This window comes from Paenibacillus sp. FSL H8-0332 (assembly GCF_037963835.1).
GTDB classification, from domain to species: Bacteria; Bacillota; Bacilli; order Paenibacillales; family Paenibacillaceae; genus Paenibacillus_AQ; species Paenibacillus_AQ rhizoplanae.
In genome coordinates, this window is sequence record NZ_CP150145.1 from 6395816 (window position 1) to 6453486 (window position 57671).

Consider the following 57671-nt stretch of genomic DNA (forward strand, 5'->3'; position numbering starts at 1 on the left):
ATCTTGCAGCAGACAAACAATAGATTGGGCGGCAATTCCTTCTCCGCGCCCTGCGAAGCCAAGCTGCTCAGTCGTTGTTGCTTTTACATTCACCTTCGATACGTCAGCGTTCAGCGTACGGGCAATAATCTCCGTCATCTGCGGAATATAAGGTGCCATCTTCGGTTTTTGCGCAATGATGGTTGAATCGATATTCCCCAGCCGGTATCCGCGCTCACGCGCAAGTGCCCATACCTGCTCCAGCAGCTTCAAGCTGTCTGCATCCTTGAAGGCCGGATCGGTATCGGGAAAATGTCTGCCGATATCCCCAAGGCCCAGTGCTCCCAGTATAGCGTCGGTTACAGCATGCAGCAGCACATCCGCATCGGAATGCCCCAGCAGCCCCTTCTCATAAGGAATCGTCACTCCGCCGATAATACACGGCCTTCCCTCGACCAGCTGGTGTACGTCAAATCCTTGTCCTACAGCAATCATCTGTGTTCCTCTCCCCTGCTTCTTACTGTGAATTCAGCGAAATCCAGGTCCTCCGGCGTCGTGATCTTAATATTCTTGTAGCTGCCTTCTACAACTGACACGGTAATGCCGCTGCGTTCCGCCAGACTGGAATCATCTGTACCAAGAAAACCGTCCCGCTCTGCCTCCTCATAGGCGGACAGCAGATCGGACAAACGAAAAGTCTGCGGGGTCTGAATCGCCCACAGACTTCGCCGATCCGGCGTAGACAGCACTTTGCCTTCACTGTCGACCTGCTTGATCGTATCCTTAACCGGTACTGCCAGCACCGACGCTCCGGCTGACTGCGCACGCTCGTAACAAGCCTCTATCTCGCTGTCCTGCACGAACGGCCTTACCCCGTCATGAACCATGACCCAATGGGTGTTAAGTTCATCCAGTCCGCGGCGTACCGAATGCTGGCGCTGCGCTCCCCCGGTGATGACAGCAGCCACTTTATCCAGCTTGTAGGCTTGTACCCATTGCTTACAGCGATGCACATCCTCTTCCCCGGTGACAAGCACAATCTCGGAGATCCGCTCATGCCGCTGGAATACCTCCAGAGTATGCACGATAATCGGCTTGCCCTGCAGCAGCAAATATTGCTTGCTCTCTGCCGTTCCCATCCGGGTTCCTCTGCCTGCCGCTACGATAACGACGCCAACACTGTTTGACATGCTTTCGGCTCCTGTCTTTCTTTCACGTATACTCCCATCATAACGTGTTTGGCTGGCATTTCCAAGCCCGAAAGGGCGTTACCGGAGGCCTGGGCTGAACTTATTGTGCTTTTTCCAGCAGCTTCGGTTTGGCAAAAATCATCCGTCCTGCCGATGTCTGCAGTACGCTCGTCACCAGAACTTCCATCGTAGTGCCGATATAATCCCGGCCGCCCTCCACCACAATCATCGTGCCATCGTCCAGATAGGCTACGCCTTGTCCATGTTCTTTGCCGTCCTTTATCACCTGTACAATGATCTCTTCGCCCGGCAGAACCACCGGCTTCACTGCATTCGCCAAGTCATTAATATTCAGTACTGACACTCCCTGCAGCTCACACACCTTGTTAAGGTTGAAGTCGTTGGTGACGACCTTGCCGTGCAGCACTTTCGCCAGCTTAACCAGCTTGCTGTCCACCTCCGAGATTTCCTCGAAATCCCCTTCATAGATCAGCACCTTAACGTCCAGCTCTTTCTGAATCTTATTCAGGATATCGAGCCCCCGGCGTCCGCGGTTACGCTTCAGCAAATCGGATGAATCCGCAATATGCTGCAGCTCCTCCAGTACGAATTCAGGAATAACAATGGTGCCTTCGATGAAGCCCGTTTTGCAGATGTCAGCAATCCGTCCGTCAATAATCACGCTGGTATCGAGGATCTTATGCTCCTGATTTCCGCGTTCCTCCGGTTCCGCAGAACGCGCCCAGCGTCCGGTATTCCAGAGCGAAGCGAGCTCCTCCTTCTTCTCCAGTCCGATCCTCAGACCCATATAACCCAGGGCAAGCGTAGCTGCTACCTGCAGCAGCTCCCCTGCTTTGCCCAGCCAGGCCATAACGGGATACAGCAGCAGAGACAGCAGCAGACCTCCCGTAAGCCCCGCTGCGCTTGCAGCAAGCTCATTCATCGGGATACGCGAGCAATACGCAACCGCCTCCCGCAGTTTTGAACTTGCCCATTCCGCGCATAAAGTCCCCGCAATCAGAAAAATAATGGCACCCAGCACCGCACACAAAACGCTTCCTTCCATAGGCAAGCTATCCTCTAGTTTCCCAATCCCAACCGGGAAGCCTCTTTCTGCCGCGTGATATAGCGAATAACCGGACCAGGCTCCACATAACCCGGCAAGCATCAAAATCATCTTTTTCCACATAACCTCGCACCTCCTTTTATTCATCCACCAATCCTCTATACCTCACCAGTATGTTCCAATTTTTAGGACGATAATCCAGAGGGCCGTTATTTTTTCTGTAAGCCCGAAATTCCCGGTCAGCTCTCTTGCCGTAAACCTCTATTTCTGGTTGAAAATAAGGGAGGCCCTGACATATAATGAACTCAATTACGAACCCAGGGGTGAATGGAAAATGAGCGCACCAAGTTTACAGGCCTTCCAGGATCAAGTCTCCGAACTGCTGCTCCGTCACCGTAGTCTTCTGGATGTAATGTCCAAGAACGGACAGAGCAGTGCTTCCGTCAATCGAGCCGTCGTCAAAGCCATTACCGAATGCGGCTGCATTCAGCTGCATGCCACCAAGCAGGTCTTCGAACCCACGTTGGGGCTAGAGCAAGCCAAGGAGCTTGCCGGAACCCACCTGGCAGGGGAGCTGTGCGAGAACTGCCGCGAGGTCATTGGCTCCGAGCTGGGGCGCGAGCTGTTCTACATGTCTGCGCTCTGCAATTTGCTTGCAATCAATATGGACGAGGTTGTGGCCAAGGAATCGCAGAAATGCGCAACTCTCGGATTGTTCAACTTGTCCTGAGCAGACCGTCTGCGCTCTCCTTCATCCATTCCGCCAGTGTGGGGGGAACCATATACGTATACTTCCCTTCCCGCAGACAGCAAAAAGGCATTGCACTCTCCTGATATTCAGGAAAGGCAATGCCTTTTTACTTACGGTCTATGAATGAGATAAGTTCTAAAGAAGGGCTAGCCGTTCTTGGAATGATATACCTTATCCTCCGTGCGTCTTCTGCGGCGGCGTTGCCGGCGGACCTTAAACAGTCCCAGGCTCTGCCTGAAGCCATACAAAGCGTACAGCGCAAGCAGTCCAAAGATCAGCTTGGCAATCTGCTCGGGGAAGACAACAGCAACGGCTACAGCAAGCACTATGACAAGAGGTGCGCCTACAACCGCTTTTTTGGGAAAACCAATCTTCTTGAAGTTAGGATACTTCACAGTGCTGACCATCAGATAAGAGAGCAGCAATGTAGCCACAATCATGAATGGTGCAGATACATCCTTATGGAAAAGTGCAAGCGTGGCGAGAACCCCACCCGCAGCAGGAATCGGCAATCCTACGAAATATCCGGGAATCCCCGGGCGGACATTGAACCGGGCCAGACGCAAGGCTCCGAATACTGGGAAGATCGCTGTGATCGTCCACCCCAGTGCAGGGTTCAACTCCTGCAGACTTGTCAAATACATAATCAGTGCCGGCGCTACTCCGAAAGAAACTACATCGGATAATGAATCCAGCTCCTTGCCGAATTCACTCTCACATTTCAGCGCACGGGCCACACGGCCATCCAGCCCATCGAGCAGCATCGCGATAATCACCATGATAGCGGCCATGCTCAGCTTACCGTCAAACGCCATCATGATACCAAACATTCCAAGCATCAGATTACCAATCGTAAAAAGACTTGGAATTGATTTTTGTATCATTTCTTCACCTCAGTTTTCCTACTTGTACTGCATGGGACTGCGACATTACGTGATTGTATGGTATTTACATTTGTCTGTCAATAAGAACTTGTTTCTGGAGCCGCTTCAGCCCATCCTGAATATTGCGTGCGCGGATCTCACCGATGCCGTCTACTTCATCAAGTTCAGCAATGCTTGCCTTCATCAGGTTAGGCAGCATTTCGAAGCGTTCTACCAAATTGTGAATGATTACATTCGGCAGCCTTGGAATCTTGTTCAGCAGGCGGTAACCGCGCGGAGTCACAGCTTCTTCGGAGGAAATGGCTGTCGAGGAATAGCCCAGCAAGCGGGCAATATGGTTGTCATCCATCAGTTCATCATCACTGCTGCGCTTCAGCCCGGCAATGATCTCACGGATCTTGTCCTCCTGCTCCACTCTTGCATAGTCTCTGTACAGAAGCCATGCGTCTTCCTCAGTATTTCCAACCAATTCTTCCATCTGCATGCTGATCAGCCGGCCTTCATTGCCAAGCTCGTTGATGTAACGTTTAATTTCCATTTTGATTCTCAGAACCATCTCCACCCGCTGAATCACACCGACGACCTCCGCCACCGTTACAATCCCCTCGTATTCGGAAGCAGACAGGTTGGTCAGCCCTTGTGTCAGAACGGCTTTGTACTTCTCCAGGGTCTGAATCGCCTGGTTGGCTTTGGCCAGAATCGCACCGATTTCCTTGAGCGCGTAACGGATGGAGCCCTGATACAGCGTAATAATATTACGGCGCTGGGAAATGGAAACAACCAGCTTGCCGGTCTGCTTCGCTACACGTTCAGCCGTCCGGTGACGGATTCCTGTCTCGATCGAAGAGATGGAAGAATCGGGGATAAGCTGTGTGTTGGCGTACAGAATCCGCTTCAGATCCTCGCTCAGAATAATCGCTCCGTCCATTTTGGCCAGCTCGTATAAATAATTGGGCGAAAAATCGCAGTTAATGGAGAAGCCGCCATCGACAACCTCCATGACTTCCGGACTATATCCGACAACAATCAGTGCCCCGGTCTTCGCGCGAAGCACGTTCTCCAGCCCCTCCCGGAAGGGTGTTCCGGGTGCGGCCATTCTAAGCAGATCATTCATATTATCTAATGGATTATATTCTTTCATGTCTGTGCCCCCTAATCTAACGCGACCGCTAGTGCCTGTGCTACTGTGCTGACGCCTATAATCTGGATATCCTGCGGATGCTTCCAGCCCTTCAGACTCTTCTCGGGCATAATCACCCGCCGGAAGCCAAGCTTGGCCGCCTCCTTCACCCGCATCTCAGCGCGTGATACCCCTCTCACCTCACCGGTAAGCCCTACCTCCCCGAAAAACACATCATAAGGCTTAGTCGGAAAATCACGGAAGCTGGAGGCGATGCTGACGGCAACAGCCAAATCCACCGCCGGCTCATCCAGCTTCACCCCTCCCGCGACATTGAGGTAAGCGTCCTGATTCTGCAGGAACATGCCCATCCGCTTCTCCAGTACAGCAATGATCAGCGCCATTCTCTGATGATCCATACCTGTGCACATTCTGCGGGGCGAAGGGAAATGTGTCGAAGCAACCAGCGCCTGCAATTCAACAAGAACGGGTCTTGTGCCCTCCATGCTGGCTACCACAGCTGAACCGGCCACGCCGAGCGGGCGCTCGGACAAGAACAGCTCTGACGGGTTCTCCACCTCGGTCAGCCCGATTTCCCCCATTTCAAAAATGCCGATCTCATTGGTGGAGCCGAAGCGGTTCTTCACCGCACGCAGCAGACGGTACGTATGATGGCGTTCTCCTTCAAAGTAAAGGACACAATCCACCATGTGCTCCAGCATACGCGGGCCGGCAATAGCGCCTTCCTTCGTTACATGCCCTACAAGCACTGTGGCAATTCCCCGGATCTTGGCGATTCGCATGAATCTTGTCGTACATTCCCGCACCTGTGCCACACTGCCCGGCGCACTGGTTACCTCCGGCATAAATACAGTCTGGATCGAGTCAATAACCAGAAATTGAGGCTGAATCTGCTCAATCGCTTCCTCGATACTCTCCATGTTCGTCTCACATAGAACGTACAATTCCGCAGACAGTGCTCCGAGGCGGTCGGCCCGCAGCTTAGTCTGCCGCACGGATTCTTCCCCCGAAATGTACAGAACGCGCAGTCCCTGAGTGGTAAGGGCATGCGAAGTCTGAAGCAGCAGTGTGGATTTCCCGATTCCGGGGTCGCCTCCAACCAGCACCAGCGAGCCGGGTACGATCCCTCCGCCTAGCACGCGGTTAAGCTCACCGATGCCCGTCAGAATACGCGGCTCCTTGTCACTTTCTATATTTATGATCGATTGCGCCTTTTCTTTACTCTGAAAAATAGGTGCATTCATGCCTTGTGTTTTGACGACGCTTTCCGTTTCTTCTACCATCGAGTTCCATTCCTGGCAGCCCGGGCACTTACCGAACCATTTCGGTGATTCGTAGCCGCATTCGGTACAGAAAAATTTTGTTTTAGGTTTAGCCATGTGCACTCCTTACCGTCCGAACTTGCTAAAATTGCGGATATTTTTCTCTTATTCAAAGTTTACCATTTCTGCACACTTAACGGAAGGACACTTAAGATCTACTTTTCATTTGCGTCTTCATTTAGGCATGTCTAGGTCATGCCTGATGGGCTGGTTACAAACAAAGCTCCCGCCCCTCTATACGGAGGAGCGGGAGCTTTGTTTCATTTTCCGGAACAATTATTCAGTTTCGACTGTTTTTTCCAGGGAGACCTCTGCCGGTGCTTCAACGGTGGTAACAACCAGTTCGCCGTTAACCTCATCAATGTTAAGGGAATCCCCCTTCTTGATGTTTCCTTTGAGCAGCTCTTCGGAGAGGCGGTCTTCGATATGCTTCTGAATCGCCCGGCGGAGCGGACGGGCACCGAAGGCCGGGTCGTAGCCCTCTTTAGCCAGGAATGCTTTGGCAGCATCCGTCAGCAGGAAATCTACATCGTGCTCTCGCAGACGCTTGCGCAGCTCCTCGGACATCAGGGTAACGATCTCGGCGATATGCTTCTCATCCAGGGAGTGGAAGACAATGATCTCGTCGATCCGGTTCAGGAACTCAGGGCGGAAGCTCTTCTTCAGCTCTTCCATTACCTTACCCTTCATATTGCCGTAATCGGCACCGGCATCCTGTACCGCGGTGAAGCCTAGAGTCGAATTCTTACGGATCGCTTGTGCGCCTACGTTAGAGGTCAGGATAATCAGTGTATTACGGAAATCGACCACGCGGCCTTTGGAATCGGTCAGACGGCCGTCTTCCAGCACCTGCAGCAGAATGTTGAACACTTCAGGGTGAGCCTTCTCAATCTCATCCAGCAGGACCACGGAATATGGCTTGCGGCGTACCTTCTCCGTAAGCTGTCCGCCTTCTTCATATCCTACATATCCTGGAGGAGCCCCAACCAGACGCGAGGTGGAGTGCTTCTCCATGTATTCCGACATGTCGATGCGGATTACCGCATTCTCGTCACCGAACATCGCTTCGGCAAGTGCCCGTGCCAGCTCGGTTTTACCAACCCCTGTGGGTCCGAGGAAGATGAAGGAGCCCATCGGACGTTTCGGGTCCTTCAGACCCGCACGTGCCCGGCGGAGTGCCCGGCTGACAGCCTTAACGGCTTCATCCTGTCCAATTACCCGTTCATGAAGCAAAGACTCCATGTTCAGCAGACGGTCCGTCTCTTCTTCCTTCAGCTTGCTGACCGGAATGCCGGTCCAGCTGGCAACCACCTGTGCGATATCCTCAGGCGTAACCTGAGAATCGGTGCGGCCCTGCTTTTCTTTCCACTGGTTCTTCGTAGTATCCAGCTCTTCCCGAATTTTCTGCTCGGTATCGCGCAGTGCAGCAGCCTTCTCGAATTCCTGGCTTTGTACTGCGGAATCCTTCTCCTTGCGGATATCATCCAGACGCATTTCGAGTTCCTTCAGATTCGGCGGAATGGTGTAAGAATTCAGTCTTACCTTGGAGCCCGCTTCATCAATCAGGTCAATCGCCTTGTCCGGCAGGAACCGGTCCGGAATATAGCGGTCCGACAGCTTGACGGCTTCCACAATGGCTTCATCCGTAATCTTCACCCGGTGATGAGCTTCATAGCGGTCGCGGAGACCGAACAGGATCTGAACGGCTTCTTCCGGCGAAGGCTGATCCACGGTGATCGGCTGGAAGCGGCGCTCCAGGGCAGCGTCCTTCTCAATATATTTGCGGTATTCATCAAGCGTAGTGGCACCGATGCATTGCAGCTCACCACGGGCTAGAGCAGGCTTCAGGATGTTGGAGGCATCAATCGCACCTTCCGCACCACCCGCACCGATCAACGTATGAAGCTCATCAATGAACAGTACGATGTTGCCCGCTTGGCGAATCTCATCCATGATTTTTTTGAGGCGGTCCTCGAACTCACCGCGGTATTTCGTACCGGCTACGACAGAACCCATATCAAGGGTCATTACGCGTTTGTCGCGCAGAGTCTCCGGAATTTCATTGTTGATGATCTTTTGGGCCAGACCTTCGGCAATCGCTGTTTTACCAACCCCCGGTTCACCAATCAGTACCGGATTATTCTTGGTCCGGCGGCTCAGCACCTGAATGACACGCTCAATTTCCTTGCTGCGGCCGATCACAGGGTCAAGGTTACCATCCTTGGCATAGGCCGTCAGATCGCGCGCCAGGCCGTCCAGCGTTGGTGTGCTAACGTTCGCCGGAGCTCCGCTGTGGCTGGAGGTGGCTTCACTGCTGCCCAGAAGCTGCAGTACCTGCTGGCGTGCCTTGTTCAGGCTAATGCCGAGATTGTTCAGCACACGAGCTGCTACACCCTCTCCTTCACGGATCAGACCGAGCAGGATATGCTCTGTTCCCACGTACGTATGACCCAGCTTGCGGGCTTCGTCCATGGACAGCTCAATCACCTTCTTGGCACGAGGAGTATAAGCGATGTTGGTCGGTTGCTCCTGACCTCTGCCAATCAGCGTTTCCACTTCATCCTGTATCTTCTCCAGACCTAGACCCAGTCCGATCAGTGCCTTAGCGGCAATGCCGTCTCCTTCACGAATCAGTCCGAGCAAAATATGTTCTGTCCCAATGTTGTTGTGTCCCAAACGTACGGCTTCTTCTTGCGCCAGCGCCAGCACCTTTTGTGCGCGTTCCGTAAATCTTCCAAACATCATATCTCCTGCACCTCCACGGATAATATATATCTATAATTAATGTTGTGATCCCAATGTCTCCCGGAGCAGCTTCGCCCGGTACATATCGCGTTCGGTGGAAGTCAGCTCGTCACCGAACAGCTTTTGCAGAAAACCAGTCTGGGTCTTGACATTCAACTCATTGAGCACTGAAATCGACGGCCCTTCCAGAATTCCAAGGTCCACACCAAGCCGCAGATCGGAGAGCCGCTGTGCGGACTCCTTAAGCTCCATCACTGCCGCATAGGACAGAATTCCGTAGGAACGTTTGATGCGGTCCGTAATCCGGAGAGCAGAGTCGACCAGCAGGCGTTCACGTGCATTCCGTTCATGCTCTATAATCTGGGTGACTACGCTGTGAAGATTCTCGATGATCTCATTCTCGGTCTGTCCCAGCGTAATCTGGTTCGAGATCTGAAAGATATTCCCTACTGCTTCGCTGCCTTCACCATAAATTCCTCTAACGGTAAGCCCCACCTGATTGACTGCGGACAAAATGCGGTTAATCTGATGAGTCATCACCAAGGCCGGCAGATGGACCATAACCGAAGCTCTCAGCCCTGTTCCCACATTGGTGGGACAACTGGTCAGGTAACCTCTGCGGTCATCAAAGGCATAATTCACAGCAGCCTCAAAAATATCGTCGATGGCAGTTGCCCTTACCCAGGCTTCTCTGACCTGCAATCCGGGGAACAGACACTGAATGCGGAGATGATCCTCCTCATTGATCATAATGCTGACCGACTCGTCCTCATTAAGAATGACTGCTCCGCCTTTGGAATCATCCGCCAGATTAGGACTGATGAGATGCTTCTCGACCAGTACCTTTTTATCCAGCTCATCCAGCTCATCCAGTCTCAGCAGCTCAAAGTTGCCGAAATCTGCAGAGGCTTCACCCTGAAAAACGGGGGCAAGCAGGTCCAGCACCTCTTCGGACTGCTCTCTTGAGGCAAGCAGCGGGAAGGGCAGATGCTCCAGATTACGTGCGATTCGCATACGGCTGCTGATTACAATCTCAGAATGACTGCCACCGCAGCGCATCCAGTCACTAAGTGCTTGTTCGGTAAACCGGAGACTTGACATGTCCAATCCCCCCTATATATCAAAGACTTTACTCTTGTGGCATTTCTTTTTCAAGCTTGCGGATTCTGTCCCTCAGCTCAGCTGCGGTCTCGAACTCCTCCTGCACAATACTCTGCTGCAATTCCTGCTTCAGCTCATCAATCTGGCGTTTGCACATGATCTGTGCACCTGCACGCTTGGGAAGCTTGCCGACATGTGCCGTACTGCCATGCACCCGTCTGAAAAGCGGGTCGAGCGTACTATCGAAATACTTATAGCAAGAGCTGCAGCCAAACCGTCCAAGCTTGCTGAACTGTGAATAGGTCATGCCGCAGTTTTCACACTGCAGACCCTGCACATTTTGCGCTGCTGTTTTGCCCTTGCCCGAGCCTTCCAGATCAAGGAGACCGGAAAGCAAGCTGTGGATAGAGAAGCCTCCCGCAGTCCCGGGAATCAGTTCACCCTTCTCCCGCGCACAGCTTTCGCAGATATGAAACTCCGTCTTCTCTCCGTTCACAATCTTCGTGAAGTGGAGTGTAGCCGGTTTGACGCCGCATTCCTGGCATAGCATGAGCGGTGTCCCTCCTACCATTTGACAAATTATTTGCCTAATAAAGAGATTAACATAGCCTTCATAAGCTTGGCACGAATCTCATCCCGGTACGGCAGATTAACCGTCAGGCATTCCCGGGAAACCGCGGACCGCATCAGACACGCTTCACGTTTGGAGAGGAAACGGGCCTCCTCCAGCTGATAAATCAGCCCTTCGGCACAATTCTGATCAATATCATTCCCTATTGTGGAGTTCAGATGTGCATACAAGGCCACATTCTGAGGCAGCTCATAGCGCTGAATCCGGATATATCCGCCACCGCCGCGTTTGCTCTCCACGACATAACCCTTTTCCAATGTGAACCGTGTACTAATGACGTAATTGATCTGAGACGGGACACAGGAGAACTGGTCCGCCAGATCATTGCGCTGAATTTCCACCGTACCTTCGGGACTTTCATGCAAAATACCTTTCAGATATTGTTCAATAATATCGGAGATATTACGCATCACTCATCCTCCAGTGTGTAAGCATTGGGTAAATCTGTACTGCGCCAACGCCTGCCGTCCAGACATGCTCTTAAGAATTTAACCCGGGCAATGCATTAAGAATCGGCTGTGATCGCCTATGCACTGCGCTTTTCTCTAAATGTTACATTCCTGAGAACGATGAGCTCGGGGCCGCGTTGACTTTGACTTTCTTTGACTTTTTCATATTATAACATATTCTCACTGAATTCCAAGGGGTTACTCTTATTTTTTACTTATTGGCTGCATTGTATTCCAGTTCCCTTTACAGATCACTGAATTGAGACGTTATGTATAGGAAAGCTCCTCCGCTTCCAAGGGAAGGGGAAGAGCCGTTCTCTGTCAGAAAAAATCGAATAATGCCGTCTCGGCCTGCGGAATCAGCGCTTCAAGCCAAGCTGTCGCCTCAGCAGTCCCCGATAATTGTCCGTACCTGGCTGCCTGATGCGGACGTTTATATCCCATCAGCAGCACAGTAAGCGTACCGATACTGCATTCAAGGTCAGCCTCTGACCGCTCGCCCTGAATCTGGGTAAACGTTGCTTCCCCCTGCTCCGACACATTCCACCGCCACAACCCGTTGTTCCAGGAAGCATGCTTATCTTCAATATAAAGCAGCCGTTCACGGTCACCCTTCGGCACATTGAAGGTCATATTCTCCACAAAAGCCTTAGCATTGACAATACGTGCCATGAAGTATGGATAATTCTCCTGCGCAATCCGCGGATCGGGGAGAAGGAAGGGAAGTATGTCATCAGCAGGCACCAGCTTCAGCTGTGCGGCTGTAATCATGGAGTCATGGTTGGCAAGAAAGGTCCACAAGCCCTGGCGGGCCAGCTCATTCACATAGATAAATTCATCAATGATCAGCTCTTGGTTCACTATTTTATACAGCACATATCCTTCCGGTTCACCCTGCTCCGAATAAAACACACCTCTGTGCGTATCCTCATCGAGCACTCTTTCTTTCCACCATTGCTCAGTGCGCAGGAGCGTGCCGTTATACCGCATGGCAAATGTATTGTACAACTGCTGAAATACTGCAATATCAGGTGTCCCGCGCTTCACAGTCCCTTGGATCTCCGTCTTATTCGGGAACTTCCCTACAGGAATGGTGTACTTCTTATATTCACAGTAGATCTCCCAGCCAAATTTACGGTAAAAAGGAATCAGGAACGGATGCAAAAAGGACAACGTTTGACCGTTCTCATTCATTGTCTTCAGCGCATGGGTCAGCAGATGGGCTACATACCCCTGCCGGCGGTTCTCCGGCCAAGTCGCGACACCGGCAATTCCCCCCATGGAAACGGGTCTGCCCTGGATACATGCCTGTAGCGGAAGAAGCGTCAGTTGTGCGCCTATTCCATCTCCTTCAAAAAGCCCCCATATCTGGTCCGGCTTAAATTTCTCCCTGGCGCGTACCCGGTCTTCCCCGGACACCTTGTACTGAAAAGCATATTCGGACAAGCTCAAGCTGTCCTCAAATTCTTCGTTCCGTAATTTCCTAATTTCCATTCTGCTCACCCCGTTAATATTTCATAGAAATCGCGACAATTATTGCTTATTAGAGAGTATAACAAGCAAATCGTCCGGATGCTAACGAGGCGCCCCGAATCGGCTTTAATACACAAGTTATCCACAGCCTTTGTACTAAAAAATAAAAAACCGGAAAGAGTTTCTTCCGGCAAAAACGAGTTATCCACGAATAGCAATTATCTATCCACATTATTCACTTTTTATCCACAAAATCGGTGTATTACTTATGTTTTTTCTTGACTCATCCCTTGAATTATGCGTTATACCCCCATCCTCCGGGGATAGATTCGTTCCTGAAATTGTATCCACATGTGTGCAACTTTTCTGTACTTACCGAAATCTATCCACAGCTTTTCCACAGCCCCGTCTGCACGCAAAAAAACCACTGTCGATTGCTCGACAATGGCTCATGTGCTTGGCAACGTCCTACTCTCCCAGGACCCTTCGGTCCAAGTACCATCGGCGCTGGAGGGCTTAACGGTCGTGTTCGGGATGGGTACGTGTGGAACCCCTCCGCTATCGCCACCAAACGGGCATTTACAGCGTAAATGCTTCAGGAAATTGATTCCTGAAAACTGAATCCGAAATGAATCTGCGTGTTAGAAATTTGGATAAGCCCTCGACCGATTAGTATTGGTCAGCTCCATGCATTGCTGCACTTCCACCTCCAACCTATCTACCTCGTCGTCTTCAAGGGGTCTTACATACTGGGAAATCTCATCTTGAGGGGGGCTTCACGCTTAGATGCTTTCAGCGCTTATCCCGTCCGTACGTAGCTACTCAGCCATGCTCCTGGCGGAACAACTGATGCACCAGCGGTACGTCCATCCCGGTCCTCTCGTACTAAGGACAGCTCCTCTCAAATTTCCTGCGCCCACGACAGATAGGGACCGAACTGTCTCACGACGTTCTGAACCCAGCTCGCGTACCGCTTTAATGGGCGAACAGCCCAACCCTTGGGACCTACTTCAGCCCCAGGATGCGATGAGCCGACATCGAGGTGCCAAACCTCCCCGTCGATGTGGACTCTTGGGGGAGATAAGCCTGTTATCCCCAGGGTAGCTTTTATCCGTTGAGCGATGGCCCTTCCATGCGGTACCACCGGATCACTAAGTCCGACTTTCGTCCCTGCTCGACTTGTAGGTCTCGCAGTCAAGCTCCCTTATGCCTTTGCACTCTGCGAATGATTTCCAACCATTCTGAGGGAACCTTTGAACGCCTCCGTTACTCTTTAGGAGGCGACCGCCCCAGTCAAACTGCCCGCCTGACACGGTCCCCGTACCCGGTAAGGGCACTAGGTTAGAACCTAGATACGATCAGGGTGGTATCCCAACGGCGCCTCCGCAGAAGCTTGCGCTCCTGCCTCACCGGCTCCCACCTATCCTGTACAGATCGTACCCAAATTCAATATCAAGCTGCAGTAAAGCTCCATGGGGTCTTTCCGTCTTGTCGCGGGTAACCTGCATCTTCACAGGTATTAAAATTTCACCGGATCTCTCGTTGAGACAGCGCCCAAGTCGTTACGCCATTCGTGCGGGTCAGAATTTACCTGACAAGGAATTTCGCTACCTTAGGACCGTTATAGTTACGGCCGCCGTTTACTGGGGCTTCGGTTCACAGCTTCGGGTTTAACCCCTAACCACTCCCCTTAACCTTCCAGCACCGGGCAGGCGTCAGCCCGTATACTTCGCCTTACGGCTTCGCACAGACCTGTGTTTTTGCTAAACAGTCGCTTGGGCCTTTTCACTGCGGCCCCCTCGGGCTATTCACCCTACCGAGGCACCTCTTCTCCCGAAGTTACGAGGTCATTTTGCCGAGTTCCTTAACGAGAGTTCTTCCGCGCGCCTTAGAATTCTCTTCTCGCCTACCTGTGTCGGTTTGCGGTACGGGCACCTTCTCCTGGCTAGAGGCTTTTCTTGGCAGTGTGAGATCATGACCTTCGCTACTGTAATTTTCGCTCCCCATCACAGCCTGGCCTTAGTAGTGTGCGGATTTGCCTACACACCAGCCTCACTGCTTAGACGGACATATCCATCAGTCCGCGTCACTACCCTCCTGCGTCACCCCATCGCTCATAGCGGATTACGGTGGTACAGTAATTTCAAACTGTTGTCCTTCGACTACGCCTTTCGGCCTCGCCTTAGGTCCCGACTTACCCTGAGCGGACGAGCCTTCCTCAGGAAACCTTGGGCTTTCGGCGGATCAGATTCTCACTGATCTTTTCGTTACTCATACCGGCATTCTCACTTGTATGCTGTCCAGCGCTCCTTACGGTACACCTTCAACCTACATACAACGCTCCCCTACCCCAGATGCAAAGCATCTAGCCATAGCTTCGGTGGTGTGTTTAGCCCCGTTACATTTTCGGCGCAGAGTCACTCGACCAGTGAGCTATTACGCACTCTTTCAATGGTGGCTGCTTCTAAGCCAACATCCTGGTTGTCTGTGCAACTCCACATCCTTTCCCACTTAACACACACTTGGGGACCTTAGCTGATGGTCTGGGCTGTTTCCCTTTTGACAATGGATCTTAGCACTCACTGTCTGACTCCCGGCAAGAAGTACATGGCATTCGGAGTTTGACTGAGCTTGGTAACCCTTGCGGGCCCCGCACCCAATCAGTGCTCTACCTCCACGACTCCATTCACCGAGGCTAGCCCTAAAGCTATTTCGGGGAGAACCAGCTATCTCCGAGTTCGATTGGAATTTCTCCGCTACCCCCACCTCATCCCCGCATTTTTCAACATGCGTGGGTTCGGGCCTCCAGTGCGTGTTACCGCACCTTCACCCTGGACAGGGGTAGATCACACGGTTTCGGGTCTACGTCCACATACTCATTCGCCCTATTCAGACTCGCTTTCGCTGCGGCTCCGGCTTCTCACCTTAACCTTGCATGTTAAACGTAACTCGCCGGTTCATTCTACAAAAGGCACGCCATCACCCAGTTATAGGGCTCTGACTTTTTGTAAGCACACGGTTTCAGGTTCTATTTCACTCCCCTTCCGGGGTGCTTTTCACCTTTCCCTCACGGTACTGTTTCACTATCGGTCGCCAGGTAGTATTTAGCCTTAGCAGATGGTCCTGCTGGATTCATACGGGGTTTCACGTGCCCCGCACTACTCGGGATCCGTCTCGGAGAGAACACAGTTTAGGCTACAGGGCTTTTACCTCTATCGCGGGCCTTTCCAGACCTCTTCGCCTACCATATTCCTTTGTAACTCCATGTGAGACGTCCCACAACCCCAAGAGGCAAGCCCCTTGGTTTAGGCTGTTCCGCGTTCGCTCGCCGCTACTGACGGAATCACTATTGTTTTCTCTTCCTCAGGGTACTTAGATGTTTCAGTTCCCCTGGTCTGCCTCTGCGTATCCTATGTATTCAGATACGAGTAACTGCGAATTACCACAGCTGGGTTTCCCCATTCGGACACCCCCGGATCAAAGCTTGCTTACAGCTCCCCGAGGCAGTTTCGTTGTTCGCCACGTCCTTCGTCGGCTCCTGGCGCCTAGGCATCCTCCGTGTGCTCTTAGTAGCTTAACCAAATCGCTCCGGTATTGGCTCATTCGCTCATCTTGTTTTGAATAGCGCATCCGGATTACTCCGCCTGCTGGAATATTCAAAGCCAAAAGTCCCTCATAATCCAAAACCATCGCTCAGTATCGCTAAAAACTTCAAAACTTGTTTACACAAGTTCAGCTTAAAGGAATGTTCTAAAACGCAAATTCATTTCGGTATCCAGTTTTCAAGGATCAAGTTGTATCCAGTATTTCAGACATGACAAATAGATGAAGTTTGTTGGTGGAGCCAAGCGGGATCGAACCGCTGACCTCCTGCTTGCAAGGCAGGCGCTCTCCCAGCTGAGCTATGGCCCCGCAAATTCCATCAAAACCGAACAAATGGAAACGCTCAAGGCTTTACAAAGTAAAGCCTGCTTCAGGAAGTAAGCTTCCTGAAGACTTTTATTTGAATGTTTCCGTTGCAGGAAACGATTCTCCATAGAAAGGAGGTGATCCAGCCGCACCTTCCGATACGGCTACCTTGTTACGACTTCACCCCAATCATCTACCCCACCTTCGGCGGCTGGCTCCCTTGCGGGTTACCCCACCGACTTCGGGTGTTGTAAACTCTCGTGGTGTGACGGGCGGTGTGTACAAGACCCGGGAACGTATTCACCGCGGCATGCTGATCCGCGATTACTAGCAATTCCGACTTCATGCAGGCGAGTTGCAGCCTGCAATCCGAACTGAGACCGGCTTTGCTGGGATTGGCTCCACCTCGCGGCTTCGCTTCCCGTTGTACCGGCCATTGTAGTACGTGTGTAGCCCAGGTCATAAGGGGCATGATGATTTGACGTCATCCCCACCTTCCTCCGGTTTGTCACCGGCAGTCACTCTAGAGTGCCCAGCTCAACCTGCTGGCAACTAAAGTCAAGGGTTGCGCTCGTTGCGGGACTTAACCCAACATCTCACGACACGAGCTGACGACAACCATGCACCACCTGTCTCAACTTTCCCCGAAGGGCACCTGATGCATCTCTGCTTCGTTAGTTGGATGTCAAGACCTGGTAAGGTTCTTCGCGTTGCTTCGAATTAAACCACATACTCCACTGCTTGTGCGGGTCCCCGTCAATTCCTTTGAGTTTCAGTCTTGCGACCGTACTCCCCAGGCGGAGTGCTTACTGTGTTAACTTCGGCACCAAGGGTATCGAAACCCCTAACACCTAGCACTCATCGTTTACGGCGTGGACTACCAGGGTATCTAATCCTGTTTGCTCCCCACGCTTTCGCGCCTCAGCGTCAGTTACAGCCCAGAAAGTCGCCTTCGCCACTGGTGTTCCTCCACATATCTACGCATTTCACCGCTACACGTGGAATTCCACTTTCCTCTTCTGTACTCAAGTCACCCAGTTTCCAGTGCGACCTCAGGTTGAGCCCAAGGTTTAAACACCAGACTTAAATGACCGCCTGCGCGCGCTTTACGCCCAATAATTCCGGACAACGCTTGCCCCCTACGTATTACCGCGGCTGCTGGCACGTAGTTAGCCGGGGCTTTCTTCTCAGGTACCGTCACTCCGGCAGCAGTTACTCTACCGGACGTTCTTCCCTGGCAACAGAGCTTTACGATCCGAAAACCTTCATCACTCACGCGGCATTGCTCCGTCAGGCTTGCGCCCATTGCGGAAGATTCCCTACTGCTGCCTCCCGTAGGAGTCTGGGCCGTGTCTCAGTCCCAGTGTGGCCGTTCACCCTCTCAGGTCGGCTACGCATCGTCGCCTTGGTGAGCCGTTACCCCACCAACTAGCTAATGCGCCGCAGGCCCATCCCCAAGCAGCAGATTGCTCCGCCTTTCATTCTCTCTTCAGGAGAGGAAAGAAATTATCCGGTATTAGCTACCGTTTCCGGTAGTTATCCCAGTCTTGAGGGCAGGTTGCCTACGTGTTACTCACCCGTCCGCCGCTAAGTTAATCAGGAGCAAGCTCCATCATAACTCCGCTCGACTTGCATGTATTAGGCATGCCGCCAGCGTTCGTCCTGAGCCAGGATCAAACTCTCCAAATTGGTATTTAGAAAGAGCGATTGCTCATTTTGAAACTGACGATTCATTAAATGAATCTTGTAAAAATCAAAGCGTTCCATTTGTTCAGTTTTCAAAGAACTTGCTCCCGGCATTTCAACGTTATGTATCTTGCACAGGAATTAGATCATATCATTTTATTACGTTTGTTGTCAACTTATTTTTCTTCCGCCGCTCAATTCAGCGTCGATGTCTCATAAGCACAAGAGATAATATATCATGCGCTCCAAACGTTTGCAAGTCTTTTTTTGAAAGAAGATTAGACGCCACTTTTTTTGAGGTAATAATGAATAGTTGACCGCTGCCCTGCACAAATTGATTCCCATAATGCTTCATTTGTCGCTACAATAGAATTTATCTGAATATCCATAAGCACCTTACTTATTAGCTGTTCCTGAAAGGAGTTCCAATGTCCAATAAGACTCTGCCTCAAGCTCCCTCCAGCCCCCTGGAGGAATCACGCAATCTGCAGCAGGCTACCATCTACCGCATTTTGCTCGCCGTCAGCTTTGTTCATTTATTCAACGATTCCATTCAGGCACTGATTCCGGCGATGTTCCCTGTACTGAAAGATAACCTGGTGCTCTCCTACGCCCAGATCGGCTGGATTGCGTTCGCACTGAACCTCACCTCCTCGGTGATACAGCCTATTATCGGCTTCGCCGCTGACCGGAAGCCGCGTCCGATCCTGCTGCCGCTGGGGATGTGCTGCACCTTTGCCGGGGTCTTTCTGCTTGCTTTTGCCGGTAATTATGTATTAGTGATTGTGTCCGTAATGCTTGTGGGCTTCGGATCAGCTGCGTTCCATCCGGAAGGGATGCGCGTGGCTCATATGGCTGCCGGTCAGCGGAAGGGGCTGTCGCAATCCATATTTCAGGTGGGCGGCAACGCCGGTCAAGCCTTGGGTCCTCTATTAATGAAGTGGGTATTCATTCCCTTCGGGCAGATAGGCGCTCTCGGCTTCACTGTTATCGCCGCTGCCGGAGTGGCCATTCAGGCCTATGTGGCCCGCTGGTACCGTGAGATGCTGGATGCCGGATATACCTTCCGCAAAAAGTCAGCAACACGCTCCATCGACCCTGCCCGCAGCAAACGTATCCTCATTACAACAGTTATTCTGGTCTTCATCGTATTCGTGCGATCCTGGTACGGCGCCTCCATCGGCGGGTACTATGCCTTCTACTTAATGGACAAATACGGGATGACGCTGGATAAGGCGCAGATCTATATCTTCATCTATCTCGCTGCCGGCGCTGTCGGTACCTTCTTCGGGGGCCCGCTTGCAGACCGTTTCGGCCGCCGCAATCTCATCCTGGTGTCGATGATCGGGACGGTGCCGTTTGCGCTGGCCCTGCCTTTTGTGAACCAGTTCTGGGCGGCCGTGCTGCTGATTATCTCCGGGTTCATTCTACTATCCAGCTTCTCCGTCACTGTGATCTACGCGCAGATGCTGTATCCGGGCAATATCGGGACGGTCTCGGGTCTGATTACCGGCCTTGCCTTCGGGCTTGGCGGAATTGGCTCTGTCGTAATTGGGCATCTGATCGACACGATCGGAATCGCCACGGTGTTCGTAGCCTGCGGCTTCCTGCCGCTGCTCGGCCTGCTGGCTCTGCTGCTGCCCGGTGATAAGAAGCTGGAGGAATGGGCAGCCGAATAAGCAAATCTATTCATAGCATGGAGAGAACCTTGGAGAACATAGCAGCCGCAAACCCGCTGCCGGCAGTCATGTAGTTGTCCGGATCAGAGTGGTCGAAGCCCATCCATACCGCTGCGGTCCATCTAGGGGTATAGCCTACAAACCATAAATCCCGGTTTGCCTTGCCGGGGACTCCTGGCAGATCCAACTGCGTGGTTCCTGTCTTACCAGCGACCGTAACATCCATTCGCGCCCGTCTGCCCGTCCCTTCACTCACTGCCTGACGGAGCATGGCGGTCATATCCGCTGCGGTACGTACCGAGATGGCCTGCTGCGGCGCAGCGACATGTGAATACACCACCTGGTTCTGCGAATTCCTGATACTACGCACCAGATACGCCTTGTTAAGAATGCCTCCATTGGCAAAGACGGTGTAAGCTTGAGCCATCATGAGCGGAGAAACCCCGCTATGCAGACCTCCAAGGGCAATGGCCAGATGGTTGTCTTCTGCAGCGAGTTCCATTCCCAACCTGACGGCAAACCCACGGGCATAACTGACCCCCACCTGCTTCAGCAACCATACCGCTGGGGCATTAATGGACTGCTGCAGGGCAACCCTCATGCTCACCTGCCCACGATATACACCGTTCAGATTAGCCGGACTGTAGCTGCCATAGGTTGTTTTAATGTCAGGCAGGAGACTGTCCGGCGTATATTTTCCGCTCTCCAGCGCCGGACCATAATCTATAATGGGTTTGAGCGCGGAGCCTGGCTGCCGGGAAGGAGTTACGGCTCTGTTCAGACCGCCTGTACGCGGGTTTCGCCCGCCCAACAGTGCAGCCACTTCACCGTTCCGCTGGTCCATGATGACCATGGCTGCTTCAGCTCTCTGGTTTTTGCCATCCGGCGGAAATGCCTCCTCCTGTGAGAATGCCCGCTCCATAGCACGCTGCGCCTCAATATTCATGCCCGTCACCAGCGTATATCCGCCTGTGCACAGCTCCTTTCGCGATAACCCTGTCTGCCTCATTGCTTCCTTAATTGCCGCATCCATATACGACGCCCCGACAATCTCTGTCTTATCCTTAACTGGTGGGATATAGGGGCCTTTCATGGCTGCCCTCATCTGCTCGGTTGTTATCAGCTTGTGCTGCTGCATAATCCGCAGGACCAGATCCCGTCTGCCTGCTGACAATTCAAGGTTGTCTACTGGGTTATAGATGGAGGGTCCTTTGGGAATAGCCGCCAGCGTTGCGATCTGCCCGATCTCCAAATGCTTCAGATCAGTTATACCAAAATAACGCTCCGCTGCAGATTTCACCCCATATTGCCCTTGTCCCATATAAATTTGGTTGAGATACAACTGCAGAATCTCATCCTTCGATAACTGCTTCTCCAGGGTCAATGCTATCGAGGCTTCGTTCAGCTTACGCAGCAGATTCTGCCCCCGGTTCAGATACAACCCTCTTGCCAGCTGCTGGGTGATGCTGCTTCCACCCTCAGATACCCCCATCCGTACGGTATTGTTGACTAATGCACGGGCTATTCCCTGGTAGTCCAGACCTTTATGGCTGTAAAAACGGCGGTCCTCAACAGCAATGAAAGTATCTATGAGCAGCTGCGGCATTTCTCCTAGTCCTGCTTTGATTCGATAGCCCGTTTCAGGCAGTGGTATTCTCCGCAACACTGTTCCGTCAGAGGCCATAATGACGCTTGATTCCGGTAAAATCATTTTCTCCGGATAACGGTCCAGCATCAGCTTTCCATACTGACTCATATAGATAATTCCTGCTAGCATGAGAATGGCAAGGAGGACTGTCAGATCAAAAACGGTATAGCAAATACGTAGCAGTAATCTCCGTCCTGTTCCCATACTCATACCTGCCGAGTCCAATTCTCAAGAAGCTTTTCCAGCCCCAACGCCTCGTGCTTAGCCATCACCAGATGCTGCAGAACTGCACCGGGGATAATATAGACCTCTTCCTCTGACTCCGCCACTGTCTGTTCCAGCGTGCGGATCAACGCCCGTGTCCGCAAAATAAGCGCTATGAACTCTTGTGCATCCGGCTCCTGCATTTGTATTTGCGGTGCAGGGGCCGCTGCTGGCCGCAATCCGACCTGATGAATCCGGCGCAGGCTAGCGGCCAGCCGTCTGAATTCCCCACCCGATTGCACCTCAAGGTCCGTAAGCTCACAGGAGCCGTGAACCGCCAGTTGTTCTGCGGCGCGCAGCAGCGCGGTGGTATCGTTGGCTGCTTTTTGTGAACGGAACAGGAACAGCCCTGCACATACAACGGTGAACATCATGACAGCCGCCGGTCTTGCACCGATATGATTGATGATCCAATGCATGAAACGGACAAACAGCGCAGCCGATTCCGGCGTATACCAGGAATAGAGCATAGTAAAAATCCCCCGCATAAGAAGCAATAGCCCTACACTAAGCAGAGCGCTACCGCAGAATATGTAGAGGTAAAGTGTGCGGATCGTGTGTATTTTTGACATCAGCCAATTTCTCCTGCCTCCCCGGGTCTCATCCCATAGCCCAAGGATATCGGCTAAATCTTAAGAAACACCATTGCCACTTCTTAAGAAATACTGAAGATTGTCAGGAGGATACCGGAAATCGGGTAACAAAGTCAGTCCGGGATCTGGTGCTGTGAGCCGTAATCTCCCCATGGTGCCTTTCCACAATTCCCTTGGTAATCGCCAGACCCAATCCCGATCCCCCGGTAATCTGCGATCTGGAGCGCTCCGCCCGGTAGAACCGCTCAAAAATATGTGGAAGATCCCCCTCCGCAATCATCTCGCCGAAATTGCTGATCCGTACAACTGCATCGTTACCTTCACAGCTGAGTCCAATCTCAAGCCGTTTCCCGTCCTTCCCGTACCGGATCGCATTGGCAATCAGATTCTCATACGCACGTACCAATTCATAAGGAGCCGCTTCAATCCACAGCGATTCGGTATCATCCTGCAGTTCATAAGTCATGCCTTCACGGGTCAGTGCCGGAACCGATTCCTCCGCAAGCTGGCGCATAAATGCCTTGAGATCGAGCCGTTCCAGCACTAACGGCAGTCTGCTGCTGTTAACCCGCGTGTATTCAAACAAGTCGTCAATCAGCTTGTGCAGCACCAATGACTTCTGATAGGCAATCCCTACATAGTAACGTATCTCCGTCTCTTCCCGGCAGCGGTCCTGCTCAATATATTCTAAAAACCCAAGCACCGAGGTCAACGGAGTGCGGAGATCATGCGATACACCGGTAATCAGCTCGTTTTTGGACTCGACAGCCCTGCGTTCTTCCAGCAGCGAATGCTGTAGCCGCTCAGACATAATATTGATATTCTCTGCAAGTACCCCCAACTCGTCCGACGTTCGAACCTCAATCCGGTGCGATTCATCAAGCTTCGTGATCTGCTGGATACCGCTGGTGATCTCTTCGAGGTACGAGACGATTTTACGCGTATAGATGAAGAAGAAAATCAGGAAGCTGGCAATCCCGACAGCAGTCATCAGCGGCGCTGAACCGATATGGTTGATTATCCATTTTAAAGTAAGCGAGTACAGCGCGGAGGGCTCCGCCGGCTTCAGATAAACTAAGGAATTGACCAGCCGATAGCCAGCCAAAAGCAGAGCTGCCCCCGACAAAATACTCAGCACAAAGGCCCAGATAAACTTCCAGCGGATGGTGCTTATATATTTGGTGTTCACTACAGTTCCCCTCAGCTTTCAGGATGGATGATCCAGTTTGTAGCCAATGCCCCATACGGTCTGCACATAACGGGGTTGCTTGGAGTCCAGCTCGATTTTATCGCGGATATTGCGGACATGCACCATCACGGTATTGCCACCATCTAGAAAAGGCTCATTCCACACTTTCAGATAAATCTGCTCCATACTGAGCACCTGTCCCTGATGCCGCGCAAGAAGTTCCAGGATAGAAAACTCGCGGGGTGTCAGCTTCACCTTGCGATTGTCTACACTTACCTCATGCCGAAGTGTATCTATCAGCAAATCTTCAAAGATCAGTTCATGCTCATTCGTTCTGGCAGCAGTGTCCCGATTCAATTTATGGTAACGGCGCAGCTGCGATTTGGCCCGCGCCACCAGTTCCAGCGGATTAAACGGCTTGCCCACATAATCGTCTGCACCGATGCTGAGTCCAAGGATTTTGTCCATATCGGCATTCTTGGCGGAGAGCATAATAATCGGCATGTTGCGTTCTTCACGAATCTTCATGCAGGCGGCAATCCCATCCATATGTGGCATCATCACATCGAGTATAATGAGATCCACTTCTTCCTTGCCAAGGCATTTAAGCGCCTCCCTTCCGTCAAATGCCTTAAGCAGCCGGTACCCCTCATTGCGAAAATAGATATCCAGCAGTTCCACAATCTCCACTTCATCATCTACCAGCAGTATCGTTTCTTGGTTCACGGGCATTTAATCCTTTCCTTAGCTCTTTCCATTAGTCTATAAGAAAAAGTTCAGAGAAGGCAACCATACGGTCGGGCTTGATCGGGATAATATTATTCAGCGGTGTTTTTTTGCGGTACAATTAGTTAAAACTTAAAATAATATGATGTTGGATACTTATTCATCAACGGGAGGGACTGCAGGTGAAAAAAATATTGACCGGCATCCGCAAAGGATACGGCAAGAAGCTCGTCTCGATTCACTTGTGGAATGCCTGGCTGGTCTTAATCCTTGCCGTTAGCGGTCTGATGCTGGTGGGCGGCTTCTGGAGAGAACTGCTGGGTGAGGGGAGAGTGTGGCTAAAATGGGGCCATATCGGGTTCGGTCTGACGCTGTTGATCCCTGTGGTCTATTATCTGCTCCTGGCGGCCAAGCACTGGAAGCGGCTGAAGGGTAAAACTGCGCAAAAAGCCAATGTCCTCTTTGTGCTTACGCTTTTGATCGGCTGGCTGATCTCAGGGGTTGTACTCTGGCAGTTCAGACTCGCCGGGCCGAGAGCAGCGAATACTGCGTTATTCATTCATGATCTGCTAACCTGGGCCGGCCTGCCAGTAATCATCTATCACTCCATTACCCGGGTGAAGTGGCTGAAGGAGCCCAAGAAGCGCACGATTATGGCAGAAGCTGTACCTCTAGAAGAGACCTCATCTCCCGCAGGACAGGCGCGGCCTGTGGCTCCATCTGAAGCCCAGCCTATGTATTCACGCCGTGGGTTCATCAAAGTTGCGGTAGGCGCAGGGCTTGCTGTCACGCTCGGTCCCACTTTTGTCCGCTGGATCGGTAAATCCCTGCAGTTCCCGGGTACAGCCGACTATGCGGCAACCAATGCCAATGCATTGATTCCTGACCCTATTCCGCTGGCAGAATCGGCACCTCCTATCGGCGGGGGAGCCGAGGGCAGCTTTCGCGTATATACGGTCACGGCCATTCCTGCGTTCGACAACTCCAACTGGTCTTTTACCATTGATGGCCTGGTGGATAAGAAGCTGAGCTGGAACTGGGAAGAGTTCGTCAAGCTGCAGCGCGAGGTGCAGGTCAGTGATTTTCACTGCGTGACAGGCTGGTCTGTGTACAAAAATACATGGGAGGGCCTCCCCCTCTCCAAGCTGCTCGATATGGCCGGTGTGCAGCCCGGGGCCGTCATGGTCAAGTTCTACTCGGGAGACGGTGTCTATACGGACTCACTCACCCTGGATCAGGCGAGGATGGACGATATCATGGTGGCTGTGATGCACGATGGCAAACCTATCCCCAATCAGCTCGGCGGGCCGGTTCGTCTCGTTACTCCGCAAATGTATGCCTATAAATCAGTCAAATGGCTGAACCGGATTGAGTTAATCAATGAAGATTATGTCGGGTACTGGGAACAGCGGGGGTACGATAAAGATGCCTGGCTGCCGGGTGCGAAACGGGTATAATGTAGCTTTTGTCCCCTATTTTAGAACAAAAAACCTCCTTTCCCAATTAGGGATTTGGAGGTTTTTTTGTTCTTGCTTAATGGATTACAGGCTGGTGAATGAAGCATCGTACAGGCGGAACATGGTTTTGTAGCCGGACTCATCAATCTTGATTCCAACATCCAGGCGCCCCGATATTTCCAGCGGACCTGAGGTATGGCGGAGCTTACTGCCTTCAGGAACAAACACAATCATAATCTTGTTCCAGTACGTCTCATCCCCATTATCGAACGGACACTCTGCACCCGGTTCGGGAATAAGCAGAAACCAGTTTTTCTCAAAAGAAAGGACCTCACCCATAAATCCCTTAATGGTTACCTGCTGTCCGCTGAGATCCCAGAAGTGCTCTGAGGGCCGGGTCTGATCGTCTCCGTCAAAAAAACCGGTCCAGTCTATGGCCGTATTCCCCGTAGAGGCAGCAACCACGGTAGCCGCTGTTTCCGCAGACGGTGACGGTGACATGCTCAATGCCGGAGCAGATTCAGCCTTGACGGATTCTGCTACAGCACTGCCGCCCCCAGCCTTAGGCGCTGCCGCTGGGCGGGGGCTTTGTACAGAAGAAGAGGCGGCCGGACTCGGGGTAGTGGTTACAGTCTTCCCTGAGGGCTTCCGGGTAGCCGTCCCTACAGGTGCAGCAGTTGGCGATGGAGACGGCTTGAACGTAACCGTCGCCTTAGGTCCGGCATCCGTACCTTTGGATGGAACAGCAGACGCAGCAGCCCCGCCTTTGGAAACTGGAGCAGTGGCCTGCGGGGTAGAGGATGCGGACGTCTCTGCATCCGCCGTGACTTCCTCAGAGCTCTGCGGAGCTTCCGCCAACACCGCAAAGGACTCCCCGTTTCCATTAGTAGCAGCATTCTGACCACATGCCTGAAGCAGCAGCATACTTGCCATAGCTCCCGACAGCAGGAACAGTCTTCCTTGTAGTCGTATCAATTGAACGTACCTCCTATGATTTGAACAAGGCCAGCGGGTGCATCCGGTACATCCGGAAGGCCGGTCCTAGCGAGGACAACAGACCTATAGCCAGCGCCCCAAGCACAATAAGCCAATGCTCCGGTGTCCAGTGGTAGGGCTCGATTTGAATGCCCGCCTGCGAGAACAGCATGTCCTTGAGCAGATAAGCTCCGAGATGACCGATCACAAGCCCTGCGATGAGCCCAGTTGTTGTTACCAGCAGGCCTTCTGCCGTTAAGGTCAGCCATACGTAGGCCCGTGATTTTCCGAGAAGACGCAGTATTCCCACATCCTTGGTCCGCTCCGAGGCTGCTGCAACGAGCGATAATAGAATCGCAATACCGGCGAGCAGCACACAAATGGCCGTCAGCATCCCCAGCAGCCGGGAGCCCTGATCCACTGCATTCAACACATCGGACACAGCCTTGCTGGTATACGCCGCCTGAACACCATTACTGCCATCGAACGCCTGCTTCAAATCATGGGCCCCCAGCAGACTGGCCGGCTTAACCAGCACCGCTGTAATCTCACGCTCCTCAGGCGCCAGCCCGTGTACAGCCCAGGCATAGTCTACCGTTGTAAAGACCGCACGGTCATCGGGAGTATCGAGTTCAGGAAGAATGCCTGCTACGGTGTATTGGAAGCTCTCGTGCGCATGCTCCTCGCCATGTTCTTCTTCATGCTCTTCGTCCTCCACATGTCCGGCTGCTTCCTCAGTCCCATGATTCTCCTCATGTTCAGCTTCTGCGGATTCGTGGTCTTCTCCCTGCACAAGTCCATGCGCCCCTGCAAAGGTATCGCCTACCTTCAGTCCCAGCGACCGGGCGACATATGAGCCTACAATCGTATCACCGGTATCGGCATACATCTTGCCTTCCTGCAGCTTGCTGCCGCCGTAGCGGGTGAAGAAATAACCGGAATCTATCCCGACAATGGGATAGCCCTTGTAGTTATCACCTGTGGTCATCGCAAAGGCGGCTTCCACAGACGGGTCCTGCCGTGCCTGATCCAGAACAGCGAGCGGGATATTCCCGGTTGGTGCGCCAATATGATAAAAGGTATTGAGCACCAGTTGTGTCTCACTGCCCGCAGCTCCTATGACAAGATCAAAGGGTCCATAACCCTTCTTGGCCCCCTGCTCAACACTCTGCCGGGACAGGACAAGCAGTACGATAAAAGCCACCGTAATCGCCACCGCACACACGGTGAGCAAGGACAGGAACCGCCGGTGCAGCACATTGCGTAGCGTAAGCCGGAACAGGCTCATAGTGAAATCCCCTCCTTGTCCACCGAACCTGACGAAGACCGTTGCCGGGGGAACGTCTCCCGGCGCACTTCATTGATATCCCGGATGTTCAAGCGGCGCGGAAACCGTTCAGCCATATTGAGGTCATGGGTTACCACGATTAAGGTGTGTCCATGAGCCGCGCTAAGCTCCATGAGCAGAGAGGAAATCTCATCTGCCGTCTCCCAGTCCAAGCTGCCTGTAGGTTCATCCGCCAGCAGAAGCGGCGGGTTATTCACCATGGCCCTCACAATGGCAACGCGCTGCTGCTGCCCGCGTGAGAGCTGGGAGGGCAGATGTCTTCCGCGGCCCCCCAGGCCCACCTGCTCCAGCCAGCCGTCCACTATGCGCCGTCTCTCCTTTTGCGGAAGCCGGGCCGTCATAGCAATCTCGACATTCTGCCGCGCGGTCAGCGAAGGAATCAAATGGAAGTCCTGCAGCACATAGCCGATAGCAGAAGCACGGAAGGCATCGCGCTTCGCCTCGCTCAACTCATGAAGCGGCTGCCCATCTACGGCAATTCTGCCGCTGTCTGCACGCATGATGCCGCTGATCAGGTGCAAAAGCGTGCTTTTACCGGACCCGCTGGGTCCGGTAATGGCTACGCGCTCTCCCTTTTCAACCTTCCAAAGGGGGATATCAAGAATCGGTACAGCCCTGCCATCCACTGTGAATTGTTTGGTCAAATTCTGAATCTGGAGCAATAAGAGCCACTCCTATCTGAGTACAATGCGTTCGGACAACGCATCCCAAGTTAAGGTCGTGCCCTTCAACTGGTTGAACGCACTAAGCGGAAGGTAGAGTACATTGTTATCCATATCCACCGTGTATGCGGCCGCTTTGCTGTTCAGCTTCGCTGTTTTACCGGTCAGATCGACCTCGATCGTATTCTTTCCAATAGCGAGCTTGGCAGCAGAAGCAGTCCCTGTATAGGTTCCTCCAAGCGCCTTCACCAGTGCCTGTGCCGGGTAGAGCACCTCATTGTCGCGGCTGATTTTGAACTTCGGATAGACATATTTCGACTGCAGCTCTGCGGAACGCTTGTTCAGATCCAGTCCAAGTATTCCTGCTCCCGCCGTTGCGATCTGCGTATTGTCGATCTGTCCTTTCACCTTGTCAGCAATCGGGCCATACGCCCACACCCCAACATCCACCGCAGAGTGGCCATGACCCGACCAGCCCACCAGCAGGCGCTTGGAAATCACTGCATTATATGCACCTTCCCGTTTGTAAGAAGAACCGTCACCGTTCATAATCTGGGTAACTTCCTCATCCGTCAGATCTGTAATCCAGGTGTTTGCGGTTACGATTTTGTGGATCTCTTCCGGTGTCTGCGCTGCTTCAAGATCCGCTGCCAGCGTCTCAGAGGAATGCTTCTGCTTGTTCCACAGATCGATGTTGATCTCATAGATATTGTCACGTGAGAGTGAGAGGCCGCCTGTCTCATGGTCAGCCGTAACCACCACGGAGGTGTTGCCGTTTTTCTTCGCAAAATCAACGGCTGCCTTGAAGGCTGCGTCGAAGTCGAGTGCTTCCTGCACGAGGGTCGGCAGATCGTTGGCATGACCGGCATGGTCGATACGCCCGCCTTCAATCATCATGACGAAGCCGTCTTTATCCGTGGACAGAATATTCAGTGCCTTGGAGGTCATCGCTGCCAGGCTCGGAATTTCCGGAGTGCGGTCTGGAGTATAAGCCACATGAGAGTTGCCGAACAAGCCTAAGACCTTGGTATTTTTGGAAGTGAGCGCATTTAAGGCTGTGTTATTCTCAACGACCGTGTACCCTTTGGCTTTGAAGTCAGGCAGCAGGTTCTTATCCGTACGTTTACCCTTCTCATCCTTGGTCAGGAAGAACTGCTTCCCGCCGCCCATCAGCACATCCACTCCGCTCTCCAGATACTGTGAGGCAATCGCCGATTCATTGTCACGGTTACGGACATGGGATGCGTATACGGCTGGTGTGGCATGGGTGATACGGGCAGTGGTCACAAGGCCGGTGGCCTTGCCCGCGCTCTCCGCAGCTTCGATAATAGAAGCAAAGGGCCTCGAGACATCCTCATTCGAGACGCTGATGCCCGCGTTATAGGTTTTATGGCCTGTAGCAAATGCAGTACCGGCTGAGGCGGAGTCTGTGACGATCCCGGAAACGATTTTCCCGCTGTCCTCTCCCCGGTCTGCATATGTAGTAGCTTGTCCCACGTAGTATGGATCGAGGTTCAGGTGCTTGACACCCTTGGTATATTGCTGAAAATATCTTGCCGCAGACACTTGGGCCGGGCCCATGCCGTCGCCGATCAGAACGATAAGATTCCTAGACTGGGCCTTGGCAGCACCCCCGGAATTAGCCGGGCTCTTGGCCGCACCTGCAAGTGTTGCTCCTGATACTACGGCTGCCGCCAATCCTCCAAAAATCATGCCCCTCATTAACTTGTTCATCATATACCCCTTCCTCATTATGACGGTTCTAAGCCTAAGCTTACCTTGGAAAGGTTAACTAACTGTCAAAATAAGTATGGTGTTGTATTAAATTATCAAATGTTCATGTGAGACATATAAAGGCTATTCATATAAAAAGCCCTGTATCCCTCCGCCGTCAGGCAAAGGAAGTACAGGACTCAGTGTGGTACTCTATCAGTTGATCGTTCTCACCATTACATCTCCAGCAAGCGGATCAGCTCGTCTTCATCCTCAATGACTTGAATGCCGAGCTGCTGGGCTTTGGTCAGCTTGCTGCCTGCCTTCTCCCCGGCGATGACCAGATCAGTCTTCTTGGAGACGCTGCCGGATACCTTGGCTCCCAGAGCTTCCAGGCGTTCGGCGGCTTCCTCGCGGGTCATTTTTTGCAGGGAACCAGTCAGGACAACTGTTTTGCCGCTGAAATAGGTATTGGTATTGACTACACGCGGAGCTTCAGCCCCCTTGGCCTCTACCCCCAGCGCACGCATACGGTCGATGCTAACCACTACGAACGGGTCGGCAAAATAATTCACGATGCTCTCCGCCACAATTCCCCCGATATCCGGCAGCCCGGCCAGCTCCTCCGCTGTAGCAGACATGACGGCTTCCAGGCTGCGGTAATGGTCGGCCAGCATTCTTGTTGTGGCTTTGCCGGTATTAGGAATGCCGAGTGCATAGAGGAAGGATGCCAAATCTCTGCCTTTGCTGTCTTCGAGTGCCTTCAGCAGATTCGCCGCCTTCTTCTCTCCGAACCGCTCCAGCTTCACCAGTTGGTCGAAGGTTAGCTCATACAGATCCGCAGGCTCCCGTACACTAAGCTCCTCATGCAGCTGAGCCGCCGTCTTCTCACTGAACGTCTCAATATCCATGGCATCTCTGGAGGCAAAATGGGTAATCCGGCTGACAATCTGCGGCTTGCAGTCAAGCTTGTTGTTGCAGAACAGATGAGCGCCGCGCATCTCCAGCGGGAACCCGCAGGCCGGGCACTCCTCAGGGAATACAATTTCCCCGCCGTCGCTCTCCTCCGTCACCTTGCCCAGAATCTCAGGGATGACATCATTGGAGCGGCGGATGAATACCCGTGTGCCCAGTGCAAACTTCAGATTCTTGCGCTCAATATCACCCACGTTGTTAAGGGTACAGTTCTGTACCGTAACCCCGGCTAGTTCTACAGCCTCCACCCGCGCGAGCGGAGTCACTTTGCCGGTACGGCCGACATTCCAGCTGACAGATTCCAGGATGGTTGTGGTCTCTTCGGCCTCGAATTTATAGGCAACGGCCCAGCGCGGGAACTTGTCGGTATACCCCAGCGCCTCACGGATGCGGAAGTCCGTGACCTTAATCACTGCTCCGTCAATCAGATAATCCAGACCGGAACGGCTCTCTTCAATCTCTGCCAGCTGCTCGGTCACATCATCGAATTTGCTGAAATAGTTCAGGTAAGGATTGACCTTGAACCGGTTGCTGCGCAGGAAATCCATCATCTCCTGATGATCGCCGAATTGTACACCCTCTGCATACCCCACATTATAAAAGAAGGCATTCAGCCTGCGGTCGGCAGTCATCTTGGGATTCAGGTTGCGCAGCGCGCCCGCCGCCCCATTGCGTGCATTCTTCAGCGGCTCTGCTGCGCGGGTATTATAATCCGCAAGTACAGACAGGTTCATAATCCCCTCGCCCTGCACTTCAATAACGCCTTCCTTGAATGGGATATTCAGCGGGACGGACTTGATTGTCTTCACCTGAGCCAGAATTCCCTCACCTGTTACCCCGTTGCCGCGGGTAGCAGCTTGTACAAGCGCCCCGTCACGATAGGTCAGGTTCAGGGTCAAACCGTCGAACTTCAGCTCCACGGCATAACACGGCTCCGGCAGCGGATTGTCCGGGTTCTTGGTATTATAATCATTCACCAGCTTCAGCACACGGGTGTTCCAGGTACGAAGCTGTTCAATGTTCTGCGCCTTATCCAGACTCCACAGCGGCCCCAGATGGCGGTGTTGCGTGAAGCCCTTCAGCAGCTCCCCGCCTACCCGCTGCGTCGGGGAATGCGGCAATACAATTCCGCTCTCCGCTTCGAAGGCCACCAGCTTATCGTAGAGCACATCGTATTCCTTGTCGCTGATTTGCGGTGCATCCATTGTGTAGTAATGATAATTGTATTGATTCAGCTCGGCTACGAGTTCTTCCATCGTGAACATAATATCCATCCGGCACATCCCTCCGTCAAATAGGTTTCCTACGGTTAGCGTGATCCAAAAGCACTGTCGTTAATCGCAAGCTTGATTTATTCAACTTTGGTGATCGGCGCAAAGCCGGCCAGCAGGCGCTTGACGCCCACCGGCGCCGGGAAGGCAATCTGCAGCTCCGTATCGTTGCCGCTGCCCTTCACGGCTACAATGGTGCCGATGCCCCATTTGCCGTGGGAGACCTTGTCGCCCGCCTTGAAGCCTCCGGCCTCCGCAGCCGCCCCGGCTCCGCCCGTCGTGCGCTGCGCGCCTCCGGTCGTTACCACAACACGGCCCGCGCCAGGCACCGCGCTCGCCGAACTGCCGCTGCCGAAGCTGGCGGACCCGCCGCCTCCCGGCGCGTTCCCGGCAGCAGCGGTGCGGCTGCCGAAGTTCCCCCGGCTGCCTCCGCTTCCGCCGAAGCCTCGCCCGCCATAGGCACCGCCTGCCTCCTCGCCTCCGCGCCGGAAGCGGTCCGATTCACGGACCGTATCTTCCTTCAGCTCCTCCGGAATCTCCTCCAGGAAGCGGGACGGCGCATTCGCGTTCGTCCGCCCGAACAACGTGCGCATCCGTGCGCAGCTGAGGAACAGCTGCTTCTCCGCACGGGTAATACCCACATACGCCAGCCGGCGTTCTTCTTCCAGTTCATCATTGTCCTGGAAGGCACGGCTGTGCGGGAATACCCCTTCCTCCATCCCGATGATGAAGACGGTCGGGAACTCCAGTCCCTTCGCGCTGTGCATCGTCATCAGCACCACCGCATCACTGCGTTCTTCTTCATCGTTCACACTGTCGATATCCGCGATCAGCGCCAGATCGGTCAGGAAGGAGACCAGCGACTTGTCTTCATTGTTCTTCTCGAATTCCATCGTAACGGACAGGAACTCGTCAATGTTCTCCAGGCGTGAACGGGACTCCAGCGTATTCTCATTCTGTAGTTCGAGACGGTACTGGGACAGCTCGAGAATCTTCTCCGTCAGCTCTGTCACCGAGAGGAACTCCACCATCCGGTGCAGGGCTTCGATCATATCGTAGAATTCCACCAGCGTATTGCGGGTCCGTCCGGCGAATCCGAGATCATCCACCGTCTGCAGCGCCCGGAAAATCGAGACGCCCTGGGCAGCCGCTGCTGCCGCCAGCTTACCAACGGTTGTATCCCCAAGTCCACGCTTCGGAACATTGATAATCCGCGTCAGGCTGATATCATCATCAGGATTGGACAGCAGGCGCAGATACGCCAGCAGATCCTTGATTTCTTTACGGTCGTAGAACTTGATCCCTCCGACAATCTGGTAGGGAATATCCGATTTAATCAGAATTTCTTCTATTACACGGGACTGGGCATTCGTACGGTACAGAATCGCATGGTTCTGGTAAGCCTGGCCCTGCTTCACATTCTTGCTGATCTCCCCGCTGACGAAATATCCTTCGTCATGCTCAGTGTCGCCGCGGAACACCTTGATCTTCGCGCCTTCATCGGAGTCGGTCCACAACTTCTTCGGCTTGCGGCCCGTATTGAGAGCAATCACGCCGTTGGCAGCATTCAGAATGTTCGAGGTGGAGCGGTAATTCTGCTCCAGCAGAATCGTCTGGGCTTCGGGGTAATCCTCTTCGAAGTTCAGAATGTTCGAGATATCCGCCCCGCGCCAGCGGTAGATCGACTGGTCACTGTCCCCGACCACGCAGATCCGGTGGTGGCCTTCAGCCAGCATCCGGCAGAGCATATACTGCGCCCGGTTCGTATCCTGATACTCATCGACATGAATATACTTGAACTTCTTCTGATAGAAATCCAGTACATCCGGCTTCTCCTTGAACAGCTCGATCGTCTTCATAATCAGGTCATCGAAATCCAGAGAGTTATTGCTTCTCAGCCGGTGCTGGTATTTGGAATACACCTTAGCCACCAGGCCTTCAAAATAATCGCCGACCTTCTGCTCATACTGCGCCGGTGTGATCAGCTCATTCTTGTTCGAGCTGATCACAGCCTGAATGGCCTTCGGCTCGAACTTCTTAGTATCGATATCCAGATCCTTCATGCAATTGCGGATGACGGACAGCTGGTCTGTCGAATCCAGAATGGAGAAGTTCGAGGTGAAGCCAATCTGATCAATATCCTTCCGCAAAATCCGCACACACATCGAGTGAAAAGTGGATACCCAAATATCCCGGCCCTCGGGCCCTACGAGCTTGGAGACACGATCCTGCATCTCCCGGGCGGCCTTATTGGTAAACGTAATCGCCAGAATCGCCCACGGCGGTGCCTTACGGTTCGCGATCAGCCACGCAATCCGGTGGGTCAGCACGCGGGTCTTGCCGCTGCCTGCGCCAGCCATGATGAGCAAGGGTCCTTCAGTTGCTTCTACAGCCTGACGCTGCGGGGGATTCAGACGGCTTACGGCGTCCTGTATGTTAACAAGTTGCATGTGTTACATGCTCCTTTCTGAATATAAGCTACGCTCATGATCTATAATTCTACCAGTCTATCTGCGGTGTATCCCGCACAGCCTGGACCGTCAACAGCGCTTCTTCCACATTGCTATAAATAATATTGCCGACCACTACTGTATCACATAGTGCGGCTACATGCATGGCTTCCTCTGCACCTGTAATTCCGCCCCCATAGAAAAGCTGACTGTGCTCAACCACTTCCCTGACCTCGCGCACAATCTCCAGATCTCCGTAACGTCCGCTATATTCAAGGTAGACCACCGGGAGGTTCATCAGCTTGTCTGCAATCTGCGCATAGGCTCCCGCACCAGCCGCATCGAGCGAGCAGTCCGCACCGGTCAGGCGCGCTACCGAGGAATCGCTGTTCAGCACAATATAGCCCTCTGTCAGCAGCAATTCCCATGGGATCAGACTGCCGAAGCGTTCAATGGCCCGGCGGTGATGGCCGAGAATCCATGAAGTATCGTCAGTGTTGAGCACCATGGGAATCATATACAGGTCAAAACCGGGCACAGCGGCCTCCAAATCCGAAATCTCCAGCGCGCAAGGCAGGTCATATTGCCGGATTCTCGCAAGCAGACTCACCGTATTCTCATAAGTCACGCCGGTAGAGCCGCCTACGATAATCGCATCGGTTCCCGACTGGCAGACAGCGGCCAGCTCCTTGTCACCAAGTACACGGTCCGGGTCCAGCTTGAAGACATGCCGCCACGGCCTGATCATTTGCCGCATCTCGTTCATCTTTGTCCATCCTCATTGTTCATCTAAGTGAATATACACACTCCTGCGCACGCACAATCCGTATCTATAGTCTAAGTCAGCACGAAGGGGAGTGTCAATTTAAAAGAGAACAAAATGCGAACATTTTTTCGCATTTCTGCCTTGGACTTCTCCTCGATCAGCGGAGACCCTTGATCCGGTTCAAATCATTTTCCGGGACAAAATCAGTGTAGAATCCGTTGACGCCCAGCCGGGACAGCTCCACAATCTCCTGCTCGTCGTTCACGGTATGCACGTAGACTCTGGCGCCCGCTTTTTTCAAGTTACGCACGAAGCTCTTGGTAGCCCTGGTTGTCGGCATCGTGATGTCCACGCCGGTCTGCTTGACGAATTCAATGACCACCTCGTCGCTGTCCTCTGTCTGGTATAGGGTATAGATGATTTCCGGAAAATCATACACCTGTTTCACGACCTCCAGCATCTCCCGGCTGTAAATCTGCGGAACGATCCGCTCCAGCAGCGCTGGGTCCTTCTTCTGTGCGGCTTCTACAATGAGCTGAAATTGCTTCGTTACCTGCTGCGGCTCTAGTTCCTTCGTGTCCGTTACAATATAGGTATCCGGGTAGATCTCCATCAGATTGACGATTTTCTCAATATCCAGCGGAGAGTAGAGCTCCAGCACCGGGCTGTTCATCACTTCATCGTGAGTCAGCACCTCCCCCTGCTTGTCAGGAGGAAGAACCTCCTGCTGACCCAGCTTCTTACTCATACCTGTAGTCCATTCATGGCGGGCCACCAGCTCATCATCACTGGTCAGCAGCAGGTCCGCCTCAAAGATCCGGGTCCCCTGCTCATAGTTCGCAATAAAAGCGTCCTTGGTATTGGTATACGCCTTGTCATTGATTCCGCCCATGGCATGGGCAATGACCCTGTGGGCCGCGAAGCCTGTAGCTGGCTGTTTTTCTTTTCCTCCAAGCATCAATACAAGCAGTAGTGTAACAGCCCCGATCATAGTAATAGAAGCAATAAGCTTTGTTCTCTTCATGATGGCAGTCTCCTTTGCAAGTAGTAGAGAGTCGGCTGAAAAAAGCAAAAACGGCTGTGACATCCTCAAGGGGCAGCAACCGTTTTTTAGCGGAGAATATAATATAGATAAGACCGTGTATTAATAAGCGTTCTTGAAGCCATTACGAATAGTCTTGGCAATAATCCGGATGTCGAACAGCAGGGACCAGTTCTCGATATAGAAAATATCATGCTTGATCCGGTCCTCAATCGAGGTATCCCCACGCAGACCATTGCTCTGAGCCCAGCCGGTAATTCCCGGCCGCACGTGATGCTTAACCATATATTTCGGAATCTCGCCACGAAACTGTTCTACAAAGAATGGGCGCTCAGGACGCGGACCAACCACACTCATCTGCCCAAACAGCACGTTGAAGAATTGCGGCAGCTCATCGAGACTCGTTCGGCGGATAAACGTTCCAAAGCGGGTCCGGCGCGGATCATCCTTCGTGCTCCAGCCTGTGTCCACTTCACCGTCCGTCTGCATTTTCATGGAACGGAACTTGTACATCATGAAATTACGGCGGTTCAGACCCACCCGCTCCTGCTTGAAAATCACCGGTCCCGGTGAAGTCAGGCGCACTCCGAGCGCAACAATCAGCATCACCGGGGACAGCATGAGAATGGCGAACAAGGCAAACAGAATATCAAACGCACGCTTCGCCATTTTGTTCCCGGCCATATCCAGCGGAATATCGCGTACATTAATCATCGGCATCCCGGCAAAGTTATCGAAATACGGACGGGCCGGCAGATAGTCGAAGAAGTCGGGGATAATCAGCGTCCGCATCCCGGCTTTCTCACAAGTAGCAATAATAGCCGGGTATTTCGAGTGGGCATCCAGCGGCAGCGCCAGAATGACCTCATCGACAGGAAGCATCTCCAGCATTGCCTCCAGCTGATCCACGGTACCCAGAATCGGCTTATACCGCTGCTCCTCAATGCCATCCCACTGATGGAAGTCATCCAGGAACCCGATCGCCTCATAGCCCAGCTCCGGATATTGCTCCAGGTTGTTATAGAATCTTTTACCCAATGTGCCTGCACCAAGAATCAGGACGAACTGGCGGTTGAAGCCTTTTTCACGCAGCGACTTCAGCATCTTCTTCAGCACATAACGGTACAGCATAATGGACAGAATATTGAAGCCCATGTAGATCGCCAGGTATTGACGGGAGACATCAATCTCCCTCAGGAAGAACATCAGGCCCAGCAGAATAAAGATCCCCATCGCATGAACCTGAAACACCTTCAGGAACTCATCAATGAACCGCTTCTTCCGCTTGGGCAAATATAGAGATACCACAATACCGATCAGTATAGCAATGGCCCCATAGATGACGCTCCAGTAAGCATAAGATTCTATAGGCAGTGTCCGATAGGATTCCAGCAGGCCGCTCTTGAACTTCAGCCACCAGGCTGCAAAGAAGGACAGCTGGATCACCAGGAAGTCGGCAACCATATATAATTGGGTCAGAAACTTTTGATTACGGCGCATCATAATCTCACCTCAGCCTTCGATTCATTGCGGATACCGGCTTCCCCAGGGACTGCCAGACTCTGGGCCGGCGTTGGAACCTTGCGTGGAGCAATCAGTGCGTTGCGCAGCAGCGATAGCGTGAACTTGACGCCCACTCCCGCATATACCGCTCCATTTATCATACTGTTGTAGCGGCTGCTATAATGCTTCTTATGAAATAAAATCATGGCCCGGTGAAACTCATACACAATCCTGAACGGTCTGCGGCGCGCACTGCCACCCTTCAGATGTACGATGGACGTCTGCGGATAATAATAAATCCCCCAGCCCGCTTCCTTGATCCGGTAACACCAATCCAGATCCTCTCCATACATGAAAAAGGTCTCATCCAGCCCGCCCACCTGCTCAATCGTCTCCCGGCGCAGCAGCATGAAGGCTCCAACCAGACAATCTACCGGATATTCGTCATCCGGGTCCAGATAACCTAGCTGGTAGCCGTTGAACTTCGGACGGTCCGGGAACAGCTTACTGAAGCCAAAGGCATAATAGAAGGACGCGGACGGCGTCGGGAACCCTCTCCGGCAGGCCTTATCGAGCGACCCATCCGGCAGAATCACCTTACATCCGGACGCACCAAGATCCGGGCGGCTGTCCATGAACGCCAGCATCGTCTCCAGCGTATCCTTGCGGATCACGGTATCTGAATTGAGCAGCAGCACATAACGCCCGGAGGCTACCTCTATCCCCTGGTTATTCCCCTTGGCAAAGCCAACATTCTCGGAATTGGCAATTAACAGTACCTCCGGGAACTCCTTGCTTATCGTCTCCACCGAGTGATCTTGGGAGTTATTATCTACTAGAATAATTTCATAGAAATACCTTGTCTCGGAATCATATACCGACCTCAGACAATCCATCGTCAGGCGGCATGTGTTGTAATTTAGAATCAATATACTAACATCTACATTCACTGCTATACTCTCCTGACAAATATAGTAATCTATCGACAATTATTATAACACAAAAACCCCGCTGATAGGCAGCGCCTGTTCAGGGAGGTTTTTACAAGGCTATCATTCATTCCCCGGCAAGCTTGACCCTCTTCTGAATATACCGGCGCTTGCGCTTAAGAGAAGCTCTCTGGGCGAAGAAGGAGGGCCAGGCTCCTAGCAGCTTAGGCTCCTTCAACAACGAGTAGCCGTGTGCGGCAATCTCATAAGGAAGAGAATTTAGCAGAGTGATTAGCAGGGTGCGGGAGGGCTCGTTCTTGTATATCATTTTGTAGCGGTTAATATAGGAGATCCGCTTGATGAACATCGCCTTGCCGCTCCGCCCCGACGTCTTCCAGCCCCGCTCATGGTAACCTATCGCTTCCGCATCATAGTAGGCCTTCCAGCCGAACAATTCTGCACGCCAGGCCACATCTACGTCTTCCTTATAGGCAAAAAAGTCCGCATCGAAAAACTCCCCCTCGACGCTGATATCCTCAATCATCCGCCGCGAGTACAGCGCCGCTGCACCGGAGACACCGAATACTTCACCAGACTCATTCCACTGGTCAGCAGGCTCTCCCGCTCCACGGTCAAACGCCCGCCGCGCCTTATTCATACGCAGTCCGGCACTATCCACCAGCGAATGATCCGCCTTCAGCAGCAGTTTGCCTGTGGCACTCCCGATCCGGGAATCGGCTTCCATCCGGGCAACCAGCCTGGAGATATAGTCCGGGGCCAGCGTAAGGTCCGGATTCAACACCAGCACATAATCGGTCGTAGTACCGGCAATTGCCTGATTGTGTGCGGGGGCAAAGCCGGTGTTAAGTTCATTTTCCAGGAGGACTAGGGTTGAGCTAGATTTGCTATTTACATAGGCTCCAGATTGAGTCGCTGCTGTGCGCTCATGATAGAACGTCCTTACCTTCTCCGCCGATCTATCCGTGGAAGCATTGTCGACCACCACAATCTTTTTGACCGGATAATCCTGATTGAGCACAGCCGACAAGCATTCCGCAATATCATCTGCGCTGTTATAAGTAACAATATGCACACTGACTGTTTTAAGTTTCATGGGGTACCTCGAGTTCCATATATTCATTGTTCGAACCTGTTACTCCCCATTATAGCGAAAAGAGAGGTGCCGGGCTATGGAAGGTTGTTAAACCGCTCTCATCAGGACTATCGAATTACAATAAGAAACCCCTAACCATTAAGATGGATTAGGGGTTCTTCAACATATCCTGCAGCTATTTCAGCTCCAGCAAAAAGTCTCTCAGCCCTTCACGCCATGGACGGATATCCTGGAATCCGTTAGTACGGATCGCCAGATGCTCCATCACCGAGTTGCGTGGACGAGGCGCCGGACGGGGAAATTGCTCCGTCGCACAAGGTTCAAGCTTCGCTGTAAACTTCAGCCCCAGAAGTTCCTCTGCTTCCACAAAGATGGCCTGGGTGAATTCATACCATGTACAAGACTCTGTGTTCGAGGCGTGGTACACTCCATACTTTTCAGTCTGGATAAGCTCAAGCAAGAATCTGGCCAAGTCGACAGTGTAGGTAGGCGAACCTTTTTGGTCATCGACAACCTGCAGCAGCGGCTTTTCCTGCCCCAGCTTCAGCATCGTTTTCACAAAATTATTGCCGTATTTGCCGTAGACCCATGAGGTGCGTACGATGAAATACTTGGAGGATAACGACTGGACTAATACCTCTCCAGCACGCTTGGACTTCCCGTAGATACTCTTAGGATCGGTATTATCATATTCATGGTAAGGCTGTTCTCCCATGCCATCGAATACATAATCCGTGCTGATATAGACCAGCTTAGCCCCTGCCTTCTCAGCAGCGAGCGCCACATTCCGGCTTCCCGTAGCATTAATGAGGTACGCTGCATCCACATCAGTCTCAGCTGCATCCACTGCCGTATGAGCCGCACAATGAATGACCGCATCAGGCATAAAAGCCCCAATGATCTCCTGGCACTGATCCAGATTAGTAATATCCATCTCCTGACGGTCACAGCCTAATACCTCATAATCCTGACCCTGAAGCAAAAGCATAAGATCCTGGCCTAATTGTCCAGCCGCCCCGGTAACCAGTACCTTCGTCTTCGCCATTACAGGGAATCTCCCAGACGGCTGCCGTACTGAAGTGCAGCATACTTCTGGTATTCTCCAGACTGAATGCGGGTCCACCATTCCTTGTTATTCAAGTACCACTGAATAGTCTCCTTAATGCCGGTCTCAAAAGTATGCTTAGGCTTCCAGCCCAGCTCACCCATAATCTTAGTCGGATCAATGCCGTAACGGCGGTCATGTCCGGGACGGTCTTGAACATAGGTAATCAACGAGTCCGGTTTGCCCAGCTCCTGTAGTACAGTATTCACGATATGCACATTCGTCCGCTCATTGTTGCCGCCGATATTGTACACCTCACCGTTCACACCTTCATGAATCACCAGATCAATCGCACTGCAGTGATCCTCAACATACAGCCAGTCACGGATATTCATTCCGTCACCGTATACAGGCAGCGCCTGATCCGCCAGCGCACGGGAGATCATCAGCGGAATCAGCTTCTCCGGGAACTGATAAGGACCGTAGTTATTCGAGCAACGGGTAATGTTAACCGGCAACCCAAAGGTTTCGTGATAAGCACGTACCAGTAAATCTCCGCCTGCTTTACTTGCAGAATACGGACTGTTCGGCGTCAGCGGTGTTTCTTCCGTGAACAGACCTGTAGCACCAAGCGATCCATAGACCTCATCCGTAGACACTTGAACGAACTTAGTCACACTATATTTCTTAGCCGCATCCAGCAGCACTTGAGTACCCAGCACATTCGTCTTCACAAACACTTCCGGCTCCAGGATACTCCGGTCTACGTGAGACTCAGCAGCAAAGTTAACCACTACATCTACACCGTCACCGATCAGCTTATCCATCGCCGCCACATCAGTAATGTCTGCTTTGACGAACGTATAGTTCGGATGCTTCTCAATCGATTTCAGGTTCTCCAGATTCCCTGCGTAAGTCAACGCATCAACGTTGACGATCTGGTAATCAGGATGTTGCTGCAGCATATAGATTACGAAGTTGCTGCCGATGAAGCCGGCTCCGCCGGTGATGAGGAGTTTCATTTTGTACCCACCTTTATTAATAATTAATTCGGAAACAGTTTAATATCCTTTACCGCTCATCGTTAACTGAAAACGAAAAACTCGTGAGTAACATTCGGTGCCATACAATCCCATATTATGCAGTGTTCATTGTACTGGGAATAATATTAGTCCACTTTATCTTTCACTTACTTTTTATAATTAACTTAGAAAGAACATACGTAATAGGAATAGTAACTACAATAACTATTAAAGGTACTACTTTTGTCGATAATCCTAGATGTTCCACTAAAACGTACAACATAAGTATATTTATTAAATACTGCGTCAAGTACACCATAGGGAATTTGAGAAATTTAATAAATGATACCTTTTCTTTAAATACAAAAACTGTATTCAAATAATAAGAAAGAAATATCCCTGAAATATAAGAAACTGTATATGATAAGGAATAATTAAGAAATAAGAGAAGAAGTAAATACACCAAGTAAGTGGCTAATGTATTAATCCCTCCGCTTATAACAAATTTTAAAAATTCTTTATTCAAAAGTCTTATCAACAACGTAGGTTGGTCTTTCTCTACTTTCATCTAGAATCCTCCAAAGATATTCACCTATAATACCCAGCATAATCATGATTATTCCTAACAAAAAAGTTATTAAAGCGATGATTGTTGTCCATCCTTGAAGATTAATATAACCTGATAAAGTTCCTATCACTACAAATACACCATAAAAGAAACTTAAAATCGCAGTAATAACTCCTATTAGGGACATAAAGCGAATAGGTGAATATGAGAAACTAACAAAAGAATCAATAAACAACTTGAGTTTCTTCGAAAGTGTCCATCTAGATTTACCAAATTTTCTTTCCTGTCTAACGTAGGGAAGTTGTACTTGATCATGACCAAGCCAGTAGATAAGGCTCATAATGTTTGTGTTCTTCTCATGAATTTCCACAATTTCAGAAACAACCTGTTTATCTATTAATAAAAAATCAAAACCACCCTTAGGGTATCCCTTTAAAGCAAACTTTTCTAACAGATAGTAATAAGTATTAGAAAACACTTTTTGAGATAATGACTCTTCACGATCTTCTCTAGTGGCAAGAACGACTTTTTTACCTAATTTCCAATGCTCAATCATGTCCTTGAACATTTCCGGAGGGTCTTGCAAATCAGCAGAAATAATACCTACACAGTCGCCGGTAGTATAATTCAAACCCGCTTGTACAGCGGACATCGAACCAAAATTACGACTAAGTTTAATAACTTTAATCCTAGAATCGTAACTTTTTGCCTCAAGTAGCAACTGAAATGAATTATCTTTCGATCCATCGTCTACGAACACAAACTCAAAATCACAATCGGGTATAATGTTCTCCAAATTTTGCAATCTCGGGATAGTATGTGGGATGTTCAACTCGTTGAAGTATATAGGTACAAGTATCGATAATTTAATGCGGTTTGTACTCATTTACAACCTCCACAATTCTTTTCGCGTCAGCCATATTTAATACAGGGCTGATTGGAAGGCTCAAAATTTCTGAATGGATTTTCTCGGAAATTGGTAGCTTCAAATCTTTCCATTCTTTATAAGCTTCTTGTTTATGCGGGGGGATTGGGTAATGAATCATTGTCTGTATTCCATTGTCGCTCATATAATTAATAAAATGTGTTCTATCCAAAGTTCTAATAACAAATACGTGCCAAACATGTGATAATGGGCCTTCTTCTACACTTGGTAACACAATATGTTCATTGTTAATATTGGACAGATAGAAATCCGCAATCGTTCTTCTATATTCATTATCTTGGTCCAAGTATTTTAATTTGATACTTAATATAGGAGCTTGTATTTCATCTAACCTACTATTATATCCTTTAAAGATATTCTCGTATTTTTTTTGTGATCCATAATTTCTTAGAGCATGAAGAGTATCATACAGTTTTTCATCACTGGTTGTTATGGCTCCTGCATCCCCTAAAGCTCCAAGATTTTTCCCAGGGTAGAAACTAAACGCTGCAGCATCTCCTAAAGCTCCAACTTTATAATCCTTATATACAGCGCCATGTGCTTGGGCACAATCTTCAATTATTTTTAAACTATATTTTTCTGCAATATGCTTTATTGGCTCCATATTACATGCCTGTCCATAAAGATGAACTACCATAATGGCTTTTGTATTAGGAGTTATATATTCTTCGATTTTTTCAGGGTCTAAATTATATGTCAGTAAGTTAGGCTCTACTAACACAGGTGTAGCACCATTTGCAGAAATAGATAGTATGGAAGCGATATAAGTATTTGATGGCACAATTACTTCATCTCCAGGACCTATCTCATAAGCTCTAATAATTAGTTCCAGTGCGTCTAATCCATTAGCTACTCCAAGACAATACGTCGTCCCACAATAACTTGCAAACTCGGACTCAAAAGCTTTTACTTGTTCCCCTAAAATATACCATCCGGAATTCAAAAAACTTTTCATGTTAGCCATAATCGCATCCTCATGGCGTAAATTAATTTCCTTTAAATTAAGGAAAGGAATCATGATAATTCACCTATTTCTATTAGAGTAGTTCCAAAATAAACCTTTAAATAGTACTTATACAAAAAAATTTAATTATAATTTCTCACTATAGAATTCAATAAATTTTTCATAGTCTCGAATATAATCTTCAGCGTCGTATAAGTGAGAAGCTAGAACAAGCAACACACAATCTTCTGAAAAATCATACATTTCATGCCAATCGTTAGGCTCAAGGATTAGAATTTTCGTGGGAGAATCTAACAATATATCGGTTTTTCTTTTTGTATTATTTAAATAAACCTTACAACTTCCAGAAACGCTTACCAAGGCCTGTCTTGTCTTGTAGTGGGCATGATATCCACGTCTAACGTCCTCTTGGGTACCATAAATATAAAACACACGTTTAATATCAAAAGGAACGGTTATTTGTTCCTCAATAACCGTTAAATAGCCTTTATCATCGCCCATCTTCTTATTGTTAATAATTGAACTTTCTATCATATTCATCTCCAACTTAAAGCCCACTCCTCGCTACTATTAAAACTTTTAATGATGTTACCTTAGATATATAACAACATTTAAATTGTCAAATACCCTCTATATTCAAGTTTTTATACCATGTTTCGTAGTCTGTATCTTCCCATGGCATACCCTTTTTAAAATAATTTCTCCAAGGATACGCGGATTCACCGGTAAATTTATTTTTTATTTGGTGCACTTTAGCAATCTCTTTAGCTGGATTACCAACTACTACTGCACCTTCAGTAACATCTTTTGTAACAATTGAGCCAGCACCTATCAAAGCATCTTCTTTTATCATCACACCAGGTAACAACACGCTTCCTGTTGCAACTATTGCGAATGACTCAATTTTCACACCTAACAATTCATCTGAAGGTGGAGTTGGGTCATTTGTTAACACCACATATGGAAAAATCCATACATAGTCCTTTATTTCACTTTTTTGCCCAATATGAACATTGCTATGCAAACTTACATAATTACCGATTGTACAATCTCCTTGTATATCGGACAAGGTCCCTATTCTTACGTTATTTCCAATATTGCTATTTTCTCTAATAGTAACTTTATGTCCACATTGAAAATTATCTCCAATAACAGTGTCTCCATATATAATACTTTCCGTCCGAATCAACGCATTTTCACCGATTATTAAAGGATGGCTCTTGTTAACTCTATCTCTATAAAAGTCAAAGAGATATTCTCCAATAATACTTCTTGCTCCTATGAAGCTTCCTCTTTTAATGTGAACATTATCCCTTATAATACATCCATAATCTATATACACTTCATCTTCAATAGTTACATTTTCACCAATAAAAACACCTTCTTTTATAACAACATTTCGTCCGATTTTTGTCGATGTATTAATCACACAACCATCTCCTAAAATAAAATAAATTATTATATACTAAGGGGGTTATTTGTCTTTCCCAACGATAAATGTATAATTAGTAGTCGCGCTTCCACCAATATTAAGCATCATACCATTATTAGCAGTTTCCAATTGATATCCTAGAGCACGTCTTGTTAGTTGCTTGTAGAGATCTAAAAACATCCTCACCCCACTTGCCCCCACAGGATGACCGCACCCAATTAATCCACCACTTGGATTCACAGGTTTAGCTCCATTAAACGATGTTAGGTCAGATTGAATTGCTTCTAATTCTTTCCCCGGTTCAGTTATACCAAAAGCAGAAATTGCAGCGAATTCACTAGAAGTAAAACAATCATGAGTTTCAAAAAAGTCGATATCGTCTACTGTCATATTGGCTCTTCGATATGCATCCATTACTGCTTGTCTTGTCCAAGGTATGATATACTCATTATTAACGCTTTCTTTCATCTTTTCTTCAAACTTCATAGGTGCTACACGATGTCCCCATCCCTTTACAATAGGACATCTTTCTTTTACTTTATCAAACTCAATTATTATTTTTTCTGATGATAATGCTACAAATGCCGCCCCGTCTGTCACTTGGGAGCAATCTGAAGTACCGAGCATTCCACCAATTGTAGGATTAGTAGCTGTCCCTCTCTCTCTAGCTTGCTCCTCATTCATAAACCACTTTTTGGTTTGAGCATTAGGATTTCGCTTTGCATTATTGTAGTTCTTCACAGAGATTTTCGCTAAACAATCAAGATATTGTTTGTTATCAAAATTATATTTTTTCACTGTTTCATCAGCAAGTCGCCCAAATAATTTTGGAAAAGGAAAGTCAATATTTTTCGCTTCACTTTCATAAAATGCTGCTCTACCTAAAAAATCACCACATGTTTTAGAATCCACTGTCTTCATAAGTTCCCACCCAATAACCAATACTAGATCATAATCACCTGCTCTTATCTTCGTTATACCTGCATCTAGTGCAACAGATCCAGATGCACATGCAGCTTCATATCTAGCAGAAGGAACACCATAAAAAGCATCGTTAACCTCGGTTAATAAAGCCCCTAAATGGCCTTGGTCTACAAAGTACTCACCAATAAAGTTCCCTACGAAGCAAGCAATTCTACCTTCTTTGTTTAAATTTTTAATATCGTTATAAGTAACCCCAATATTCTTCAACCCATCATCAATAACCTCTTTTAAGAGGGCGATGATCCCTTTCCCTTCTTTGCTCCAGTTCCGTCCAAAATCTGTTTGTGCCCCGCCTAACACATATACTTTCTTCATAAAAGTCCCCCCCTTTATTAATACATAGATTTTTTCATTTTGCTTTGAAGAATGGTCTATAATCATAATTCGAACTTGGGATATCTTCTAATAAAATATTGAGGTCAAAGCTACCTTCTAATTGATTTCCTAAATGCTTATACGCAAGTTTTTTAAATTCATAAACGCCTCCAAAAGCCTCTATCACCGAAAGAGGAGGTGCCCAATCAAATCCAGATGCCATAACATCATCACAAGAATGCACACTTTCACCAATTTCTTTTGCAGCAGTTATTCCGTATAAAACATATTTAATTAGAAATTCAGTACATATTTGAGCTTCTATAGAATGGTTGTTTAATAGAACTGCAAATGCATTATTGTAGTTTCCTATTCTCAGTTCTCTAACCATATTTTTAGCAAAAGTAAACACGTAATCTTCTTTAGGCCGATAGTTATCAGAGAGCACATCATACACATATATTGATTTTTTGCCGTCAACCTGCCGTTCAATCTTATATAGTCCAATTCCAGATTTCCTACCTAATTTGTTGTCTTTGATAAGATTAGTAGCAAAGTCAGGCATTTCAAATGAACTTCGTGCATAATCTTTAGAGTTATAGTACAAGTTGTCAACGATCGCCTTATGAACATCAAGTCCAACAAAATCAGAGGTAACTAAAGGTGCCATGCTCCGTCCAGTAAATGGGCCCAGGATAGCATCAATATAGTCTACCCCCCCATTATCTTTATACAGATCTGCATATCTTAATGCTTCGTTAATGAAATAAAAGCCTATTCTGTTCCCTAAAAAAGCAGGTGCATCCTTAACTTCTACAACTTTTCTATTAAGGATATCTTTCAAGTATAATTTCAATTCATTAAGCATAGTTTCATTTGTGACCCTGGATGGTATCACTTCACAAAGGCTCATATTATATGGAGGGTTATACATATGTATACCTACATATTGAGATCTAAGTTCTATTGGAAAGCACTCAGAAAGCTCATTTATTGATAAGCCGGAAGTTCCAGTACTTATTATTGTATTAGGTTTTATAAATTCAAGTATTTTTAAATAAACGTCTTTCTTTATTTCTAAGTTTTCTGCTACACTTTCAAATATTAAATCAGAATCAGTAATACATTCCTCTAAATCACAGTAAGATTTAGGAATTAAATTCACTTTTATAGCCTCTGCTTTTACAGATTTTGTCGCTTTGATTGCCGCAGCCTCAGCCGAAATAATATCTCGACAAACCATATACACTTTGCAATTACCAAAAGATGCGAATATTCCCGAAACATTGCACCCCATTGTTCCATTTGCGCCGATTACAGTTACAGTTTTAATATCCACAATGCACTCTCCTTATCAGTAAGGTCAATAAATAACCAAAATAATCTAGGATTTTTCAGAAAAAAACGCCTATTTAAACAGAGATAAAGAAGTTGCTATTCAATCAGTCGGGGAAACGCAACGGAGATATTCCTCAATACCTCCCTAATCTAACACGCCAAATTATTAACCCCTACCCATCTCCTTAATTATTCTTAATTAAGCTTGAAACGAAACTTCGGTATTAATTTAAGTGCATATAGCAATAATGTAAACCATACAAATATAGTAATATAAAAACTAATAATGAGAGCTTGAGGGCTAAATTCAAATTCAACCTTATGACTCCCTTTGTTTACTAGCACGCCCATTGTACCATCTTCATTTATTTTTAAAGGGGCGGTTGTTCCATCTACTTTCACATTCCATCCTTTAAAATATGACTGAGTCAATCCCACTACCCCAGATTTATCCAAATAAAAATCTCCACCTATCTTATTTCCGTTAACGTAAATATAATCAGGACTAATTCTATCTTCATTGTTAATACTAGACCACAAAACTGGATCATCCTTTTGTGGCAGTAAGTTTAGTGAATAGGCAGAATTAAAATTTTTCAATTCAAAACCACCTATATATCCTCCGTTTTGAAATTGTTGAGAATATACTGTATAAGGGAAGGCGACGGGAAATGGTTTAGAATCAATATACTTATTCAACACACTAATTTTTCCAGGGGAATTATACATATTTTCAATAGCAGTAGTATATGAAGTTGGTCGATCTTTAGTCCCCAAGGTGTAAGTACCATTACTAAATACTCCTTGGAAAGAAAATATCAATACAAAAGTAAAAAATAAAATATCAGCACAATTTTTAGATGATTTTTTTATTGAAATATAATAAAAAATCAATATTATTAATGAAAAAAACAACTCTTTTCTAGTCCCTGAGGGCAGGTCAAACTTCAGGTTAACAAATAACTTTAGAAAAGTAATTTGTGCTAGTATTATTAGTATTAACAGACTACTAGTTAAGAGCAACTGTTTATACTTTTCATAATATAAATCAATCGAACTCAAGCTAGATGCGACCAGCATTATTAAATAAAAGAAAAACAAAAATCGTAATCCTGCAGGAAACCTAAAAGTATCAACAAATGGTATGAAACTATATACCATTTTATAGATAAATAGATTTTTACCAAGCGACAACGACAATGTTAGCAATACTAAAAATATCAACTTTATATTTTTCTTACTAAACCGAGTAATACAAATAAATAAAGTAATCGGTAATGAGATATACATATTGGTCATTGATACATCAGCATTACTAATATAAGGGGACAATTGATTGAATTTTGGAGATATCAACCCTATCAAATTTTCAAAAGACAATGAATTAATAGTTGCCGCACCCCACCCAACAGAAGATCTTGTTATTAAATTCATTGCTTCTATTGTGCTTACAAGGGTAACTAAACTTGACCCTAAAACTACAACCACGAAAATAAATAATGAATAAAATATATTTTTTAACATGAGAGAAATACTAGTGAATTTCCCCCTATATTCTCCTATATCAAATAGGAATTCAATGAATAATACGAGGAGAATAAAAACGACGAATACAGGATAGCTATTTAGAACTAACAATCCAATAAAGGCTCCTAAAAAAACCACATTTCTTTTATCCGAGGTTCTTACCCATAATTGATAAAAATATTGTACAAATGGTATTAAGGCAGCAGCAGCAATAAAAGTTATATGCTGGGCATTTCCGATAAATAAACCACAGGTTGCATATGCTACACCTAGTGCAGAACAAACCCATTTCGATGAACAATAATTACCTGTAGCTAAATACACTCCCATTGATGCAATTATCGCAATCAACACAAACTGAACTTGTAATACATATTGAGAATAACCAATAAAACCCAGTAATAAAGTTAGCGGTGACCAAATTGGGCCACCAAGTAAGTGAGATAATGGTATTCCTCTAAATTGATAAAACTCCCATAACGGTAAATCCCCGTGTTTTATATGATTTGACAAAGAAACCATAACAGAGAAGAGCGCATCATACGTATCCCACTTTAACCACCACATACCAAAGAGTAAGGGACTATATATTATTATTACGCTAATAATCATTGTAATGAATGCAATTTTCTTTGGTAATTTAGAATAAAAACGCTCCATGGAATTTAACCCTTTCTACCTCATCTATAACCGCTAATGTTATTTATTATCATACATATAGAATGACAAGTTCATAAATAACACCAGCAGCTCATATATTCGTTTTCCAGTTATCTAAGTATTTTCTTTGCATATCTAATCATTTTATTCCTGGCTTTAAAGAAAAAAGATTTGAAGGTTAGTCCTTTAACTTTATAAATCAACATTGGGGGTCTATTCAATAGATACTCCGCATCTTTAAATATAGATGCCATATTAATCTCAAACTTTTTATTAAAGTGCTTTTCTCTTACAACTACAAGATATTTATCAAACAATTCTTGTCTCTCTGTACTACTCACTACACTTGAAGGAATTCGATATAAGGAGGTTAGTTTCTCTACATACAAAAAATCATATTTCAGAGCATACTTTAACCACAAGTCCCAATCTTCTAGAACCTCTAACTCAACATCTATTCCACCTAAATCGTCATAAATCTCTCTACTAAATAAAACCGTTTGAATAGGGAAGTAATTATGATGCATCAGCACCAATCTATTAAATGGTTGTCTGTGTTGAACGTTGTGAAATAATTCTTTGTATTGGTAAGGATCCCTTGAAGTTATTTCCGTAGGAACCTCAAAACTTATAGAGTAAGCAGCCTTTTTGTCGGGATTTTTCTGCAATTGAGAAATTAAAACTTCAACATGATCTGCGTAGAGTAAATCATCATCATCTAGAAAATTAAAATATTTTCCCGAGGCTGTTTCCATTGCTATATTACCGACTACACATCTTCCAACCCTATCATGCGTAGCTTTATAAACTATATTTAGATCTGCAAATTCCTTTAATATTAAACTTTCTGAAATAGCTGGACCGTCTTCAACTACAATAACTTCAATGTTGCTGTATGTCTGATTTCGAACACTTATCAAAGCTTCTCGCAATACACTAGGTCTTCCACATGTTCTTATTAGAATAGACACAAGAGGCATTTTTTCAGGTTTTTCATTGATGTAGAATGCGCCTTCTCTTATAATTTCATAATCCCACATTTTAAAATCAGCTTGAAATCTAACTGATTTTGCATTTTTAAATTTCCACTTTCTAAACCTATATCCTTCAAAAGGGGCACGAATTATATTTTTGAACACTTTAGCCTTATGATTCTTGGAAGGTCCCTTAACTACAAGTAATCCACCATACATAATATGGCCCTTAATAATATCCTTAATATCTCCAAACTTATAACGAAGCATCAAATTCATGAATGTACTATTATAAAATTGATTAGGCTTAACTTCATTTGCACTCATATACGTATAATGATGAATTATACATTTAGGCACATATATCAGCTTAAAGCCATGAGCTCTAAACCTCCAGCTTAAATCAACATCTTCACCATACATAAAAATCTTCTCATCAAACATACCTATTTGTGTGAAATAGTCTCTTCTAACTAAACAACAAGCACCACTAGACCAACTTGTCTCCATACTTACAGGATTATAGATTTTAGGATGCTCGTAAGGAAATTGCCTCGCTTCCCACAACCCAATACTATCATCAGAGTTATCGACAGCCTTCATTAGTTCTATAATGCTGTCTTTGTCAACCTCAGTATCAATATTCAAGAAAAAGACATGATCTTGATTCGTATTTTTAACTCCATAATTATTAGCTTTACCAAAACCAAGATTTTTATCTAAAAAATGGTATTCATAGCCACCGAAATCTTCTTTCCCATCAAATGCTTCTATTAATTCTCTACTTTTATCGTTTGAACAATTATCAACAAAAGTTAAATGTAATTTATTTAAAGGATATTTTTGATTGTATAAGCTCTTTAAAAGCTGATTGATCCATTTCTCAGAATTATACGATATTAATATAATATCTAAAGTTTTCAATGATAGTCCCTCTCCTGCCTAAAATTTAGCTAAATAAGCTCCTTATATACCTAAATATAGAAGTTATTCTCCACGAAAATGAATTTTTAAGATTGCTAATTTCTAATTCCAGCTCTTTATTATTTATATTAATTAAATCTAATTCTTTATTTCTTTGATCCATACACTCCAACTTCTCATTTTGAGCATTGATTAAATCCTCTGTTAATTTAGTTGATGCATTTAATTCTGACTGCAGATAAGAAGTCATCTGAATTAGACTTTCTAAGTCATTAGAAATTTTATGATCTTCTAGTTTTTTTTGAACACTATATAACAACCGGGGCTTAAGAGTTGTTTCAAATAACATCTCAATTTGAACACGAAAAAACCTATAACTCGTCAAATCCTCATGAATAAAATCTTTTTGCAACTGAGGATCTTCACCAAATGAGAACAAATTCAGTCCATCTACTTGATCTTCTATTTCCAAGTCATGGATGGCTACTAAATTACTATTTTCAATAGCATCTAATTTATTAGTAATGGCATCCATACCCCACACTTTAAAGGAACGTAGATTTGCAAAGCAGGGGAAATTAGTTGGATCTAAACGAAGTGACCTCAAATCCCCTTCATCCAACTTAAACTCAAAGGCATAATTATGGTATTCCCCATCCGCCTGCAGTGGAAGTCTTTTTGAATTCAGCTCTTTAAATCCATCACCTGTGTTCCAAAATAATTGCATAAAATTCGCAAATCGAAAACTCTCTTTTTCTATATAATCCTGATGAACATTAGATTTATTAGATTTATTTTTTTCTGAAATAGTAACGAATTGATACACATGAGCATCAGTTTTATTTTTCAGGTACTCCTCTACTGCACTTGGAACCATACTATAACTACTTGCCAACTCTGTTTGCTCCGGCAGCATACAAATTTTGTGAAGTTCCAGCAAAGACAAGTCTGCTGAAAGGAGTAGTTTCTCCAAGTTATCGCGAGTAAAAAAGGTTATATGCGTTCTGTCTAATAGCCCTGTTTCTTTATATTCAAATTTGCCTTGCATTAACTGTAGTATTACAGCTGCATGTCCAATGTGGGGAACAGAGATTAAAACCTTCCCATCATCTTTTAATAACTTTTCAGTTAAGTTCCCCAATATCTCTTCAGGCTTCACAAGATGTTCTAGAACGTCCGCAAATATCAAATAATCAAAATATTGAAATTGATTTTTACATTGTTCTAACCACTCTGTTTTATTCAGATCAGCTATAATCATCTTGTCACAGAACATCTCAGCTTTGGCGGCTGCTAGCTCATCAATTTCCAGACAGTATACTTCACACTTCAATTCGTTTTTCAAGTACTCTGTCATGTAGCCATCTGCGGGTCCAAACTCAAACACCTTCGAATTCGGCTTCACATTCCTTAATATTACCGATAGTGGAGTATCCGTTTCTAAATCTACAGAATAATGATACTTCAACTTCCATCCTCCTTGACCTTCCACGAATGTTCTAGAAATAATAAACCCTCAGCAAAATAGGAAGAAGAGCCTAGATTAAAAGAAGCATACCTCGCTTTATAATCCAATCTTATTAAACCAGAACTTTCAAAGAACCCTATATCCAGATAATAGGTTCCAGGCAAAAGAGAAATTTTCTCATAAGTTAACACTAGACTATACGTTCCTGATTTAGAAGGAAGGGGATACTGGTCTAATTTCGTATTGAGACCACAAACATATTTGTTTTCTCTATCGAATATTGCAATGCCCCCAACTAAATTTTCAATACTCTGATGCAACTCATAACTCACTTCAATTATAATATCGTCATTAAATTGAAACTGCTTCGTTGGCTGCATATCTTTATTGAAAAATTTCACTTCTCCAATTGTTAAAGTATTACTTTGAAAATCTATACTTTCTTGTTGATTATCAGATGTTTCATCAGGTACATCCAACATATTTTTCATATAATCCTCATATAATTGAGAGACGCCATTCACATCTCCCCTCATATGAACTTGCCCGTCCATCATCCAAATAACTTCATCACAAAAATTACGAATTGAATAGGTATCATGACTAACAAATAAAATTGTTTTCCCTTCTTTTTTAAAACTCTTCATTTTCTCAATACATTTCAACTGAAATTGCATATCCCCTACAGATAAGGCTTCATCTACAATGAGGATATCGGGATCGACATTAACTGCACAAGCAAACGCAAGTCTTACATACATCCCAGAGGAATATGTTTTAACCGGTTGATCTATGAAGTCTCCAATGGCGGCAAACTTCTCTATGAGTGGAACTCTCTCCTTCACTTCAGTCTCTGAAAGCCCCATTATCGCTCCATTAAGATAAATATTTTCACGCCCTGTAAATTCCGGGTTAAATCCACTTCCCAGTTCTAGTAATGCAGATATTCTCCCGTCAACCTCAACATTCCCCTGAGTCGGAGTCATTGTCCCTACTATTAATTGAAGCAAAGTGCTTTTACCCGACCCGTTTTTCCCAATAATACCTATAGTTTTACCTTTTGGAATTTGAAAGTTAACATTCTTTAGAGCCCAAAACTGGTTTTTTAATTTATCTTTATCTTTAACGAAAAACTGTTTCAGTCGGTCCGTAGGTTTTTCATACATTAGAAATGATTTACTAATATTATTTATTTCGATAGCATTAGAGGACATCAGCAAACCCTCCCTTAGTCTTTCTAAACCAGACAAACCCTAATAAAAACACTATTGACCCTAGGACCAAACCTAAGATAGTGAATTTCCAATCCGGCACTTGTCCCCACATTAAAATTCTCCTCATATCTTCAACCACATATGTTAATGGATTAAAGTAATATAAAAATCTAAGCTTTTCAGGAATAATACTTATTGGATAGAAAATCGGGCTAAGAAACATGAGTGCTTGCATAACTAAACCAATCAATTGTGTAATGTCCCTAATAAAAACTCCTAAAGAAGATAGAAGCCATGAAAAACCAGTTGCAAATAAAATAATGGGTAAAAACACAAGCGGTATAAAGATAATAGTCCAGTGCAGTGAACCAATTAACAACAGGCCTACTACCAGAATCCCTATACTTATAATTGTATGGACTAAAACAGATCTCATTAGAACTATTGATAAAATTTCCAAAGGAAAAACAACCTTTTTGACCAAGTTCGTATTACTAATCATCAATGTTGGGGACTTTGTAATTACCTCTGAAAAAAAGTTGAATACAATCAACCCGCAAAATAGTACTAAGGCAAATTCAAATTTATTATCGGAAGCAGATGCCCCCCACCTATTATTAAATACGAAGCCAAAGAAATATGTATAGATCGCCAACATAAAGAGAGGTGTAACAAATGACCACAATATCCCTAAGTAAGAACCTTTATATCTTTGTAATACATCCCGTTTAACTAACTGCTTCATCAAATGTCTATTCTGTCTGATCAATGTTAAAAAATATCTCACTTTTTTTCTCCCTAACTATAATGAATTTGGTATTAGTAATTTTGTATTAGCAAATGATACTTATAACTAAATCACAATAATTATCATCCTAAAAACTAACTACTGCTCCTATGTTGGCCGAGACATGTCTCATATGCTAAAATATCCTCGTACCTACAGATAAAGGAGATTATAAACGTGTCGAAACCAGTATACGGTAAAAATGCGGTTCAGTCGAGAAATGTTGAAAAGATATCCAGTTACATATGGGCGTTAGCAATTGGGTTCATTGTTTTTTTGGTCTGGGCCCCGTTTCAAGTGGGATTATTTAATGGGCAGCAGATTGACTTTGAGAAGCCAATTTATATGTCCTCGCTGCTTAGCAGCCTGTTGCTGCTGGTGTGGATAGGCCTATACTTCACCAAGTTCAGGCTGGAGGGACAGCTTGATGCGCTTGCCGTGGCCTCGTTGTTATTACCTGCTACCTACGCGTTGTCGCTTATTGGCGCTGCTTCGCATTATATGGCGATGAATCTGCTGTTTGTACAGAGCATGTATGTCGCAATATTCATTATAGCGTTATATTTGCTCCAGCAAAAGCAACTAAATGTTGTCATTCAATATGCTATTCTGGCGATTGCTTATTTCATCGTCGGTTTCGGTCTGCTGAACTGGCTTGGCAGTTGGAAATTCGCCGGGGGGCTGGTAGGCTGGTTCTCCAATACGGTGCGTGATAGTAAATACTTGGATGCAGTTATGACGGACTCTAACGGGCTGCGTCTGACCTCCATTTTCCAGTATGCCAATACTTATGCAGCCTTCCTTATGGCCTTCCTGTTCGTAGCGGTTTATGCGCTGGTCCGCTCCAAAAAGTGGTACGGCACACTGACGCA

General features: G+C 47.8%; 44 protein-coding genes, 1 tRNA gene and 3 rRNA genes (2 of these 48 running past the window's edge). 4 read left to right on the plus strand and 44 right to left on the minus strand.

All coding sequences use genetic code 11. The annotated features are described in order from the left end of the window. The 3 genes from ispF to NST43_RS27890 form a co-directional block, all read right to left on the minus strand. On the minus strand, positions 1 to 474 hold the 5' portion of the coding sequence (gene ispF / locus NST43_RS27880) for a 2-C-methyl-D-erythritol 2,4-cyclodiphosphate synthase (protein WP_209994308.1). It extends 15 nt beyond the left edge of the window; only the first 474 of its 489 coding nucleotides appear in the window; the start codon lies at positions 472 to 474; the stop codon falls past the left edge of the window. Next, positions 471 to 1169: a 2-C-methyl-D-erythritol 4-phosphate cytidylyltransferase gene (gene ispD, locus NST43_RS27885; RefSeq protein ID WP_339220576.1), complete on the minus strand. Its 699-nt coding sequence runs from the start codon at positions 1167 to 1169 to the stop codon at positions 471 to 473. Before ispD ends, ispF begins: the two co-directional genes overlap by 4 nt. A 100-nt stretch (positions 1170 to 1269) precedes the next feature. Continuing rightward, positions 1270 to 2358, minus strand: a complete 1089-nt coding sequence (locus tag NST43_RS27890; RefSeq protein ID WP_339220577.1) for a PIN/TRAM domain-containing protein — start codon at positions 2356 to 2358, stop codon at positions 1270 to 1272. Between the two features lie 211 nt (positions 2359 to 2569). Here NST43_RS27890 and NST43_RS27895 point away from each other — a divergent pair, with 211 nt between their 5' ends. After that, a complete protein-coding gene (locus NST43_RS27895) occupies positions 2570 to 2965 on the plus strand; it encodes a hypothetical protein (RefSeq protein ID WP_036692322.1) in 396 nt (131 codons plus the stop codon). A 167-nt stretch (positions 2966 to 3132) separates the two neighbouring features. Here NST43_RS27895 and pssA read toward each other — a convergent pair whose 3' ends face one another. From pssA to NST43_RS27955, 12 genes are all read right to left on the minus strand, one after another. Further along, complete coding sequence (gene pssA, locus NST43_RS27900) at positions 3133 to 3870, minus strand: CDP-diacylglycerol--serine O-phosphatidyltransferase (protein WP_209994305.1); 738 nt, start codon at positions 3868 to 3870, stop codon at positions 3133 to 3135. 64 nt (positions 3871 to 3934) lie between these two features. Beyond that, complete coding sequence (gene disA, locus NST43_RS27905; protein ID WP_209994304.1) at positions 3935 to 5011, minus strand: DNA integrity scanning diadenylate cyclase DisA; 1077 nt, start codon at positions 5009 to 5011, stop codon at positions 3935 to 3937. An 11-nt stretch (positions 5012 to 5022) separates the two neighbouring features. Next, positions 5023 to 6390 carry a DNA repair protein RadA gene (radA, locus tag NST43_RS27910; RefSeq protein ID WP_209994303.1) on the minus strand — a complete coding sequence of 456 codons (1368 nt, stop codon included), beginning with the start codon at positions 6388 to 6390 and terminating at the stop codon, positions 5023 to 5025. 219 nt (positions 6391 to 6609) lie between these two features. After that, positions 6610 to 9078 (minus strand): ATP-dependent protease ATP-binding subunit ClpC, encoded by a 2469-nt coding sequence (clpC, locus tag NST43_RS27915; RefSeq protein ID WP_209994302.1) that lies wholly within the window; start codon positions 9076 to 9078, stop codon positions 6610 to 6612. 36 nt (positions 9079 to 9114) lie between these two features. Then, on the minus strand, positions 9115 to 10179 hold the full coding sequence (locus NST43_RS27920) for a protein arginine kinase (protein ID WP_209994301.1): 1065 nt from the start codon (positions 10177 to 10179) through the stop codon (positions 9115 to 9117). A gap of 28 nt (positions 10180 to 10207) precedes the next feature. Next, entirely contained in the window at positions 10208 to 10729 is a 522-nt protein-coding gene (locus NST43_RS27925) for a UvrB/UvrC motif-containing protein (RefSeq protein ID WP_209994300.1), read from the minus strand. Positions 10730 to 10758: 29 nt separating this feature from the next. Next, positions 10759 to 11220, minus strand: coding sequence for a CtsR family transcriptional regulator (locus tag NST43_RS27930; protein ID WP_209994299.1), 462 nt, complete (start codon positions 11218 to 11220; stop codon positions 10759 to 10761). Between the two features lie 360 nt (positions 11221 to 11580). After that, positions 11581 to 12753 (minus strand): GNAT family N-acetyltransferase, encoded by a 1173-nt coding sequence (locus NST43_RS27935; protein ID WP_339220580.1) that lies wholly within the window; start codon positions 12751 to 12753, stop codon positions 11581 to 11583. Between the two features lie 434 nt (positions 12754 to 13187). Further along, positions 13188 to 13304, minus strand: a 5S ribosomal RNA gene (gene rrf / locus NST43_RS27940). A gap of 77 nt (positions 13305 to 13381) precedes the next feature. Then, positions 13382 to 16312 (minus strand): 23S ribosomal RNA (locus tag NST43_RS27945). Positions 16313 to 16568: 256 nt separating this feature from the next. Continuing rightward, positions 16569 to 16644, minus strand: a tRNA-Ala gene (locus tag NST43_RS27950). A gap of 127 nt (positions 16645 to 16771) precedes the next feature. Next, positions 16772 to 18330, minus strand: a 16S ribosomal RNA gene (locus tag NST43_RS27955). Together the 16S, 23S and 5S rRNA genes with 1 tRNA gene alongside form the textbook arrangement of a ribosomal RNA operon. A 425-nt stretch (positions 18331 to 18755) precedes the next feature. Here NST43_RS27955 and NST43_RS27960 point away from each other — a divergent pair. Beyond that, the gene (locus NST43_RS27960; RefSeq protein WP_209988565.1) at positions 18756 to 20006 is read left to right on the plus strand and encodes an MFS transporter; all 1251 of its coding nucleotides are present in this window, start codon (positions 18756 to 18758) and stop codon (positions 20004 to 20006) included. 10 nt (positions 20007 to 20016) lie between these two features. Here NST43_RS27960 and NST43_RS27965 read toward each other — a convergent pair whose 3' ends face one another. The 4 genes from NST43_RS27965 to NST43_RS27980 all read right to left on the minus strand — a co-directional run bounded on the left by NST43_RS27965 (position 20017) and on the right by NST43_RS27980 (position 24426). After that, positions 20017 to 21762: a PBP1A family penicillin-binding protein gene (locus tag NST43_RS27965; protein ID WP_339220582.1), complete on the minus strand. Its 1746-nt coding sequence runs from the start codon at positions 21760 to 21762 to the stop codon at positions 20017 to 20019. Between the two features lie 98 nt (positions 21763 to 21860). Beyond that, positions 21861 to 22490, minus strand: a complete 630-nt coding sequence (locus NST43_RS27970) for a hypothetical protein (RefSeq protein WP_339220584.1) — start codon at positions 22488 to 22490, stop codon at positions 21861 to 21863. Positions 22491 to 22593: 103 nt separating this feature from the next. Next, entirely contained in the window at positions 22594 to 23700 is a 1107-nt protein-coding gene (locus NST43_RS27975; RefSeq protein ID WP_339220586.1) for an ATP-binding protein, read from the minus strand. A gap of 18 nt (positions 23701 to 23718) precedes the next feature. After that, positions 23719 to 24426: a response regulator transcription factor gene (locus tag NST43_RS27980; protein WP_339225543.1), complete on the minus strand. Its 708-nt coding sequence runs from the start codon at positions 24424 to 24426 to the stop codon at positions 23719 to 23721. A gap of 182 nt (positions 24427 to 24608) precedes the next feature. Here NST43_RS27980 and NST43_RS27985 point away from each other — a divergent pair, with 182 nt between their 5' ends. Beyond that, on the plus strand, positions 24609 to 25883 hold the full coding sequence (locus NST43_RS27985; protein ID WP_339220587.1) for a molybdopterin-dependent oxidoreductase: 1275 nt from the start codon (positions 24609 to 24611) through the stop codon (positions 25881 to 25883). An 84-nt stretch (positions 25884 to 25967) separates the two neighbouring features. Here NST43_RS27985 and NST43_RS27990 read toward each other — a convergent pair whose 3' ends face one another. The 25 genes from NST43_RS27990 to NST43_RS28110 all read right to left on the minus strand — a co-directional run bounded on the left by NST43_RS27990 (position 25968) and on the right by NST43_RS28110 (position 56757). Next, positions 25968 to 26858, minus strand: coding sequence for a hypothetical protein (locus tag NST43_RS27990; protein ID WP_339220588.1), 891 nt, complete (start codon positions 26856 to 26858; stop codon positions 25968 to 25970). Between the two features lie 13 nt (positions 26859 to 26871). Further along, positions 26872 to 28146, minus strand: a complete 1275-nt coding sequence (locus NST43_RS27995; protein WP_339220589.1) for an FtsX-like permease family protein — start codon at positions 28144 to 28146, stop codon at positions 26872 to 26874. Next, positions 28143 to 28868, minus strand: a complete 726-nt coding sequence (locus tag NST43_RS28000; protein ID WP_339220591.1) for an ABC transporter ATP-binding protein — start codon at positions 28866 to 28868, stop codon at positions 28143 to 28145. The genes NST43_RS27995 and NST43_RS28000 overlap by 4 nt, the downstream gene beginning before the upstream one ends. A gap of 12 nt (positions 28869 to 28880) precedes the next feature. Further along, entirely contained in the window at positions 28881 to 30602 is a 1722-nt protein-coding gene (locus NST43_RS28005) for an alkaline phosphatase (RefSeq protein WP_339225544.1), read from the minus strand. 215 nt (positions 30603 to 30817) lie between these two features. After that, positions 30818 to 32830, minus strand: a complete 2013-nt coding sequence (ligA, locus tag NST43_RS28010) for an NAD-dependent DNA ligase LigA (RefSeq protein WP_339220592.1) — start codon at positions 32828 to 32830, stop codon at positions 30818 to 30820. Positions 32831 to 32907: 77 nt separating this feature from the next. Continuing rightward, entirely contained in the window at positions 32908 to 35277 is a 2370-nt protein-coding gene (pcrA, locus tag NST43_RS28015; RefSeq protein WP_339220594.1) for a DNA helicase PcrA, read from the minus strand. A 49-nt stretch (positions 35278 to 35326) separates the two neighbouring features. Then, entirely contained in the window at positions 35327 to 36034 is a 708-nt protein-coding gene (locus tag NST43_RS28020; RefSeq protein WP_339225545.1) for a heptaprenylglyceryl phosphate synthase, read from the minus strand. A gap of 166 nt (positions 36035 to 36200) precedes the next feature. Next, positions 36201 to 37067, minus strand: coding sequence for a phosphatidylinositol-specific phospholipase C/glycerophosphodiester phosphodiesterase family protein (locus tag NST43_RS28025; protein WP_339220596.1), 867 nt, complete (start codon positions 37065 to 37067; stop codon positions 36201 to 36203). 120 nt (positions 37068 to 37187) lie between these two features. Continuing rightward, the gene (locus tag NST43_RS28030) at positions 37188 to 38588 is read right to left on the minus strand and encodes an undecaprenyl-phosphate glucose phosphotransferase (RefSeq protein ID WP_339220598.1); all 1401 of its coding nucleotides are present in this window, start codon (positions 38586 to 38588) and stop codon (positions 37188 to 37190) included. Further along, the gene (locus tag NST43_RS28035) at positions 38585 to 39538 is read right to left on the minus strand and encodes a glycosyltransferase family 2 protein (RefSeq protein ID WP_339220600.1); all 954 of its coding nucleotides are present in this window, start codon (positions 39536 to 39538) and stop codon (positions 38585 to 38587) included. Before NST43_RS28035 ends, NST43_RS28030 begins: the two co-directional genes overlap by 4 nt. A gap of 106 nt (positions 39539 to 39644) precedes the next feature. Next, a complete protein-coding gene (locus tag NST43_RS28040; RefSeq protein WP_339220601.1) occupies positions 39645 to 40631 on the minus strand; it encodes a glycosyltransferase family 2 protein in 987 nt (328 codons plus the stop codon). A gap of 175 nt (positions 40632 to 40806) precedes the next feature. Further along, positions 40807 to 41676 carry a dTDP-4-dehydrorhamnose reductase gene (gene rfbD / locus NST43_RS28045; protein WP_339220603.1) on the minus strand — a complete coding sequence of 290 codons (870 nt, stop codon included), beginning with the start codon at positions 41674 to 41676 and terminating at the stop codon, positions 40807 to 40809. Beyond that, positions 41676 to 42698, minus strand: coding sequence for a dTDP-glucose 4,6-dehydratase (rfbB, locus tag NST43_RS28050; RefSeq protein ID WP_211721285.1), 1023 nt, complete (start codon positions 42696 to 42698; stop codon positions 41676 to 41678). The genes rfbD and rfbB overlap by 1 nt, the downstream gene beginning before the upstream one ends. A gap of 163 nt (positions 42699 to 42861) precedes the next feature. Further along, on the minus strand, positions 42862 to 43266 hold the full coding sequence (locus tag NST43_RS28055; protein WP_339220606.1) for a GtrA family protein: 405 nt from the start codon (positions 43264 to 43266) through the stop codon (positions 42862 to 42864). Continuing rightward, complete coding sequence (locus NST43_RS28060) at positions 43217 to 44152, minus strand: glycosyltransferase family 2 protein (protein ID WP_339220608.1); 936 nt, start codon at positions 44150 to 44152, stop codon at positions 43217 to 43219. The genes NST43_RS28055 and NST43_RS28060 overlap by 50 nt, the downstream gene beginning before the upstream one ends. Next, positions 44133 to 45230, minus strand: a complete 1098-nt coding sequence (locus NST43_RS28065; RefSeq protein WP_339220609.1) for a DegT/DnrJ/EryC1/StrS family aminotransferase — start codon at positions 45228 to 45230, stop codon at positions 44133 to 44135. The genes NST43_RS28060 and NST43_RS28065 overlap by 20 nt, the downstream gene beginning before the upstream one ends. 72 nt (positions 45231 to 45302) lie before the next feature. Continuing rightward, on the minus strand, positions 45303 to 45716 hold the full coding sequence (locus NST43_RS28070) for an FdtA/QdtA family cupin domain-containing protein (RefSeq protein ID WP_339225546.1): 414 nt from the start codon (positions 45714 to 45716) through the stop codon (positions 45303 to 45305). A 79-nt stretch (positions 45717 to 45795) separates the two neighbouring features. Beyond that, entirely contained in the window at positions 45796 to 46605 is an 810-nt protein-coding gene (locus NST43_RS28075; RefSeq protein ID WP_339220611.1) for a hypothetical protein, read from the minus strand. A gap of 45 nt (positions 46606 to 46650) precedes the next feature. Then, complete coding sequence (locus tag NST43_RS28080) at positions 46651 to 47907, minus strand: acetyl-CoA acetyltransferase (RefSeq protein WP_339220612.1); 1257 nt, start codon at positions 47905 to 47907, stop codon at positions 46651 to 46653. 34 nt (positions 47908 to 47941) lie between these two features. Then, positions 47942 to 49246: a 3-hydroxyacyl-CoA dehydrogenase family protein gene (locus NST43_RS28085; RefSeq protein ID WP_339220613.1), complete on the minus strand. Its 1305-nt coding sequence runs from the start codon at positions 49244 to 49246 to the stop codon at positions 47942 to 47944. Positions 49247 to 49440: 194 nt separating this feature from the next. Continuing rightward, complete coding sequence (locus NST43_RS28090; RefSeq protein WP_339220615.1) at positions 49441 to 51432, minus strand: YfhO family protein; 1992 nt, start codon at positions 51430 to 51432, stop codon at positions 49441 to 49443. A gap of 110 nt (positions 51433 to 51542) precedes the next feature. Beyond that, positions 51543 to 53330 carry a glycosyltransferase family 2 protein gene (locus tag NST43_RS28095; protein ID WP_339220617.1) on the minus strand — a complete coding sequence of 596 codons (1788 nt, stop codon included), beginning with the start codon at positions 53328 to 53330 and terminating at the stop codon, positions 51543 to 51545. Positions 53331 to 53355: 25 nt separating this feature from the next. Beyond that, a complete protein-coding gene (locus NST43_RS28100; RefSeq protein ID WP_339220619.1) occupies positions 53356 to 54798 on the minus strand; it encodes a methyltransferase domain-containing protein in 1443 nt (480 codons plus the stop codon). Further along, positions 54795 to 56012: an ABC transporter ATP-binding protein gene (locus NST43_RS28105; RefSeq protein WP_339220621.1), complete on the minus strand. Its 1218-nt coding sequence runs from the start codon at positions 56010 to 56012 to the stop codon at positions 54795 to 54797. The genes NST43_RS28100 and NST43_RS28105 overlap by 4 nt, the downstream gene beginning before the upstream one ends. Beyond that, entirely contained in the window at positions 56002 to 56757 is a 756-nt protein-coding gene (locus NST43_RS28110; protein WP_339220623.1) for an ABC transporter permease, read from the minus strand. The genes NST43_RS28105 and NST43_RS28110 overlap by 11 nt, the downstream gene beginning before the upstream one ends. Positions 56758 to 56976: 219 nt before the next feature. Between NST43_RS28110 and NST43_RS28115 the strand changes: the two genes are divergently transcribed. Further along, positions 56977 to 57671 carry the 5' portion of an O-antigen ligase family protein gene (locus NST43_RS28115; RefSeq protein ID WP_339220624.1) on the plus strand. Its footprint extends 1765 nt past the window's final position, so only the first 695 of its 2460 coding nucleotides appear in the window; the start codon lies at positions 56977 to 56979; the stop codon falls past the right edge of the window.

Bases quoted from the DNA above. Each gene is read 5' to 3' on its own strand.
- ispD (WP_339220576.1), bottom strand. From the start codon at position 1,169: ATGTCAAACAGTGTTGGCGTCGTTATCGTAGCGGCAGGCAGAGGAACC.
- NST43_RS27890 (WP_339220577.1), bottom strand. From the start codon at position 2,358: ATGTGGAAAAAGATGATTTTGATGCTTGCCGGGTTATGTGGAGCCTGG.
- NST43_RS27895 (WP_036692322.1), top strand. From the start codon at position 2,570: ATGAGCGCACCAAGTTTACAGGCCTTCCAGGATCAAGTCTCCGAACTG.
- pssA (WP_209994305.1), bottom strand. From the start codon at position 3,870: ATGATACAAAAATCAATTCCAAGTCTTTTTACGATTGGTAATCTGATG.
- disA (WP_209994304.1), bottom strand. From the start codon at position 5,011: ATGAAAGAATATAATCCATTAGATAATATGAATGATCTGCTTAGAATG.
- radA (WP_209994303.1), bottom strand. From the start codon at position 6,390: ATGGCTAAACCTAAAACAAAATTTTTCTGTACCGAATGCGGCTACGAA.
- clpC (WP_209994302.1), bottom strand. From the start codon at position 9,078: ATGATGTTTGGAAGATTTACGGAACGCGCACAAAAGGTGCTGGCGCTG.
- NST43_RS27920 (WP_209994301.1), bottom strand. From the start codon at position 10,179: ATGTCAAGTCTCCGGTTTACCGAACAAGCACTTAGTGACTGGATGCGC.
- NST43_RS27925 (WP_209994300.1), bottom strand. From the start codon at position 10,729: ATGCTATGCCAGGAATGCGGCGTCAAACCGGCTACACTCCACTTCACG.
- NST43_RS27930 (WP_209994299.1), bottom strand. From the start codon at position 11,220: ATGCGTAATATCTCCGATATTATTGAACAATATCTGAAAGGTATTTTG.
- NST43_RS27935 (WP_339220580.1), bottom strand. From the start codon at position 12,753: ATGGAAATTAGGAAATTACGGAACGAAGAATTTGAGGACAGCTTGAGC.
- NST43_RS27960 (WP_209988565.1), top strand. From the start codon at position 18,756: ATGTCCAATAAGACTCTGCCTCAAGCTCCCTCCAGCCCCCTGGAGGAA.
- NST43_RS27965 (WP_339220582.1), bottom strand. From the start codon at position 21,762: ATGAGTCAGTATGGAAAGCTGATGCTGGACCGTTATCCGGAGAAAATG.
- NST43_RS27970 (WP_339220584.1), bottom strand. From the start codon at position 22,490: ATGTCAAAAATACACACGATCCGCACACTTTACCTCTACATATTCTGC.
- NST43_RS27995 (WP_339220589.1), bottom strand. From the start codon at position 28,146: ATGAGCCTGTTCCGGCTTACGCTACGCAATGTGCTGCACCGGCGGTTC.
- NST43_RS28005 (WP_339225544.1), bottom strand. From the start codon at position 30,602: ATGAACAAGTTAATGAGGGGCATGATTTTTGGAGGATTGGCGGCAGCC.
- ligA (WP_339220592.1), bottom strand. From the start codon at position 32,830: ATGGATATTATGTTCACGATGGAAGAACTCGTAGCCGAGCTGAATCAA.
- pcrA (WP_339220594.1), bottom strand. From the start codon at position 35,277: ATGCAACTTGTTAACATACAGGACGCCGTAAGCCGTCTGAATCCCCCG.
- NST43_RS28020 (WP_339225545.1), bottom strand. From the start codon at position 36,034: ATGCGGCAAATGATCAGGCCGTGGCGGCATGTCTTCAAGCTGGACCCG.
- NST43_RS28025 (WP_339220596.1), bottom strand. From the start codon at position 37,067: ATGAAGAGAACAAAGCTTATTGCTTCTATTACTATGATCGGGGCTGTT.
- NST43_RS28030 (WP_339220598.1), bottom strand. From the start codon at position 38,588: ATGATGCGCCGTAATCAAAAGTTTCTGACCCAATTATATATGGTTGCC.
- NST43_RS28040 (WP_339220601.1), bottom strand. From the start codon at position 40,631: ATGAAACTTAAAACAGTCAGTGTGCATATTGTTACTTATAACAGCGCA.
- rfbD (WP_339220603.1), bottom strand. From the start codon at position 41,676: ATGGCGAAGACGAAGGTACTGGTTACCGGGGCGGCTGGACAATTAGGC.
- rfbB (WP_211721285.1), bottom strand. From the start codon at position 42,698: ATGAAACTCCTCATCACCGGCGGAGCCGGCTTCATCGGCAGCAACTTC.
- NST43_RS28055 (WP_339220606.1), bottom strand. From the start codon at position 43,266: ATGAAAGTAGAGAAAGACCAACCTACGTTGTTGATAAGACTTTTGAAT.
- NST43_RS28060 (WP_339220608.1), bottom strand. From the start codon at position 44,152: ATGAGTACAAACCGCATTAAATTATCGATACTTGTACCTATATACTTC.
- NST43_RS28065 (WP_339220609.1), bottom strand. From the start codon at position 45,230: ATGATTCCTTTCCTTAATTTAAAGGAAATTAATTTACGCCATGAGGAT.
- NST43_RS28070 (WP_339225546.1), bottom strand. From the start codon at position 45,716: ATGAATATGATAGAAAGTTCAATTATTAACAATAAGAAGATGGGCGAT.
- NST43_RS28080 (WP_339220612.1), bottom strand. From the start codon at position 47,907: ATGAAGAAAGTATATGTGTTAGGCGGGGCACAAACAGATTTTGGACGG.
- NST43_RS28090 (WP_339220615.1), bottom strand. From the start codon at position 51,432: ATGGAGCGTTTTTATTCTAAATTACCAAAGAAAATTGCATTCATTACA.
- NST43_RS28105 (WP_339220621.1), bottom strand. From the start codon at position 56,012: ATGTCCTCTAATGCTATCGAAATAAATAATATTAGTAAATCATTTCTA.
- NST43_RS28110 (WP_339220623.1), bottom strand. From the start codon at position 56,757: ATGAAGCAGTTAGTTAAACGGGATGTATTACAAAGATATAAAGGTTCT.